Genomic DNA, 57,671 nt, shown 5'->3' on the forward strand with positions numbered 1-57,671 from the left:
GCCCGGCCGACGGTCGATGACGCCCCCTGAGACTGCGCTGCGTCCTCCACGATCACCAACCCGTGCCGCTCGGCAATCGGGTCGAGCGCCTCCATCGGTGCGGTCTGGCCGTACAGGTGAACCGGGACGATCGCCCGGGTGCGCACGGTGATTGCCGATTCGACGGCGGCCGGATCGATCAGCAGGAACTCGTCGTCGACGTCGACGAAGACCGGCACGGCGCCGATGCGCGTCGCGGCTTCGGCCGTCGCGATGAACGTGTTGACGGGGATGATGACCTCATCGCCGGGACGGACGCCGACGGCCCGTAGCGCGAGCTCGACGGCGTCCGTGCCGTTCGCGACCCCGACACAGTGCTCGACGCCGATGTAGGCGGCGTACTCGCGCTCGAACGCTGAGATCTCAGGTCCTCCGATGAACGCGGCGGCCCTGAACTGCGCCTGCCAGGTGGGTAACACCTCGTCGGCGATCTCCGCTTGCTGGGCGGCCAGATCGATGAACGGTACCTTCATAGTCGCGCTCCCTCAAGACGGCGGGCCGGAACGCCCGCCCACGTTTCTTCCGACGGCAAATCCTGCGTCAGCACTGCGCTCATTCCCAGCGCTGCGCGCCTCGCGACTCGACGGCTCTCCCGCACGCTCGCGTTCGTGGTCATCACGACGCCCGCGAGGCAGGAACATGCAGGTCGTCGGCGGTCGCGGCCAGACGGCGCGCGGGCACTCCGACCCAGGATTCACGGTCCGGAACGTCCTGCAGCACGGCGGACCCCATGCCCAGCACCGCCCCCTGGCCGATTCGGACCCGTTCCCGCACGCTGGCATTCATGCCGAGGTATGCCATCGTGCCGATGAACACGTCGCCGCCGAGCGTGACACCGGCACACAGCGTGGCGAGGGAGTCCACCCTGTTTCCGTGGGTCATGGTGACATTGGGCATGACCACGACGTGATCACCGATGTGCACGTCAGTGGTGAGTACGACGCCGGCGAGCAGGATGCTGCCGGCCCCCACCCGGCAGGAGTCGGGGACCTCAACCGACCGATGGATGACGCGGGCGTAGCGCCCGGGCGTGACCCCGAGCCGTTCGATGAGTGCGGCGCGACCAGCACCCCGCCCGACACAGATCACGATCTGCGCAGTCGGGTGATTTGTCACTTCCGACAAACCGCCGACAACGGGGGCGCCGTCAATCGTCGTCCCCCACAGCGCCGGGTCGTCGTCAACGAACAGCACGGTGCGCGAATCGGACTGGGTGCGCAGCAGGCTGAGCACTTCGCGTGCGAGTCCGCTCGCGCCGATGAGCAGGAGCTCAGACATGAGCGATCGCGTTCTCCAGCTGCAACACCTTGATGACCCGCTCCTGGTCTTCGAGGGTGAGCTGGTGATACACGGGCAGGATAAGCGTCGTGTCGTTGAGGTGTTCGGTGACCGATAGCGCCGCGGTTCCGCCGTCGTGGTCGCGGTAGGCAGGCTGGCGGTGTGCGGCCATGATGCCCCGGCGCGCGGAAATGTCCGCAATCGCCAGTCGCTCGAGCAGCTGCTCGCGATCGAGGGCGTACTCGGGCCCGACCTCGATCCAGAAAGATTGGAAGTTCGTCGTCCCCCACGCCGGGTCGGCGACAGCGCGTAGACCGGGGATCCCGGCGAGTGCTTGCGTGTAGCCGGCCGCGATCTCGCGGCGCCGCTCAACGATGGCGGGCAGTCGACCCAGTTGCACAATGCCGACAGCGGCCTGCAGGTCGGTCATCCGATAGTTGAAGCCGATCTCGCGGTATTCCTCGGGTGGCGCGAGAACCGAGGAGTGACGGTCCGTGGCGGAGACGCTCATGGAATGCTCACGCAGCTGACGAGCACGCGCCGCCCATTCCGGACGGGAGGTTGTCAGCATTCCGCCCTCGCCCGTGGTGAGCAGTTTGCGCGGGTGGAACGACCACGCCGACAGTTCCGCGCCCGCACCAACGGGGCGGCCGCGATAGGTCGAGCCGGCGGCGCACGCCGCATCTTCGATTACGACGATGCCCAGCGGGTCGCAGAGCGCGCGGATGGGATCGAGGTCCACCGGCACGCCGCCCTGGTCGACGACGATGACCGCGCGAGTGCCTGGGGTCAGGGCGACGCGGATCGTCTCGGCCGTCACATTGCCGGTGAGTGCATCGACGTCAGCGAAGACGGCCCGTGCGCCCACATAGGATGCGGCATTGGCGGTCGCGATGAAGGAAAAGGACGGCACGATGACGTCGTCACCACCGCCGATACCGGCCACGGCGAGCGCCAGGTGCAGGGCTGTCGTGCAATTCGAGGTGGCGACCGCGAACGGAATCTGCATGGTCGCCGCGAACAGCTCCTCGAAGGCTGCCACCCGCGGCCCCTGAGCGACCCAGCCCGATTCGATGACCGCCGTGACCGCGGCAATTTCTTCGGCGCCCATCCAGGGCTTCATCACATTGATCCGGGTCATGATGCCACTCCGACGAAGCGTTCGGCGGCGATCTGCTCACGCAGGGGCCACCACCACTGCACGAGGCGTTTTAGACCTTCGTCGATTGAGGTCTCGGCGACGAAGTCGAGATCGCGCCTGGCCGCGTCGATGTCCGCCAGCCGGCGCACGACCCCATTGACGGGGCGGTCGGGGCCGTGCTCCACATCGAGGGTCGATCCCATCACGCGTAACAGGGCCTGCGCCAGTTCGAGCAGGCTCGTTTCCTCACCGCGCGCCACGTTGTAGACCCCTTCGCGCACGTCGCTCGCGGCGGCAAGCACGTTCGCCCTGGCGATGTCGGTCGTGTAGACGAAGTCCATCGTCTGTTTGCCGTCTCCGAAGATCAACGGTGATTTGCCGTCGGCGATGCGTTCCATCCACCGCACGAGAACCTCGGTGTAGAGGCCGTGCACGTCCATGCGCGGTCCGTACACGTTGAAGTAGCGCAGCAAAACGTAGTCGGTGCCGTACATGGCACGGAAACTGCGCATCATGCCCTCGTTGAAGGACTTGGCCGCGCCGTAGAAGGTGTCGTTATTGTGGTGATGGTGCCGCTCATCGGTGGGGAAGTGCTCGGCCATGCCGTAAACGGATGCGCTCGATGCGGCGATCACCTTGCTCACGCCATGCTCCTGCGCCGCCTCGTACACGTTGAAGGTTCCGTCAACAAGCACCTCCAGCGCCAAACGAGGTTCCTCCGCGCACTGCGTGATGCGAATAGCAGCCTGGTGGAAGACCAGGTCTTTGCCCCTGGTGACGTCGTGCACGAGATCACGGTCCCGAATATCACCCTCGACGAGGGTCACCCGGCCCGTGGCCAGGGCTGGTGCGAGGTTGCTGCGACGACCGCGCACCAGGTTATCGAGAACGTCCACCTGGGCCACCCCGGCCGCCAGAAGCTGGTCCACGAGAGTGGACCCGATCGTCCCGGCTCCCCCTGTGACCAGCACGTGGGCGCCCTGCAGGGCGGTCATCGGAGGACCGCCGCTCGCGCGGCATCCGTCACAGCAGCATCATGGCCGGCGAGGCTGCTCAGCAGACCCTGACTGGCGAGGCTGCGGCTCGCCGCTTCGAGCACCGCGAGTACGCGCAGGCCCGCCTCTCCGTCCGTGCGCGGTGCGCGCCCGTCGCGGATGCTCGCCGCGAATTCCTCCGCCATCGCGCCGAGGGCCTCCCGCTCGGGCAGTGCCGGCGACCAGGTATCGCCGAGTCGGTACGAAACCATGGAGGCGGCGGCGTTCGCGCCGTCGACGGCCTGTTGGGTGAGGTCGACTCCGCGGTCGTACACGCTGAGGCGCTGCTGCGGGTTCAGGTCGTCCCACACCAGGGTGCGCAGCGTGCCGCCGATCACCATCTGTCGGATCTTCGTGGGACTCAGCCAGTTGACATGCACGTGGGCGATCGCGTCATTCTGCAGCGGGATTGTCAGGTACCCGATGCAGGCCTTTCCGGCGCCCAGCGGGTCTGCGCCTTGGGCAGACACAGCCTGGGGCCGAAGGCCTTGCGGAAGCACGAAATCGATGATCGACAGGTCGTGGGGCGCGAGGTCCCAGAACACGTTGACGTCCGGCTGGACCAGGCCCAGGTTGATGCGCACCGAGTCGATGAACAGGATGTCGCCGAGCGCACCCTCGGCGATGAGTTCGCGAATCTTGATAACGGCTGGCGTGTAGCAGTAGGTGTGGTCGGCCATCAGGATGAGGCCGCGTTCCGCCGCCTCGCGAACCATCTCGGCGCCGTGTTCCCGGCTGTCGGCGAGCGGCTTCTCCACGAGAATGTGCTTGCCGGCACGCAGGGCAGCGAGCACGAGCGTGTGGTGCGTGCGGGCCGGCGTCGCGATGGCGACGGCATCGATGTCGCGCCGCTCGAGGAGGGCGGCAACGTCGCTGTAGGCGGCAACGTTCGTACCGACGCGATCGGCCAGGGCCTGGGCCCGTGGGCCGTCCAGGTCACAGATAGCGACGAGATCCCAGTCCGGGCTCGAGATGAAATTGCGGGCCAGATTCGGTCCCCAATAGCCAGCTCCAATCACGGCTACTCGCAGCCGTGCCGGTGTCTTCGAAGCCGTCATAACCGTCCTTTTGTCTCATGTCAGTGCCTGTTTCGAGCGCTGGACCAGATCGAATTCTCAATTTTAGAGAAGCGCATACACCCCCAAATCAAGGGGTCAACGTATGGTGCGCCGCACTCGTCACAGGTACTGAGGTTGTCTCACGACCATGACTGTGCCACAGGATTCCGCGGTTCGCGTCCCCCCAACATGGGTTATTCAGCGTGAAAAGAACCGTCCGGAGGCGTTTTTCACCCCCAGAGCGGGTGCCGACAGACGGGCTTCCTACCCCCGCGGCCGTCGCCGCCCCTGAGCGGCGCCACGAGCGCCGTCCCTGGCTCGCTGATAGGGGGAAGCACGACCCCCGATTTGGACGAGATACACCGATCGAAAGAGCGGTATTGTCTCACCAGTGTTTTCAAAGAAAGCCAAATACCCGACATTTAGAGAGATTCTCGTGACGATTCTTCCGAGAGCGCGAGCGCGCTCCAGCGTGATGGAGTCCGGACATCCCGGACCCATCACCTGGTGCGCGCTCGCCGAAACGGTCGTCACTCGTGAGCACTCCAACGGCATCGCACTCGTCTCTCCCCTCGACATCGAGAATATTGACGTCGATCACGCCAACCACGGGGGCGCACTGACATGAAGGTTCCACCAAGACGCCTGCGCATCGCGCTCCTGGGCACGAGAGGGGTGCCCGCAACCTACGGGGGCTTCGAGACTGCCATCGAAGAGATCGGCCGTCGGCTCGTGGAGCGCGGTCACGAGGTCACCGTGTACTGCCGTCGCAACGGCAAACCCGAGCTCTCGGAGCACCTGGGCATGAAGCTCGTCTTTTTGCCGGCCCTTCACCATCGCGTGCTGGAGACGCTCAGTCACACGGCATGTTCTGTGCTGCACGCGACGCTCCATTCACGACCCGACGTCGCCTTCGTGTTCAATGCTGCAAACGCACCCTTCGTGCCGCTGCTCCGCGCACGCGGCATACCCACAGCGGTGCACGTGGATGGCCTTGAGTGGAAACGCGATAAGTGGGGCGGCATGGCGCGACGCTACTACCGCTGGGCCGAACAGTTCTCCGTCCTTCAGGCCGACGCGCTCATTGCCGATGCGCAGGGCATCGCGGATTATTACCAACAGGAATTCGACATTCCCACCGAGCTCATCACCTACGGCACGCATATATTGACCGACACAGCGTTGGACAAACTTGCCACACAGGGACTCGAATCCGGAAAATTCCACCTCGTTGTCGCGCGGTTTGAACCCGAGAACCACGTCGACGTCATCATTCGCGGATTCCTCGCCAGCCAGGCCGCCCTTCCCCTCGTCGTCGTTGGATCGGCGCCGTATGCGCTCGAGCACACGCGTCAGATCAAGGAGCTTGCCGGTTCTGATGCGCGTGTGCGGCTGATGGGCGCCGTCTGGGACCAGGAACTGCTCGACCAGCTTTATGCGCACGCGGCAACGTACCTCCACGGGCATTCCGTGGGTGGCACCAACCCCTCGCTGCTGCGAGCCATGGGTGCCGGGACGGCGGCGATCGCCTGGGATGTGGTGTTCAACCGAGAAGTCCTCGGCGCCGCCAGTACGTGTTTCCGCGACCCCGCGACGCTCGCCAACCTCATCGAGGCCGCGGAACGCTCACCGGAAAACACCCAGACCGTCGGCCGCGACCTTCAATCCCGCGCCAGGGAACTCTACGACTGGGACAAGGTGACGCTCGCTTATGAGGCCCTCGCGGTCCGCCTACAGGCGGGGTACAGCACCCACGGCATGAGCCAAGGTCGCACGACCGATCCGGCGGGGGACAGGCCAGAGGCGCTCCAGCGAGGCCCGTCGCCCATTCACATCAGAGGATCCGAGTCATGAACCGTCCGACCGCACACACCACCACCCGTGAGACCGGCCCGCCTGCGTCTGAGACCTACCGACAAACGGTGCAGCGGTTGTCGTCGGCGCAGAAGTCAGCGGCCCGGGGCGCCCCGGCCTACTCGATCTATGTCAACCGCCGGGTGGGGCGGTACCTCGCAGCGGGCGCGTACCGTCTGGGTCTGACCCCGAACATGGTGACCGCGGTCAGCGCGGTCTTCACCTTCGCCGGGATTGCCCTGCTTGCCGTCGGGCAACCGAGCTGGGTGCTGGGAATCTCGGTCTGGCTGTTGCTCGCGCTTGGATACGCCTTCGACTCGGCCGATGGCCAGGTGGCTCGGCTTCGCGGTGGCGGCTCAGCATCGGGCGAGTGGCTCGATCACGTGGTGGATTCGGTCAAGATCTCGACCCTCCACCTCGCCGTCCTCGTGACCGCCTTCACCCATTTCTCCCTGTCGAGTCCCGTCTGGCTCCTCGTGCCGATCGGCTTCACCGTGGTCGCGGCGGTGTCATTCTTCGCCATGATCCTCAACGATCTACTCAAGGCCAAGCACGGTTCCGGAGCGGCGCCGACCGGGCACAGCACCGTCTGGCGTGCATTGCTTGGAGCGCCGACGGACTACGGACTCCTCTGCTTCGCGTTCGTTTTGCTCGGGGCCCCCTGGCTGTTCTTCCTGGTCTACGCGCTGCTCTTCGTCGCCAATCTTGGCTACCTCGTTCTGGCACTCATCAAGTGGTTCAGGGACATGAACGCCCTCGGCTCCGTCCCCGCCCGTTCGGCAGCGGAGGACTCGTGACCCTCTCCCCCGACATCGCCCTCGTGATCGTCAACTACGGCTCCGACGCCCTGCTCGACGAGAACCTTCACGGCCTCGACCGTGAAATCGACCCCGCACACGTTGTGGTCGTCGACAACTTCCGCAGCGCAGCCGACAGCGAACGGATGTCCACCCTCGCGACCCGGCGCGGCTGGAGCCTGGTCTGCCTTCCACAGAACCAGGGCTTCGGATCAGGAACGAACGCCGGCGTGGCGCGAGCACAGGAGCTCGGCTGCCGCCGGTTCCTGCTCATCAACCCGGACGCTCGTATCGACGCGGTCGGCGTCGCGGCGCTGGCCGAGGAATGCGCGGCGCGGCCGCAGAACATCGTGGGCGCACGGATCCGGCGACCCGACGGATCCGTCTGGTTTCACGGAGGCACCATCCTGCTCGATCGCGGGCGCACGAGCACCGGTCCGGCTGCGCGGAGTTCGGCGCCGGGCGGCTGGATCACCGGGGCGTGCCTCATGATCCACACCGACCTCTGGGATCGTCTTGGCGGATTCGACGACGAGTATTTCTTGTATTGGGAGGACGTCGACCTGTCCTGGCGGTGTACAGAGTCGGGCGGGCGCCTCACCGTCCTGCCCGATCTCAAGGTGGAACACAGCGTCGGCGGCACCCAGGTCGGCGGAGGAAAATCGACCACGTACGTGTACTACAACTGCCGCAATCGGCTGTTGTTCGCGTCGAGGCATCTCAGTCGGAAACGGTTGCTGTCATGGCTGCTCACCAGCCCGGGCTATGCTTCAGCCGTCATGCAGCACGGTGGACGCCGGGCCCTGGCCCGCCACCCGGTCAGCATGATCGGCGCCGCTCTCTTCGGAACGGCAGCGGGTGGCACCCAGGCCCTGATCCGGCCAGTGGCACGACCAACGCAAACGAACGGCTGAGAGACGTGACTCAAAGGGGAAGCACAATGGAACCGATCGAATACCTGCGCGCCGTGGCCAAGCAGTGGTTGGTCATCGTGCTGCTCGGCGCCCTCGGGTTCGGAGCAGCGTGGGCGTATGTGTCCAACGAGACGCCGTTGTACAAGTCGACGAGCAGCGTCTTCGTGTCCTCTGAGCGCGGCGAAACCACGAGCGAGCTCGTGCAGGCCTCCACCTTCAGCCAGAATCTCGTGCAGTCCTACGCGCAGCTCGCCAGCATGCCCGCGGTGCTCAACCCGGTGATTGCCGAACTCAACCTCGACACCTCGGCGCCCGTCCTTGCCACTTCCGTCGTTGCCGCGACGCCCCTGAACACGGTCATCATTGAGATCACCGTGTCCAACGATTCACCCGCCCGGGCGGCCGCGATCGCGAATTCCATCACGCGCTCACTGGCGACGGTCGTGCAGAAACTCGCACCGAGGGGACCGAACAACACGCCGTCGATCACACTCAGCACCGTCTCCACCGCTCAGGCCGCAACCGTGCCGTACTCGCCCAACACGCGGCTCTGGCTGATCACCGGGGTGGCGGGCGGACTCGCGCTCGGGGTCCTGTTCGCCCTCGCTCGCGAGCTTCTTGATACCCGGGTACGCGGCGAAAAGGGTCTTCTGCGAGTGACGGATGCCCCACTTCTTGGCAAGGTCGGCGAGAAGCGCCGCGGAGACCCGGCTGGCCTGGTCATGCGATCCATGCCGCGAAGCGTGCTGGCGGAAGGCTACCGCCGCATTCGCGCGAATCTTGAATTCATCGATGTGGACAGCCGTCCCCGTTGCGTTGTCGTCACCTCTCCCGTCGTCGCCGACGGCAAGTCCACGAGCGCGCTCAACCTCGCCCTCGCCATGGCCGAAAGAGCCCCCCGTGTGCTCCTCATTGACGCGGATCTGCGCCGACCGTCGATCGCCGGGATGTGCGACATTGAGGGCGAGGTTGGCCTGACCACCGTACTGGTGGGCACGGTGGCGCTCGAAGACGCCGTCACCCTGTGGGCCGGCGTGCTCCATGTGCTCCCCTCCGGCGCCATTCCCCCCAACCCCGGCCAGCTGCTCGGTTCCACCGCCATGAGCGACCTCGTGTCGAGGCTGCGCAGGGAGTACGACTTCATCGTGATCGATTCACCTCCCCTGCTTCCGGCATCCGATGCCCTCGGACTCGCTCACCTGGCCGATGGGGCCATTGTGGTCGCCCGGGACAAGTCCACCCGGCGAGCCCAGCTCGCGCACACCCTGGAGTCGCTCGATGCCGTGAAGGCCAGGCTGCTCGGGGTCGTGCTCAACCGCGTGAACGAGCGCCACTCAGACGCCTACGACTACGTGGAATCACCTTCTGCCAAGGTGCGCCATTCCTCCGGGGAACAGCCGGCAAACGAGGTCGACCCGGACATTTCCGGGTCCCCCGCACACGCGAAAGAAGTGAGTCGCACTCGCTCATGACCACCGAGGCGACACCACGAATGTTGCGGGTCATGCAGTCCTTCCCCGAGGGCCGCACCACGACAAACCCCTACCTCCTGCAGCTCCTCGCGGGACTCGCCCCCTACACGGAGGTCTCTGGGCTGTCGTGGCGGCGCGGCCTCACGCACCGCGTCGACGTGTTTCACGTGCACTGGCCCGAGCTGCTCCTGCGGGCGCGATCGCCCGGCCGCCGCTGGACCCGTCGGGTTCTGGTGCGCACCCTGCTGCTCAAGTGGCGATTGCAGCACACCGCGATCGTGCGGACCGTGCACAACACCGAGAGTCACGAAGCGCTGCCGCCCCGCGACAAGAAGCTGCTCGCCCGTCTGGACAGGCAAACGTCGCTGTGGATTCGCCTCAACCTCACCACTGACATTGCCGGTATCGATGCGATGGCACCGGACGCACCCGTGCGTACGATCACCCACGGTGACTATCGCACGTGGTTTGCGGGGTCGGTCGTGCCGCCGCCCGTGAGCGGTCGGCTGTTGCACTTCGGACTACTGCGCCCGTACAAGGGAATCCCCGCACTAATCGACGCTTTCGCGGGCTGTTCCGATTCCGCCGCGGCAGGCACCGTCCCCCTCACACTGCACATCTGCGGGGCGCCCGTTACGCCGGCATTTGGCGCGGAAGTCGTGCACGCCGCCGGTGACGACCCGCGCATCACCGTTGCGCTCGGGCATGCGACCGACGCGGCGCTCGCCCACGAGATCGGGCAGGCAGAGCTCGTGGTGTTGCCCTACCGGGAAATGCATAATTCGGGCGCGGCGTTGCTCGCCCTGTCCCTGGCACGCCCGGTGCTCGTACCGTCGAATGCAGTGACCCGGGCGCTGCGCGAAGAGGTCGGTGCCGGATGGGTGTTCGCCTACGATGGCGCGTTGTCGGCGGAGCTGCTTCGCGAGGCGGTAGCCCGCACCCGGGAGCACAACGCCGGCAGCCAACCCAACCTCGCGGGGCGTGACTGGCCCCGGGTGGTGGCCGAGCACCTGGAAGCGTACCGGGCGGCCGTGGGACGTGTGGCTTCGCTAGCCCTCGAACAGCCAGGCGTCGGCGGCGAGCCGACCGTCACCATCCGGAAGGCTGGCCGTCACGCTTGAGGCGGGGCGACCCTTCAGCACGGTCATGATGATGGCATCCGCGAGCAGCTGTGGCGCCCCGTTCGCTTCCACGACCGCGTGACCGTTTTGCTCAAGCCACGCCGCGAGCCCGGTCTGGCTCGTGGTCACCACAGAACACCCGTGCGCGAGACCCTCCACAATGGGCAGCCCCACCTGCTCCCTCCAGGTTCGGGTGGGCTGGGACGGCAGGGTGAGAACCGCGCTGCGTCGCAGAAGCCGATGAATGTTCTCCCTACTGGGATCGACAACGACCTCGATCGTGGGATCCGCCGCGGCCGCCTGGCGCACCACGCTCTCAAGTTCGCCTTTTCCGACAATGGTGAGTCGCGCTGCCGGAAGTCGTGCCACGACGAGGGGCCAGGCCAGAAGCAACTCGGGCACGCCCTTACGCGCAGCGAGGGCCCCGAGAAAGATCACTCCTTCGGAGCGCTCCTCAGGCGGGTCGGTCCCGGCGCAGGTGCACGGCGCAGGGAGCGCTGGTATCAGCGTTGATCGGGTGAGACCGCGCGGAACGCCCCACGCCGACTCGTAGGTGAGGCGCGCGGCATCCGTTCCGAACACCACTCGATCAAGGTTTTTCCAGATGTATCGGGCGAGCGCCGCCGTGACGGCGCGGCGCGGGATTTCCCTGACCGCGACCTGACCGGCCAGGGCGTTGGCGTTTTCAATCAGGTAGCTCACGACCCGGGTGCGCGGCCCGCCCACGAGGGCGCGAAGTCGAAGCCCGGTAATGGCGAGGGCGGTGGCCGCCACGTTGGACAGCATGAGCGGCTCAGTGACCTCAAGCTCGCGCACCGGCGAGCGGACGAGAAGCCAGGCGGCCCGAACCGGGCCGGCCTGCACGAGATTGAGCCCGTCTGCGAGGGAATCTTCGAAGTCGTAGCGAACAGTGCGGTACACGATCGTGGCTGGCGCCAGCTCGTGGGCGCGTTCGAGGTGTGCGCTGCGCACGGTTCGGTACAAACGGGCACGCGTTCCGATGCGCTGCGGGCCGGTCCGTCGGGGCCCCGCGAACGCGGACGCCATATCGCTGGACTGGAGCGCACTGCGGCTCACGACGGGTGGCTCATCGACGCGTCTGGCGCGGGATCCGGCATGCTGCGCTGGTACTCGCTGTAAACCGTCCCCACGGAACCGGTCAGCATACCGGCGCCTCGTGCCGCGGTGCGGAGCCCCTTGGCGCGCTGCCCGATCTGCCCCGTGAGCAGGCCAACGCAGAAGCGGGCGCTGCCCCCGACAAGCCGGGCGAGACCCCGCACGACGAGTGAAGCGCGCACGGTCAGGCGATGAAGAGACTGAGTTCCGTCGAGGTGTATTCGACTCCAGGTGTTGCCGATCCGAAAGGCACGGCGCAGCACCCAGTCCCTGGTGAGGCGTTCCGCCGGCACCACATCGATCACGACGGCGTCATCACACCAGACCATGCTCCCGCCGCGCGCGTGCAGCTGACGGGTGAAGAGGGAGTCGGAACCACCGCTCAGCCCGAACCGTTCGTCAAAGCGCACCCCGAGTCCGCGCACCTGTTCGACGTCGAGGAGCAGGTTGTTGGTGGCGGCCAGCGAAACCCGCGTTCCCGTGGGCATGCGCCGTCGATCGAAGAAACGGCCGGCGCGAATCCACTCACTGGGTTCCGTGTCGTAGCGGGAGACCACCGGCCCCACGACGGCGGCGGGGTGTGAGGTCCGGTAGGTCTCCAGCAACAGGGCCAGCCAGTGGGCGGAGGGGCGTTCGTCGTCGTCGATGAAGACCAGAAGGTCGAAAGTGGATGCCTCAGTGAGGGCCAGGTTTCTCGCCGCGGCAATTCCAGGGGTGGCTTCGTGCGCGTAACGCACCAGTCCACCTTCCCCGAACTCGCCCACGAGGTCGCGTGCGCCGCCCGCCGGGTCGTTGTCGACCACCAGGATCTCGCCGCGGGGCGAGGCTCCGGCGGTTTGCCCCGGCAGCGCGGTGATCTGGTCGACGAGCTCCGGCAGGAGTTCCCGCAAATCGTCCGCCCGTTGGTAGGTCAGCACGGCGATGAGCACTCGTGGCGCCCTGATGCTCGTGGTCATTCTGCGGCCCGAGCCACGAGGTTATCGAAGGCTGCCGTCAGGGGAGCGGCCGTTGCCGATCCGCTCAGATACACAGCGAGTCCGATGGAGCCCGGAGTCTGCAGCGCGGCCGCAGCATCGGTCGCCGTGAGCTGCCAGCCTGTCGGCTCGGTCGTTCCCGCTTTCCATACCTTGGCCCGGAGTGTCGTCGGCGAGGTGCCGAAGGCCTGCACCCTCACCTGCAGGGCGTCGCCCGTGGCGTAGGTGAGACCGGAGACCGTGGCGGCCGAGAGAGTCGTTCCTCCGCGCAGTAAGTGAAGCTGAACCACGCCGGTGGAGAGCACCTTCACCCTCGCTCGGTAATCGTCGTTTCCCACCCGTCGGGCAATCACCGACACGTACGTTCCGCCACCCGTCGTCGCCTGTTGCAGCGCCGTCGTCACGGTGACCTCCGTGTTCGCCGACGACACTCCCGAGAGAAAGGAGTTGACCGTCGCGCCGGGGCCCGGGGCCGTGAGCCTGCCAACGCCCCCGGAGACCGCATAGTCGGACGTGTTGCCGGTGGCGCTCCAATCTCCCCCGGTGTCTGCCCTGCCGAGGCCGTCGGAGACGGTTCGTTCGAAGGCGTCGGCTGCGAATGATGCGTTCGGGTCCGCAGGGGGAGCCGGAACGTTGGCGGTCTGCTCGGTCGTCCCCGTCGCGCCGGCGTTGTCGGTCACAGTGAGACGGATGGGGTAGTTGCCTGCGGCCGCATAGGCGTGCGTTGCCGTCACGCCGGTTCCCGTTGTTCCATCGCCCCACGACCAGTCGAAGGACTTGATCGTGCCATCGGCGTCGGTCGACGCTCGGCCGTCAACGGCCACCGAGAGGGGCGCGACTGTCGCGGTGAACGCGGCGGTTGGTGCAGCGTTCACCGGGGCAACCGTCGTGGTCACCGACCGCGTTGTTGCGTTCGTGCCGCCCGCATTGTCGGTGACGGTGAGCCCAACGGTATAAATGCCTGCGGAGGCATACCCGTGCGAAGCCGTTTTTCCCGTGCTGGTGGCCCCGTCGCCCCACGACCACGCGTAGCTCGTGATCGTGCCGTCCGGGTCAGTGGATGCCGAGGCATCCGTTGTCACAGACAGGTGACCGGCGACCGCCTCGAAAGCTGCGGTCGGCGGCACATTCTGAGGCGTGCCCCCGCGACCGATCGTGGAATGGTACGCGATCCGCTCCGTCGTGAGGGGGGCGTCGTAGACGGCAACCTCGTCAATGTCCGCGGCGAGATAGGCGCTCGTGTAAGCACCGGGCCACCCTGCCAACGTGTCACCTCCGATGCGCCAGTACCCCTCGTACGGACCCTCCCCGGCTGTCGTGCCCGCGAGCGTGCCCACGGATGTCCCATCAACGAAGAGCGCGAGCCCGTTCGCCCCGAGAGTGGCCACGACATGGTGCCATGCGTTGTCGTTGTAGGACGCCGCTGACGTCACCGTCGTGACCGCCCCGGGATAGACGCCGAACCAGATCTTGCCGTTGTTGTCCATGTACACGTGGCGGTCGTAGCTCGTGGACTGGCCCGTGGCGTCATTACCGAAACCGATGATTTTGCCACCGGTCTTGCTTGAGGTCTTCACCCAGGCTTCGAGGCTGAAGCTGTTCATGGCGGTCTCCGGCGTGCTCGTCGCGGCAAAGCCCGTGGACGTGCCGTTGAAGCGCGACGCCGTTCCGGCCCCGACCGCCCCGGCAACGTTTCGGGTCACCCCTGATCCCGTGCTGACATCGTTCGACGCCGCCCAGTCGAAGCCGGTGGTGCCGTTTGCTTCACCGAGGGGCCAGTAGTGACGCGGGGAGTCCTGGAGCACGGCACCCGCGTAGGCGCTGACGGCGCCTTGGTTGGTGACGGTCACGGATACGGGTTCACCGGTGACCGCGTTCCCGAAGGGGTCTGTTACCCGGATCCGATAGGAGTAGCTGTTTCCAGGGGTCAGCCCGGTGTCGGTGTAGTCGAGAGACGGACGTTTCCAGTACACGGATGCCGCGGTGAGCTTCGTGACGGGCACGTTGTCGCGCAGCACCTCGTAGCTCAGGTTCTCGTTGTCCCGGTCGTAGGCGGTCTGCCACGTCACCCGGGCCTGCCCGGCCACGAACGAGGCAACTGTTGCCTTGTATTCGGAGGGAACGAATGACACATCCGATACCCGTGGCCCCTCCTTGTTGGGGGCGATTGCCGCAACGGCGAAGCGCACGAGGCCCTGCTGGGACTTGTTGTTCACGATCGTGAATTCGCCACCGTAGAGCACGTATTGCGAGTTGGCCACCACATTCCAGGGTCCCTGGCCCTGGCCGGTGTACACGCCCGTGTTGATGTCCGAGTAGAAGGCCAGGAGGCTCGGCCGCGGGTTTCCGGCGTAGTTGAAGTAGTTTCCGACGGCGTTCGCGGTGACGACGCCGGTTGGCTTCATCGTGAACGTGAGGGTTCGCTGCCAGGAGCGTGGGGAGGTCTCGGGGAAGCCTCCGATGTTGCCGCAGTAGTGCACATGACCGGTCGTGTAGACCACATTCGTGGCCGGGGCTGCCGAGTACGTGTCTCCGTGGCAGTCTTCCACCCAGATGAGCGTTCCATCGGCCCAGCTGGCCCGGAACGTGCCCTCAAAGTTGCCGCCGCTACCGTAGACGTATCCGGTGCCAAAGAGCCCCTCGGCGGACGCCGTGAGACTCGTGATGCCGGCGTTGCGGCCGCCGTTGCGAATGAGAGTGTTGACCTTCCAAGGCAGGGATGCGCCGGTGGCGGCGTCGGCGGCGGCCAGGCCGTAGCCGGGGTTGTTACCGCCGTTGTAGGCCGTGAAGGTTCCACCGAGGATGACCTTGCCCTCATCCGGAGACACGGCGAGCGAGGTGACCCTGCCACCGGTGGGTTGGCCGGTCCACGGCAGCAGGGCGCCGGTGGCGGTGGAAAAGGCCGACATGCCGTTGCGAGTCTGATTACCGGAGTTGGAGAAGGCGCCGGCGAGGTACAGGGTCGAACCGGTCACGGCGAGCGCCGACACCCGCGCGTTGGTGCCGGGGTTCCAGGGGCTGACAAGTTCACCGTCCGTGCTGAAGGCCGCGACCCGGTAGCGGTTGACTGCGCCGACCTTGGTGAACGTACCGCCGACGTAGATTCGGGAGCCGTCGGGCGAGGCGACCAGCGCCTGAACGGCGGCATTGAGGTTCGGGTTGAAGGAGGTCATCACGCCCGTCGTGAGGTTATAGGCGAGCAGGTTGTTGCGCACCACCTCATTGACGCCCGGCGCGGAACCCGCGGGGCGGGCCCGGGTGAATTCGCCGCCCACATACACGGTGTTCCCCACGATGAGCTGAGCCCAGACGACGCCGTTGATCTGAACGGTCGGGAGGGCATCGGCGGCAACAGTGGAGGGAACGCCCGGATCCACCGGTGCGCTGTCGGCCTGGGCCGGGAGGCTAGCCCACGCGAGCGTGGCAAGTAGCGCGAGCGTGGTCGCAACGGCGAGCACGCGCAGTCGTATGAAAATAGAAGCACCCACGGCAAGCCCCGGTTCGAGTTAGGACGGTGGCCCTAGGGTGGCCACCGTTCTGTGGCCGATCCTAGTAACCACGTGGCCGAATCTCTGCCCCCAAATCGGGAATCAGGCGGGTGCGGCTCCCTGGAATACGACGAGGGGGACGCCAACGGAGTAGTCGACCGTGATCTTGACCTGATCTCGATCCGACTGCGGAACTACGAAGACGAACGTGCCGGTCGCCGTCTGTCCGGGCTTGACCTCGCGGGGCAGCGGAACCCCACCTGGCTGGAAGACCTGGCCGGCGGGAGCCTGGTCGGCCCCGGCATAGAAATTGACGATCGTGGCGGCGAGTGAGACGGTCGCCGCGGTGTCATTGCGCACGGTCAGGGTGAAGCGTACGGCAGGGCCGCCGACCTCTCCGGGACCCTGCGCCACACCGTCCACGGCTTTGAGCGCGCCCAGGCTGAATACAACCTCAGTGACGGCCGCCGCCGAGTCGGTGAGCGACACGGGCGCCTGCTCGACCGGCGGGGCGGCATCCCCCGGCACTGTCGGCGGGGCGGTCACTGGCGGTGCGGTCTCGGGGTCCGGGGCTACGGGTGTGGCGGTGTTCGGCGCCTCCGGGCTCGCGGAGGGGGTGGCGCCCGAGGTAGCGGCGGGTGAGGCTCGTCCCGGAGTGGGAGTGGCACTGGCAGCGGGTCGCAGAGATTCCTGGGCAGCGGTGTTGGCGCGCACGACGGCGGTCGTGAGCACGATGAGGACAATGACAGCGCTGGCGACGGCGATCCAGCCCAGCCGCGTCACCCACCGCACACGGCTTGGTGCCGGAGGTTGTACGGTCATGTTCTTCTCCCCCCTCTGCTCGTGCTGATTCTATGGCCTCGCACTCCGAAATCGGCCGTTTGCGGCCGGTTTATCCTGCACCCCAAACGGGGCCGCTTCCGGGGGCCACCGCACGCTAGGGTGGGCCTTAAAGCGCACTGCACCTGGAGCCCCGATGAGAATTGCCGTCTTGCACGGGAGCAACGACTCGTACGGTGCCACCCGCGTGCTCGCTCAGGAAGCCGAGTGCCTGGTGCGGCTCGGCCACCACCTGACGGTCTTCGTTCCGCATGACGGCCCCCTCGCGCATGAGCTGGCTCACTTGGGCGACTCCGTGCGAGTGGTGGTCGATCCCGGGCTGAGCGTGCTGCGCCGCAGCCGCCTCCGCGACGTGTTGCGCCCACCCGCCCTTCGGCCGGAGATGGTCGAGGCTGATCTCGTGGTGTTGTGGACGCTCGCCCTCGCCGTCTACATTCCGGTGCTGCGGCTACGGCACAAAAGGTTCTACGTGTCGGTACACGAGCTACTTCTGGGCACCATGGGGGGGCTGCTCGTGCGCGCACTTCTCGCGCCGGGAGCATTCCCCGTGTGCGCGTGCAGCACGGCGACGGCCGACTGGCTGGGCGCCAACGGCGTGCACCGCCGTCGTCTCACGGTCATCTTCCCCATCTTCGAGCCGGTGGAACGTCTCCCCGAGCGGGCCGCGCATGAGCCACCAACGATCGCAGTGGTCGGCCGGGTGAATGGTCACAAGGGCCACCTGGAGGTGGTTCGAGCCCTGCACGAGGGAATACCCGACGGCGTGCCGTGGCGCCTGCTGCTGTGCGGCGCCCCATTCCCGGGCCAGGAGGATGCCCTCACCGACGTTCTCACGGCAGTCGACTCGAATCCCCGCATCCAGTATCGCGGCGAGGTTTCTTCGCTCGCGGCGATCGCCCCCGAGATCGACGCCGTACTGTGCTTCCCCACCACGCCAGAGCCGTTCGGCCTCGTTCCGGTCGAGGCCTGGCGCCTGGGCCTGCGCGCTGTGGGCTACGGCGATGGCGGGGCCGCAGAGGTACTGCGAATCGTCGGCGGTATCGCCGTGACGCGAACGGATGACGCGGTGTCAGATGTACGCACAGCCCTCGCGGCGCTGGACCACGCGATGCGTCTCGGCGATGAGCTGGCGGCGCCCGCCACGGTCAATCCCCAGTTCGGCAGACAGCGGCGCGAGGAGTTACTGCGCGGCGTCATCCGCGCCGCCGTTACCGGTCCCCGGCGCGGCGATAGGGGCAACAGGAGGAGATTCTGATCTTCGGCGCAGTCGAGGGAGGGGGCCACACGCCGCGGCATGTGGCCCCCTCCCTCGGGCGGTGATGCGTGGAGTTATGCCCCGCGCTTCACGGTGACCAGGGTGTTGTCCGGCACGTAGTAGTTACGGGCCAGGTCAATCGGTGTGGTCGGCGCATTGATGATGGCGCAGTCAGCCAGCTTGGTGTTGCGACCGAACGTGTTGTCGGTGATCTTCACACCGGAGAGCGGGCCATAGGTCTTCTCGGCGATGTTGATCGTGCATGCCCCGTCGTCGGCGAAGTTGTTGCTGAACGTGAAGTTCGAGACCTTTCCGCGGTCCTGCGTGATCATCACGGCGGCGCTGTGCGAACCGGTGAGGGTGTTGCCCAGAATGCGGATATTGTCGCCGACCTGAATCTGGATGGTGTCGTCGTGGCTCGGCTTTCCGCCCTGGTTCGGGTCAACGAGGTAGTGCAGGTTGTCGTGGATCCAGGACTTCTGCACCGTGACGTTGCTGCCGGTGATGTGTACACCGTCAACGATCCCGTGCATGTTGACCCGGGTAAACGTGGCGTTGGAACCGTAGAAGCCCTGCACGTTGGGCGAGGCCTCCGAGGGGAACATCTCCGTGTCGGTGACGTTCAGGTTGGCGTAGTCGCCCATGTTGCTCAGGAGGGCCTGCGGATGGGTGACGGGCCGTCCACGGATAATCGAGTTCTTGATGGTGACGTTGGGAGCGCTGATCTTCACCATGCCGCGGATGTCCATGCCGTCAATGACCGCGCCTGGCGTGGTGATCTCCCAGTCGCCATTGCGAACCGTGAGGGCCGTTCCTGCGGGAACGCCGGTGTTACTGTCTCCCGGCATGGCGGCCGTGGGAGCAACCGTCGGTTCCGGTTCCGGGGCCGGGGTCGGGGCCGGGGCCGGGGTGGAGGTCGAGGTCGGGGCCGGAGCCGGGGTCGGAGTCGGGGCCGGGGTCGGGGTCGGGGTGACGGTTGTTCCCGGCGTGAAGGTCACTCCGGTTGTGGCGATATTGATGCTGGCCCTGCTGCTGGAGAACGTGATGTTTCCGTCAGAGTCAGCCGGAACCTCCAGGCGGACCGTCTTCGCGGTCGGCTGGTTGGCGACAGCCGTCATCAGGAACGTCTTGGCGCCGCTACCGCCCACGGCCGCACTGACGTCGGTGTCCTGCCACTGGCCGGTGCCCGTCACGGTGAGCGTGACGTACTTCGTGTCGGCGGGAACCGTGCCAAGTGAAATGGTGGCGGAGGAGCCGGTCTTCACGACGGTCGTCTGCAGCGACGTCGCGACAGCCGGCGTGAAGGTCACTCCGGTTGTGGCGATATTGATGCTGGCCCTGCTGCTGGAGAACGTGATGTTTCCGTCAGAGTCAGCCGGAACCTCCAGGCGGACCGTCTTCGCGGTCGGCTGGTTGGCGACAGCCGTCATCAGGAACGTCTTGGCGCCGCTACCGCCCACGGCCGCACTGACATCGGTGTCCTGCCACTGGCCGGTGCCCGTCACGGTGAGCGTGACGTACTTCGTGTCGGCGGGAACCGTGCCGAGTGAAATGGTGGCGGAGGAGCCGGTCTTCACGACGGTCGTCTGCAGCGACGTCGCCGACGTGACGACCATGGAGGGGGAGGCCTGTGCGCCTGCGGCCGCGAAGATACCGACACCGGCAATGGCAATGATTGCGGCGGCCCTGAGGACCGCGCGATTAATGGAGGATGAGGTGGACGTGGCAGAGGCGCGTCGAATTGTCGAGCGTTTGGCGTTGAAGGACATGGAGGGACACGGTTTCGAAAGCTGCATACGTTCGGCATATGCGGGGTGAGGCAACTGCAGGGGGCCACCGGGGACCGCTGGCCATTTCCATGACACAGCGCAAAACAACGTACGACACCGTCACAGGCAGGCCTGATCAGGCGGTAAAGCGGGGATAGGGAGAATGCCGGGCATCGAAGCGCGAAATGATGCGGCGCGCGGGCCGTAAGGAAAAGTCGCCTACGTCAACAAGCGGCGCGAAATGAATATTGTCTTTCGTTAATCATCGGTGCACGCGCTCGGACATGTGCGGGGTGGACGCGCAGCCCTAGGGAGCCGCATAACTTAACCAAGCATTGCTCATTTCGAGCCCCTCGTCAACCAAATACCGCAGATCAAGCGAAACCCCCAGTTATAGGGCGACCCGGTCCTGTGCCTAGACCGCATCTACTCGCACTCAATAGGATCTGGCGTACCCCCTAGAGAGAAAGCGACCAGCCGGTGACCCAGAACGCGAGCACTCCGCGCACACGCACCGATGCCATGCGTGTCGGCTATGCGGCCGGGGGGTTTGACCTGTTCCACGTGGGACACCTCAATATTTTGCGCCAGGCCAGGAGTCAGTGTGACTACCTGATCGCCGGCGTCGTCTCTGACGAAATGCTCGAGGTGACCAAGGGCGCCCGGCCCGTCGTTCCCCTGAACGAACGGCTGGAGATCGTGCATCACATCAGCTTCGTGGACCAGGCCGTGCCCGAAGTTCTCAGGGACAAGATGGATACGTGGGAGCAGCTGCGCTTTGACGTGTTCTTCAAGGGTGACGACTGGCGCGGAACGGAGCGTGGGCTACGCCTGGAGCGCCAGTTCGCGGCCGTCGGGGTCGAGGTCGTGTATTTTCCATACACCGTGCACACGTCGAGCACGGCGTTGCGCCGGGCACTTCAGGCGCTCAGTCGCCCGGAAACGCTTGGGCGAAACGCCCAGGCGGGCGTTCAGGAGTAACGGGGACCGCACCGCGCCGCACGAGACTGAGTGCCACGACAATGATGATCAGACGAGTGGCGCTGTAGAGAGGCCCGAACAGGAGCGCCCAGAGCGCGTTCACGCCCAGAAAGAGCATCACGCCACTCGCGGCTCCCACCGAGCTCGACGAGGCCAACCCCCACACCACTACCCCCAGCAGAATGGCCGTGAGCGCGAGACCGGGAATGCCAAAGTGCGCCCAGAGATCGCCGAAGACGGAATGCAGCTCAATGTGCCCGCCAAACATGTACTTCTCCACGTATCCGTTGTTGGGCGCGTAATTAATGCTCGCCATGCCCGTCTTCGCCACCTGCAGGTCTTCGGGGTTCAACAGGGTGCCGGCGCCGAAACCCAGTGGCCGGTCTCGCATGAGACTCAGGGTGGCGGCCAGTTCCGGGCGGCCGCCGAGGATGAGCGACCCGGCGGCATTGAGCTGGGCTACGGTTCGTTCCCTCGTGGCCTCACCAAAAGAGCCGGCGAGGATTGCCTTCTGCGCAAGATAAAAAACAAGGGTGGCGAGCGCCGCCATGCCCACGATGATGCCCCCGCCCGACCGCCGCCGCCCGGCTCGCCAGTGCCACGTGGGCAGCATCTGCCAGACGACCAGAATTGCCGTGATAAACAGAATGGCAAAGGACGAACGGGAGTCGGTGAACATCGACACGACGGTCAGCACGCCGATGACGGCGAACTCGAGCCAGCGGCGGCCCGACAAATGAGCCAGCGCAAGGGCAACCACGGTTACGGCGAAGGAATACCCAAACTTCCACGGGTTCTCGGCATACATTCCGCTGGAGGACGTGACCCCGGCGCACAACCCGACACCGAACCACAGTGCCAGCCACGACGGTGACATGACTTCCCTGGCCCAGAGCACGAACCCGATGGAGATGAGGATACCTACGAGGCCGATCAGGACATTGGCGGTTTCACCGAGGCTGATGACGTGCGTTGGTGCGGCCAGCCCGTTGAGCCACACGCCGGAGATAAGGCAGACGAGACCGGTGATGAAGATGGTCACCGCTCCGCGATAGAGCGGAAGCACGCGCAACCAGACGGGAGCCAGCGCAATGACGGCAAGGTAACCCACCGTGAGGCCCTGCGGCAGGTCGACGCGCATCCCGAGCAGGATGAGCACGACCGCGACGATGATCCTGCTCGACAGCGCCGCGCGACCGGCCTGCTCGATCGGCCTGGTGGCGAATGTGACCGGGGCAGCGCTCACTCGGCACGATCCTCAGCTGGCGGCCACCGGCGCACGAGGGGTGGGTTCGCCTGGCAAATGATCGCCTCGGACCTAACGATAGGTGCCCGCCCGGCCCTCATCAAGGCGAGGCGGTCATTCGACCCGGGATGCGCCCTGCAATGGGGGCGTGGCCGGCGTTGGGTCAGCCGGCGAAGCGATCCGTGGCGACGATAATGGCGTCGAGGATTCCCGGCTGGTCAAAGGCGTGGCCGGCATCCGGGATCATGTGAAAGTCCGCTTCCGGCCAGTTCTTGTGCAGGTCCCAGGCTGTGAACGCGGGCGTGCACATGTCGTAGCGTCCCTGGATGATGACACCGGGAATGTCGGCGAGGCGGCCAGCATCCCGAATCAGCTGATTCGGCTCGAACCAGCCCCCGTTTGCAAAGAAATGGTTCTCGATGCGGGCGAAGGCCACCGCGAAGGCCGGCTCGGTGAAGTGCGCGATCTTGTCGGGCTCCTGCAAGAGGGTGATCGTCGACGATTCCCACGTGGACCAGGCGATGCCGGCGCGTTCACGCACGAACTCGTCCGGATCATTCAGCATGCGCCCATAGGCGGCGATCAAGTGGCCGCGCTCGTTTTCGGGAACCGGCGCCAGGAACGCCTCCCACAGGTCGGGGTAGATCGCCGCGGCGCCCCCCTCGTAGAACCAATCAAGTTCCATCGGACGCAGCGTGAAGATTCCGCGCAGAACAAGCTCGGTGACCTTGGCGGGATGGGTCTCGGCGTAGGCGAGCCCGAGCGTGCTGCCCCAGGATCCACCGCAGACCAGCCAGCGTTCAATGCCCAGGTGCTCTCGCAGTTTTTCCAGGTCAGCTACGAGATGCCAGGTGGTGTTCGTGGCCAGGTCGGCGTGCGGCGCACTCGCGTGCGGGGTGCTGAGGCCGCATCCCCGCTGGTCGAAGAGGATGATGCGGTACTTCGCCGGATCGAAGACTCGACGCTGCGGCGCGCTGCTGGCTCCGCCTGGGCCGCCGTGCAGGTAGACGGCGGGTTTGCCCTCCGGGTTACCGGAGGCCTCCCAATAAATCGTCTGTCCGTCGCCCACGTCGAGCATGCCGGTTTCGTAGGGTTCGATCTCTGGGTAAAAAGTACGCATGCTGTGAGCCTATTCCCCGTGCCGGTCGCGGAGAAGTCAACCGCCGACGATGCCGAGCTCATAGGCGAGGATCACGGCCTGCACGCGGTCGCGCAGCCCGAGCTTCTGCAGGATTCGGCCGACGTGGGTCTTCACCGTCGACTCCGACAGGCTGAACCGCAACGCCAGCTCCGGGTTCGAGAGTCCCTCAGCGATCGCGAGGAACACCTCATGTTCGCGCGAGGTCAGCGTGTCGAGACGACCACATTCCCCGTTCTCTGCTCCCTGCTGGGCGGGTAGCTTTGAGCCGAAAAGCTCAAGCATCCGCTGGGTCACACGGGGGGAAACGGATGCTTCCCCCAACGCCACAGACCGGATCGCGGCTATGAGCTCCCCCGGCTCCGTGTTCTTGAGCAGAAACCCGCTCGCACCGGCTCGGAGCCCGCCGAAGGCGTACTCGTCGAGGTCGAAGGTGGTGAGGATGATCACCCGGGTGTTCGGATTCGCGGCGACGATGTGCTGTGTGGCCTCGATACCGTCCATTCCGGGCATTCGCACGTCCATGAGCACAACGTCGGGCCGTTCGCGAGCCGCGACGGCGACGGCCGCCGCACCGTCACCCGCCTCGGCCACCACCCGCAGGTCGTCCTCTGCCTCAAGCACCATGCGAAAACCCACCCGCAGCAGGGCCTGATCGTCGACGAGCAAGATTCGAATGGTCACGCTTTCTCCTCAGGATCGAAGACCATGGTCGCCGTGACCCGCCAGCCGCGATTGGCTGCAGGGCCGGCCTCGAGCGTGCCTCCGTACAGCGCCACACGTTCCTGAAGACCAATGATTCCCCGCCCGGAGCCCTGTGAGGGCGCAGGAGAATGCCCCAGGCCGTTGTCGGCGACGATCACCTCCACGCCCCCAGACGTGGCCACGATTCGCACGGTCACGAGCGTCGGGCTTTCCGAGTAGCGCAGCACGTTCGTCAGGGACTCCTGCACGATCCGATAGATCGTGAGCTGCACGCCGGCGTTGTTCGGACCGCGCCCGTTCTGTTCCAGTCGTATCGGCAGCTTGGCCGCGCGGAAGGATTCGACCAGTTCGACGAGCTGTTCAGTTCCGGGCTGAGGTTCGAGAGGAGCACGCACGGCGGCGGGCTCGCGCCGGTCGCGCCCGCCCTGGCGAACCGCGGCACCCGTTTCGGGAGCTTCGGCAAGCACGCCGAGAAGACGACGCATCTCCCGCATTGAGCTGCGCCCCGTGGAGGCGACCTCGAGCATGGCCTCCCGGGAGCGTTCGGGATCCTTCGGCGCGATGGCGTTGGCGCCATCGGCGAGGGCGACCATCACGGACAGGCTGTGCGCGACGACGTCGTGCATTTCCCGAGCGATGCGTGCCCGCTCGGACACGCGAGCCAGCTGTGCCTGCTGGTCCCGTTCGGCGGCGAGCTGGGCCGCGAGGTCGACGAGCGCCGCCACGTACCGTTTGCCGTTGCCCACGTTGACGCCGATCAGGGTTGCCGCCAGCATCATGATCACGACCTGACTCGCGACGGCGACCCATGACATGAACGTGACCCCCTCGTTGAGCCACACGGACAGCGCCCCGAGCAGGGCGGACGCTCCGAACCCCACCCAGGCCGTTGACACATCTCGGTACACGGCCACAGCGTAGAGCGCCAGGAGCACGGGAAGCAGGTGGCCCTGGCCATACTCGGCAAATCCCGCCACCATGCCCAGCGCGGTGATCACGAGCACGAGTCGGGGCGCCCGTCGTCGAAACAGCAACGCTCCGCTGACGGCAACCACGACGACCGCGTTCAGTATGAGCATTCCCTGCGGGGCGCCGGCACCGAGCAGTGCGTCCACGATCAGGGCGATCGCCATCGGCACGAAGTACATACTCGCCAGGAGAAGGTCGGCCACGCGCGGGTGCCGGGCCCAGAAACGTCGAATCAGGCCGGGAGGGGTGGGCAGATTCAAATCTCCCCCGGGCAGCGTGTTCCGCCCGGGGGAAAGAGGTGTTGCGGTCATTTCAGCGATTTTACGCCGCTGACTGGCGTCACGCCCGTTCTAGGCGTCGCGCTTCTTGAGCACGACGGCGGCCAGACCCGCCACCGCAACAACCCAGCCGAGGACGACGAGCACGCCCTGCCCGGGTTCCATGGTCGTCGTGGTCGAGAACAGCGCGGAGCCGGCGTTCGAGAGCAGGTACGGGGACACGTCCGTTGACCACTGCGCGGGAATCATGGAGAACACGATCGGCAACAGCAGGAGCGTGCCGAGAGCCGCCGCGATGCCGCCGGCAGCGCTGCGCAGGATTGTTCCGATTCCGAGCGCGAACACGGAAATCAGGCCCAGGTAGAGCGAAGCACCGAGCAGCGGCAGGATAACGGCTGAGTCGAACAGGCTCACGCTCAGGCCCTGCCCCGCAAGCATCGGGGCCGCCACCAGGAAAGATCCGATGGTGCTGACGACACCCACCACGAAGGTGCACGCGAACAGCACGACACCCTTGGCCGCGAGGGCCCCGAGGCGACGCGGGACCGCCGTCAGGGTTGACTTGATCATCCCGGTGGAATATTCACCGCTGATGACGAGAACCCCGAGAACAGCCACGATCAGTTGACCGAAGAAGATGCCGAACGTGGCGGCCTGCAGAACGATCCCGGCCTGGTCGGCCGCGGGAAGCACGCTGAGGTCGGTCGCCCCGCCCATGCTGGCCAGCTGCAAGGTCGTCGCCCACGCCATGACCGCAGCCATGCCGAGGGACACGACCACAACCAGGGAGAGGGACCACACGGTGGAGCGCACGCTCCAGAGCTTGATCCACTCGGAGCGGATCAGGGCGACGAAGCTGAGACCGGGGCCGGCGGACACGTAAGACGTGTCGGCCGGGGCCGTGGCCGGGGCGGTGGGGTGGGTCAGTGTGGTCATCGTGCCGCCTCCTGCAGTGCCGGTGTTGCCGATTCGGATTCGATGGTCGATGACGCGCCGCCGGTGCGGTACTCCACCTCATCCTGGGTGAGGGTCATGTAGGCCTCTTCGAGGGACGCGCTCACGGGGGTGAGCTCGTGCAGAATGATCCCGGCGCGCGCGGCCTGGTCGCCGATCTCAACGGCGGTCACGCCGACGATCTCGAGCAGGTCCTGTTCGAGGTTGGTGACCGTGACATCAGCCTGGGCGAGAAGATTCGCGAGGTGTGCCGAGTTGGGCGTACGAACCCGAACCGTGGTGCGGTTTGCCGAGGCGATGATGTCGGCGACCGGGGCATCCGCTATCACGCGTCCACGGCCGAGCACGATGAGGTGGTCGGCGGTGAGCGCCATCTCGCTCATAAGGTGCGAGGAGAGCAGAACTGTTCGGCCCTCCCGCGCCAGCTGGCGAGCGAGGCGACGAACCCACAGCACGCCCTCGGGGTCGAGGCCGTTGATGGGCTCGTCGAGGATGAGCGTGGCCGGGTCACCGAGCAGCGCGGCGGCGATGCCGAGGCGCTGGCCCATGCCGAGGGAGAAGCCGCCGACGCGCTTGCGGGCAACGGATTCGAGGCCGGTCAGGGCGATGACCTCATCGACCCGGCTGGCCGGGATGCTGTGCGTTGCAGCCAGTGCCCGCAGGTGGTTGTAGGCGCTGCGGCCGGTGTGTACGGCCTTCGCGTCGAGCAGCATGCCGACCTCGCGGAGGGGGGCCTTGTGCTCGCGGTATGCCTTGCCGTTGACGATGACGGAACCCGAGGTGGGCTTGTCGAGTCCCACGATCATGCGCATCGTGGTGGACTTGCCTGCGCCGTTGGGCCCCAGGAAGCCGGTGACCTTACCCGGCTGCACGGTGAAGTCGACCGAGTCGACGGCCGTCTTGCTGCCGTAGCGCTTGGTCAGGGACTGTGCCTGAATCATCCGTTGCCTCTTTCAATGAGTGGTGGGGCCGCACACTCTGCGGCCCCCATGAAAGACGTTACGGGCGAGCGATGCCCCGGCACATCACCCGCAGGGAGGGTTCTGCCTGCGGGTTTCTCGTACCGCGGTACGACGGGCCGGGCTACTTCTTGCCGGATTTCTCCTCGCGCGGGGCGGTACCCGAGGCCCGTGCGGCGGCATAGTACTCGCGCGCCTCGGTCTGGCGCTCGCGCTCGAGGCCGCTCGCGATCGGGGCACGCAGGTGGTCCTGCGTGTAACCGAATGAATCAACGAGGCTCTGCGCGTGCGGGCGGATGCGCGCGATCAACCGGTCGATGTAGGCCGTGACCGCCTGGGCACGCTTCGCGGACAGGCGCCCATTGATGAGGTACCAGCCGATGTTCTTCTCCACGAGACCGAGGCCGAAGAGGTCGCGCAGCCAGGTGAGCACCTGCTTCGTTCCGGGGTCCTCGGTCTTCTCGAGGGCCCGGGTGAAGGCCTCCCACTGCAGTAGTTCGCCGTGGGCGCGTGCCGCTTCGATGAGTTCGTTCTGGTGCGCGTTGAAGAGGTCCGCCGCCTCCTTCTTGGGCAGCTTCGTCGCGCGGCGCAGCTTGCCCGCAGCGTCGGCGATCATCGTCTCCACCCGGTCGGTCAGCATCTCGCGCTGCACCTCGGTGTCGCGCAGGGCACCGACGGAGCGGGCTGTCGACCCGCGGTCGGCCATCAGCTGGGTCAGTGAACGCAGACCCGTGCCGCTGTAGGCGCGACCGGCGGCCTGCGCCACGACGTACCAGGCGAGGGCACCGGCATCCGCCTTGGCGAATTTACGGCTGAAGTCGGTGAGCAGGCGCTTGGCGACGAGCTGGAGCAACACGTTGTTGTCCCCCTCGAACGTGGCGTACACGTCGAGGTCGGCGCGCAGGCCCACGATGCGGTTGGCCGCCAGGAATCCGGCGCCACCGCAGGCTTCGCGCGCCTCCTGGAGGGTGTCGAGGGCATGCCAGGTGGAGAGCGGCTTGAGCGCTGCGGCGAGGGTTTCGAGGTCTTGCCGGTCGGCATCCGTTGTGGCCTTGCCGCTGAACACGTCGTCGAACTTCACGAGGAACTCGTCGTGCGCGAACGTCTGGGCGTAGGTCGTGGCGAGGCGGGGGAACAATCGGCGCTGGTGGCGCTGGTAGTCGAGAATGACCTCCTCGTCCGTGGCGCTTCCCGCGTTGAACTGCCGACGTTGGCCGCCGTAGGTGATGGCGATCGTGAGCGCGAGAGCGGATGCCGCGGTGGCGGCGCCGTCGAGGGACACGCGCCCCTGCACGAGGGTGCCGAGCATGGTGAAGAAACGGCGCCCGGGGCTCGAAATGGAGCTCGTGTAGGTGCCGTCTTCGGTGACGTCACCGTAGCGGTTGAGCAGGTTTGCGCGGGGAATGCGCACGTGGTCGAAGTGCAGGCGTCCGTTGTCGATGCCGTTGAGACCGCCCTTGAGGCCGTCGTCTTCGCCTCCGATGCCGGGCAGGAACGCGCCGGTTTCGTCACGGATGGGGATGTAGAACGCGTGCACGCCGTGGTTGACGCCCTGGGTGATCAGCTGTGCGAAGAGCACGGCGGCAATGCCGTCTTTTGCGGCGTTGCCGAGGTAGTCCTTCCATGCCGCACGGAACGGGGTGTGGATGACGAATTCGTCGGTTTCCGGGTCGAATGTTGCGGTTGTGCCGATGCTCGCGACGTCGGAGCCGTGGCCGATCTCGGTCATGGCGAACGCACCGGGAACACTGAGGTCCATGATGCCGGGCAGGTACTTGTTATGGTGTTCTTCCGTGCCGAGGTGCAACACGGCCGCACCGAAGAGACCCCACTGCACGCCACCCTTGATCTGCAGGCTGGGGTCCGCGATGACGAGCTCTTCGAAGCCGGCGATGTTTCCGCCGTGGTCGTCGGCCCCGCCGAGGTGCGTCGGGAACGCGCGGAGCACATGACCGTTCTCGGCGAGCACGTGCAGCTGGTCGAAAACGCGGGCGCGGTGATCGGCCATACTGAGGCCCTCGATACGCTGCATGTCGGGGCGGGCGGACAGCTCGCGCGCCTGGATGCGCACGTCGGCCCACGTGCCAAGCAGCTGACGCCCGAGGCTTGCCACATCAACGGCGGGCTGCACCGTGACGCCGCCGACGGCGACGGGGCCCGTGTCCGTGTTTGGGTTCGTGTCGCTCACGGTGGGGCGGGCCTTGGAGCGCTGGGCGGTGTCAACCATCGGGGTCCTAACTTCTTGCGCGGAACGTTGCTGTTCGCCCACGCTAGAACCAACCATGCCCCCGGCGAAATAGTGCGTGACCGGGCTACAAAGATGCATGCCGGTCGCGGCATCCGTCTTGTAGGTTTCCTCAACTGCGCAGGCAATCTCCCAGCTATCCCCCACAACCCCGGGCGGGAAGCCTAGCTGGCGGGTGCCGCGCCCACCACCTCCAGCAGGGCCGCCCCATAGGCCTCCAGCTTCTTGGCGCCGATGCCGGTGATGCCGTCGAGATCGCTCATGCTCGCGGGCTTCGCCGCAGCCACGGCAAGCAGGGTAGCGTCGCCGAAGACGATGTACGCCGGAACGCCCTGCTCCCTCGACTGGGCGGAACGCCAGGTCCGAAGCGCCTCGAAGAGCGCGGCCTGATCCGGCGACAGGTCCGCGGCAGCGGCCTTCTTGCTCGAACCGCGAGCGGCAGCCGACCGCACGGGACGATCGGGCTCGGTGCGCAGCTGCACGCTGCGGCCTCCCCCCAGAACCTCCGCCGCGGCATCCGTCAGAATCAGCGTGCCGTATTCGCCGGAAGTGGCGAGAAAGCCCTGGGCGAGCATCTGCCGCACCACACCGCGCCATTGCTGGTCACTGAGGTCGGCGCCGATCCCCCACGTCTTGAGGGCGTTGTGGCCGTGTTGCGTGGCGCGGGGCGTTTCCTTGCCGCGCAGAATATCGATGAGGTGTCCCGCGCCGAATTTCTGGTTGCGCTCGCGCAGCAGGCGCACGATCGTGGAAAGCAGCTTCTGGGCGGGAACGGTGCCGTCCCAGGCCGCTGGTGGTTCGAGGCACGTGTCGCAGTTGCCGCACGGCTCGCTCGTCTGGCCGAAGTAGCGCAGCAGGTTGACGCGTCGGCAGTGCACCGTCTCGCAGAGCGCGAGCATGGCGTCGAGGTGCGCGGAGAGTTTGCGGCGATGCGAGAGGTCGCCGGGTGACTCGTCGATCATGCGGCGTTGCTGCACGACGTCGGCGAGGCCGTAGGCAAGCCACGCGTCGGCGGGGGCGCCGTCGCGACCGGCGCGACCGGTTTCCTGGTAGTACCCCTCGACCGATTTGGGCAGGTCGATGTGGGCCACGAATCGCACGTCGGGCTTGTCGATTCCCATTCCGAAGGCGATGGTCGCCACGATGATGACGCCCTCTTCGCGCAGGAATCGAGACTGGGTACGGGCGCGTAGTCCCGCGTCAAGGCCGGCGTGATACGGCAGGGCGTTGAGCCCGTTCTGGCGTAGGAACTCGGCGGTCTGGTCCACAGTTTTGCGGCTCAGCGCGTACACGATGCCCGCGTCGCTGGGGTGCTCGGTCTTGATGAACGACAAGAGCTGCTTGCGCACCTCGTTCTTGCCCACGATGCGGTACTGAATATTGGGCCGGTCAAAGCTCGCCACGAAGTGTTTGGCGTCGCCCATCTGCAGGCGCGTCGTGATTTCCTGGTGCGTGGCATCCGTCGCCGTGGCGGTGAGGGCGATGCGCGGCACGTCGGGCCAACGGTCAGCGAGCTCGGAGAGGGCCAGGTAGTCCGGGCGAAAGTCGTGCCCCCACTGCGACACACAGTGCGCCTCGTCGATCGCGAAGAGGGCGATCGTGCCCTGGTCGAGAAAGCGTTTGGTCGCCTCGCTCGAGAGGCGCTCCGGTGCCACGTAGAGCAGGTCGAGGTCACCGGAGAGATAGTCGCGTTCCACGCGGCCACGGGCTGCGGCGTCCTGGCTTGAATTGAGAAAAGCGGCGCGCACACCCACCGCGGTGAGCGCATCGACCTGGTCCTGCATCAGGGCGATGAGCGGAGAGACGACGATGCCGGTCCCCTCCCGCACGAGCGACGGAATCTGGTAACAGAGGCTCTTACCGCCACCGGTCGGCATGAGCACGACGGCGTCTTTGCCGTGGACCACCTGGGCGATGATCTCGGCCTGGTCCCCGCGAAACGAGTCGTAGCCGAACACGGTCTGCAGGGCTTCGGCGGCCGTCACGAATTTGCGCGTGGCCGGCATGGTGGCCACGCGGGGGGCAGCGGATGCCTGACGTGCGCCTGCGGGCTGGCCACCACCGGGCTGCGCGTATTCGCTTTCACCCGGCGGTGGTGGAGCATCGAAGTCTTCCGGTGGTTCGAACTCGTCAGGATTCCACGGGATTTCGGCGTTCCAACTCACCGTGTAAGTCTACCTGCGCCAGCGTCCGGCCACCGAGAGCGGGGGCTTACCGCCCGGAATCACCTGGCGGGTGATTCCGGGCGGTATCCCGAGCTGCTACCTGGTTTCCGGCTTCGACTTTCGTCGCAGCACGAACAGCGTCGCGCCGACGGCGAGTAGCACCATACCGAGGGAGCCGCCGATCCAGGCCACATCGGTGAGGACCCCCGACGAAGCAGCGGATGCGCCTGGCGAGACGGTGCCGGGGGCAGCGGTCGTCGGGGGTGTCTCGTCTTCGACGGTTCCGCCACACGTGGGCACGACGGGCGAGCCGGTGGCGAGCTCCTGTCCCTCTCGGGGTTTCCACGTGAACGAGTACTCGCCGGAGATAGCGTGACCGTCGGTGGACACGCTCTGCCAGATGACAGTGTAATCGCCGGCGCCGCCGAGCTGGGCGCTCTTCTCCACCGTGGCGCCGGATACCGTGGCGCATCCGTCACCGTAATACAGCGGTTCATCGGCGCTTTTCGGGCCGGTGATCTGCATGGCGCTGGCCGCGCCGGCACCGTCAAGGTTGAGCAGCAGGTCGTTCGTGGTGACCGAGAAGACACCGGGCTGCTCGGTGATGACCGAGTTCTCGGCCGGCGCATACCCCACCGGGTAGTTGTGCGCCGAGGCGGGGGCGGCGAACAGCCCCACCGCGGCGACGATCAGGCCACCGCCGAGTGCCACCCGGGCGGGCAGGGAAAATCCCGCGCCGCGCGCGATCGAACCGGACTGGATATTGTTCATGCGCTGCACGCTATGCAGACTGCTTGCGACGCGCGCTCACGGCGAGCACGATACCAACCGCTCCGACGGCGAGGCCGCCGACACCGAGCACGCGGGCGAGGACATCGTCGGAGGATGCGGCGCTCTCGGTCGCCGCCTCTGTGGTCTCAGCGTGATCGGTTGTCGCGGCGCCGTGCTCGTGCCCGTCGCCAGCGGCCTCGGTCACCGCGATGAAGGGTGCGGGGTGAGCCGGCTCCTCCTCGCCGTCAACCGTGGTCTCGCTCCAGTTCGTTGAGCCGGTCTCGCACGTCTGCAGCACCGGGAACTCGAGAGTCTCACCCTCGGCGTCGGCTGGAATCGTGAAGCTGAGAACAAACGTGGTGCGCAGGCCGCTGGCAAGTGGTGCCTGCGCCGTGTACACGACCTGCCCGGTGCGGGTGGCGACCGTATTGCCATGGCCGTCATCGATCGGCGTGGCGAGGTCCGCCGCAACCTTCTCGACGCCCCAGCCGGCGTTGACCGTGGGCGCCACGCTCGCGACGCCCTCGGGGAGCGATATGGCGATGATTGTGGTGGGCGAGCCGTCGCATCCGTGCGCCGTGGCGAAGGTGAGCAGCGTCGATGACCCGGCGGCGGTCGACGTGGCGCCGGCTGAGACGTGAGCCCTGGCTGCGAGGGGTGCGCTCAGGGCCAGCAGAACGCCGGCGACGAGAGCAGATCCCGCGAGTGCGGATGTGGTGGTGAAAAGCTTCATGGGTGGTCTTTCAGAGGGTTCAGGGCGGCCGACGCGGGCCGCAGAAAAATGCAGCACACGGCCGGCATCCCATTCGGTGCGAAGTGGGTATTCGTCTCGTACTGCCGAAGCTCCGGGCATCGCGTCGAAGGCGGCGGGGGGTGTCAGGCGACGAGCGAGACCGGTGGCGGCCCACGGCGCGACACGGAGGACAACAAGACGAAGATGTTGCGGGGAAGGCTCACCCATGCGGTGCTGGCACGACGCGCGAGTACGGGCGGAACCACAACGGTGAGCGTTGGAAGACAAAGCGCTCGAACGATGAGCCTCGCGGTCTCGAGGAGGCTCCAGAACGCGCCCTCTCCGAAACGGAGCGCCACGATCGTGATGCCCGCGGCCACCGCGTGGGCAAGCCACATCGTGGGGCCGAAATGGCCGGCATGCGTTGCAGCCGTGGTTCCGGCAGCCTCGATGATCCCGGGCAGCAGGGAGTGGTGGGTGCCTGATGTCGCAATCGTGTCGGGCGGGATTGCACCCCCGGATCGGCCCAGGGCGAAGAGCCCGTGAAAGATGAACTGGCTGGCGAGCACGGCGAGGGCACCGCGCCAGATGGAGAGCGTGTGCCCGGCGAGCGCAATGCAGATCATTCCAGCGAAGGAGAGCGAAATGACAATGGGCAGCACGCCGGGTCCGGGTCCGCCGGCGAGCGTATGCAGTACCGCAGCCACCAGTGTCGAGACGAGAGCGACAATCCAACCGCGGACGAAACGCGCCCACCGTGTGGTCATGTGCCCTCCTCTGCCGACCCCTCAAGACTACAACCGCGAGGCCGCGTGCCCTCCCGTCGCCCGCAGTGCAGGCTAGGAGTGGCCGGTGAAGGTGGGCCTGCGCTTTTGTTGGAAGGCCGCGAAGCCCTCCCGATAGTCCTCGGTGTCGCAGAGCGCCGCCTGGGCCGCGGTTTCGGCGGTCATGCTGTCCCAGAGTCCCAAACGTTCATCCCGCAGCGCTGCGACGAGTTTTTTGCTCGCCAGGAAAGCCTGGGTCGCGCCCGTCGCGGCCCGCTCGGCGGCCTGCACTGTGGCATCCGTCACCTCCGACGCGGGGAAGACCTGGCTGAACAACCCGGCGCCCACAGCCTCGGCACCCGACATGAGCCGACCGGAGTAGATGAGGTCGAGGGTGCGGTGGGCGCCGAGACGCTCCACGAACAGGGCATGTCCACCCGAGTCGAGGGTGGCCCCGAGGTTGGCAAAGGGTGAGCCGATTTTGGCGTTGTCGGCCACGTACACCACGTCGGTGGCGATGAGCAGTCCGAGGCCCACACCGAGGCACGCACCGTGCGCGGCCGCAAAGGTGGGCGCCCCAAACGCGCTCATGCGGTGCAGAAGCTTGGTAACGTGCCCGCCGAGGTAGCCCTGCACGTCGTCGGTTCGGGGGTCGACGGCCGAAATATCGCGGCCGGCGCAAAACGCCCGGCCCTCGCCGCGGAGCACGAGGGCTCGCACTCCGGCGTCCTCCGCGGACGCGTACGCCGCATCGAGTTCGATGACGGCCGCCTCGTCGAGGGCGTTCAGTTTGTCGGGGGCGTTCAGCACCACGTACGCGACGTCGTCCTTGAAGGTCAGCTCGATCATGGGCATCCGCTTTCTGTCGGGCCGAGATTAGCCGTCGTAGTCGACGACAACCTTTTCGGTGGTCGGGTGGGACTGGCACGTGAGCACGAAGCCGCGTTCGAGCTCGTCGGGTTCGAGCGCGTAGTTCTCGGTCATGGTGACATCGCCGCTCACGAGCTTGGCGCGGCAGGTGCCACACACACCCCCGGCGCAGGCGAAGGGCACATCGGGGCGCACGCGCAGGGCGGCGTTCAGGATGCTCTCGTTCGCGTTGACCGGCGTCGTGACGGTGTTGCTCTGGCCGTCCAACGTGAAGTCAATCTGGAACGTCTTGTCGCCGGCCGCCACCTGGACGGGTCGCCCGGAATCGCCGCCGCTGGCGCGGTTGGTCTCGCCCGTTGTGAACAGTTCGAAGCGCACGCGGGAGCGATCGACGCCCACATCCTCTAGGGTGTCGCGACACAACTGCACGAGCTCGAACGGCCCGCAGAGGAACCATTCGTCCACCGTTGCGGGCCGCAGAATCGAGTCCAGCATGCGGCGAAACTTGTCTTCGTCGATGCGCCCGGTGAGCAGCGAGGATGAGCGCTGCTCCCGCGAAAGCACGTGGTACAGCGCGAGGCGGGCCGGGTAGCGGTCCTTGAGATCGGCGAGTTCGTCGAGAAACATCACGTCGAGCGCGGTGCGGTTCGTGTACACGAGAGTGAAGCGTGAGGTAGCGGACGACGCGAGCACGGTGTGCGCGAGCGACATCAGCGGGGTGATGCCCGAGCCTGCGGCCACGCCCACAATGTGCTTGTCGTCGAGGTCGGGCAGGGTCGACGTGAACGTGCCCTGCGGGCTCATCACCTCAATCTCCTGGCCCTCATGCAGTTCGCTGTTGGCCCAGCTGGAGAACACGCCGCCAAGGTCCCGTTTGATGGCCACGCTGATCGATCCGGCGGCGCTCGTGCTCGGCGGCCGGCAGATGGAGTAGCTGCGGCGCAGTTCGTGGCCGTCGATCGTCGCGCGCAGGGCGAGGTGCTGGCCGGGAGCGTAGTCGAAGGCTCCGCGCAGATTTTCGGGGACAGCGAAGGTCACCTCCACGCTGTCGGCGGTGAGCTGGCGCACGTCGGAGACGGTGAGCGTGTGGAAACGCGCCCGGTGCTTCGTGGCACCGATGTTCGTTGCAGTCATGGTCACAGCACCTTGAAGTAGTCGAAGGGTTCGAGGCAGTCCTTGCACTCATAGAGCGACTTGCACGAGGTCGAACCGAAGTGGGCGAGTTCACGCGTGTTGAGGGAGTTGCAGCGCGGGCACTTGACCGCGAGCTGCAGGCGAACCGGGCCGGCCGGGCCGGAGGGGCGTGCTGCGGAGTGCCCGGTGGGGGCGGCGATGCCGTACTCGATGAGCTTGAGTTTGCCCTCTTCGCTCATCCAGTCGGTCGTCCACGCGGGGCTCAGCACGAGCCGCACGGTGACATTGGTATAACCGACGGCGGTGAGCGCCCCGTGAACGTCGTCGCGCATGGCGTCGAGGGCGGGGCATCCGCTATAGGTGGGCGTCAGCGCGACGTCGACACCGCTTGACGTGACGCTGACGGACCGCAGCACGCCGAGGTCCTCAATCGTGAGCACCGGAATCTCCGGGTCAACGACCGTGGCGGCAACGAGCCACGCGCGGAGCGACTCGGCGTCGACCGGTCGCGGTCGCGCCGTCGACTCGGGGGCCGGCGAGGTCACCACTTCGCTCCGGGGTGAGCGCGGGTGAGCACCTGCATATCGGCGAGCAGGAGGCCGAGATGCTCGGAGTGAATTCCCCGGCGTCCGCCGCCCGAGGCGATGAAGCCGCGGGGCTCCTCCAGCTCGGCCTCGGCGAAGACCGGAGCGATCGCACGCTCGAACGCTTCGCGCAGGCTGGACGGGCGTACGGCCACGCCCTCCAGTCGGTCGAGCAGCGGTTCATCGCGGAACATCTCGTCGACGTAGGGCCACATGTCAGAGAAGCCGACGAGCATGCGGCGGCGGGACTCATCAGTTCCGAGCGAGAGCCGGAGCACCCACTGCACCGAGTGGTCGCGGTGGTAGTCCACCTCTTTCGCCGCCTTGTCGGCCACGGCGGCGAGCGTTGCGTCGGTGGAATCGCGCAGTCGCGTGTAGAGCTCGAACAAGAAGTGGCTCACGATGAATTGTCGTGCAATGGTGTGCGCAAAGTCGCCGTTGGGCTGCTCCACGATCTGCAGGGAACGCCATTCGGGCTCATCGCGCCAGTAGGCGAGGTCGTCTTCGCTCTGTCCGGAGGCCGTACCGGCGTAGTGGAGCAGCGAACGAGCGTGTCCGATGAGGTCAAGGGCGATATTGCCCAGGGCTACGTCCTCCTCGAGTTCGGGGGCCCGCGAGATCCAGGAGCCGAGGCGCTGGGCGAGAACGAGCGAGTCGTCGCCGAGCCACAACGCATACTCCGCGACATCGGCGGAGGCAACGGCTGCCGACGCGATCAGCTCGTCAGGTAGCAGGGTGACATCAACCTGGACGTGCCCGTGGCCGTCGTCGTGCATGGAGTCATCCGTTTCGACGCTCATAGGTGTTTCACTCCCTCACTCTTGGAGTAATAGCTCGCATGGCGGTAGTTCTTGCCGGACGCGGATTCGAAGAAGGCGCCCTTGGCGTCGGGGTCGCTCGTAGTGATGGCGGCGGCAGGCACGACCCACACGGAGACGCCCTCAGCGCGACGAGTGTAGAGATCGCGGGCGTTGCGCACGGCGAGGATCTCGTCGGGAGCATGCAGCGAACCCACGTGCACATGGCTCAGCCCACGGCTGGAACGCACGAAGACCTCCCACAGGGGCCAGATTTCGTTTGCGGAATCGCCGGGTGCGGTCATGAGGCCACCATTTCAGATCGTTCGGACTGTTTACGGGCGTAGGCGGCCGCAGCTTCGCGCACCCAGGCGCCTTCGGCGTGCGCATCGCGTCGGCGCTGCAGGCGCTGCGCGTTGCTGGCGCCTCGGCCGGAGAGCACCTCGTGGAACTCGGTCCAGTCAATCTCGCCGAGATCATACTTCTGGGTCTCGTCGTTCCACTTGAGGTCGGGGTCTGGCAGGGTGATCCCGAGCACGGCGGCCTGGGGCACGAGCATGCCCACGAAGCGCTGGCGCAGCTCGTCGTTGGAGAAACGCTTGATCTTCCACGCCATGGACTGCGCGGAGTTGGGCGAGTCGTCATCGGGCGGGCCGAACATCATCAGCGCGGGCCAGTACCAGCGGTTCACCGAGTCCTGCGCCATATGGCGCTGAGCCTCGGTGCCCTGCATCAGCTCGAGCAGAATCTCGAATCCCTGGCGCTGGTGGAAGGATTCTTCCTTGCAGATGCGCACCATCGCACGGCCGTACGGGCCGTAGCTGGCGCGGCAGAGCGGCACCTGATTGCAGATGGCGGCGCCGTCCACGAGCCAGCCGACCGAACCCATGTCGGCCCATGTCGGGGTGGGGTAGTTGAAGATCGAGGAGTAGCGGGCCTTGCCGGCGATGAGGGCTTCGGTCATGCCGTCCCGGGTGGCACCGAGGGTCTGTGCGGCCGAGTACAGGTAAAGACCGTGACCGGCCTCGTCCTGGACCTTGGCCATGAGGATCGCCTTACGCTTGAGGCTCGGCGCCCGCGTGATCCAGTTCGATTCCGGCTGCATACCAATGATCTCGGAATGCGCGTGCTGGGAGATCTGCCGCACCAAGGACTTGCGGTAGTCCTCTGGCATCCAGTCACGCGGTTCGATGCGGGAATCCGCCTCGATCAGATCGTTGAACTGCTGCTCATCGGCAGAAATCTCCGGATTCTCCGCGGAGGCATCCGGAGCAAGGGGATAAGGCCCTGCGTGGGTTGTCATCATTGACTCCTGGTCATCGTTGGCGCTCAAGGTTCCACGTCCGGAAGGCAAATATTTACCAACCGATCGTTCAGTTAGTATATAGTCACACTATCGGCGCAGCAACCCCCGCCGCCGGTACACGTTTTCGCATCACGGTCACTCAAAGAGGAGAACCAAGTTGGACGCAGCACCCGACGCCGCACCGCACGAACCCGCGCAGCACGCAGCGGCACAATCACCCCTCGGAAACCGCGCCATGATGCAGCGTGATCGGGCATCCGCCGGGCTCGGCATGGTTGTGGAGCACACCGAACCCGGGAGCGCCATCGTGTCAATGCTGGTTCGAGATGACATGCTCAACGGCTTCGATGTGACTCACGGCGGCATGATCTTCTCCCTCGCGGACACGGCATTCGCCATCGCCTGCAATGACGACCATCACGTCACCCTGGCCGCTGGCGCCGACATCAGCTTTCTGAAGCCGGCAACCCTCGGCCAGACTCTAACCGCAACCGCCGTGCTCCGTACCAAGAGCGGGCGGAGCGGACTGTACGACGTGCGCGTCACCGACGAGCACAACGTTCCCATCGCGGAATTCCGCGGTCGCAGTCGAACCACGACCCTCGCAACGCCCACCCGCGCCCACAACTGACCAGCTCCGGAGGCACCATGTCAACGCTGACCAAGACCCGCCTGCACGCCCCATCTCTCGATGAGCTCGACCCCGAAGAGCGAATGTCACGCGACGAGATCCTCGCACTACAGCTCCTTCGGCTGCAGCAGACCGTGCGCCACGCCTACGCCAATGTGCCCCTCTACACGCGAAAGTTCGATGCTGTCGGCGTTCACCCCGACGACATCCGCACCCTTGACGACGTGGCTCTCCTGCCGTTCACGACGAAGGAAGATCTGCGGCAGAGCTACCCCTTCGGCATGTTCGCGGTTCCCATGGACCGGGTCGCGCGCATCCACACCTCCTCGGGCACCACCGGCCTGCCCACCGTCGTTGGATACACCAAAGACGATCTTCGCAACTGGGCCGGCCTCGTCGCACGGAGCCTCCGCGCCGCCGGCGTTCGCCCAGGAATGAAGGTGCACAACGCCTACGGTTACGGCCTGTTCACGGGTGGCCTCGGCGCGCACGCCGGCATTGAGGCCCTCGGAGCGGTTGCCATTCCCATGTCGGGAGGCCAGACCAACAAGCAGGTGCAGATGATCAACGACTTCGAACCCGACGTCATTCTGTCCACTCCGAGCTACCTGCTGACGATAACGGATGCCATGGTGGCCGCTGGTCTCGACCCGCGCCGATCCAGCCTGAAGGCGGGCGTTCTCGGTGCCGAACCGTGGACAAACCAGTTGCGTCTGGAACTTGAGGAACGTCTCGACTTCGACGCGCTCGACATCTACGGGCTGAGCGAGGTCATGGGCCCCGGCGTGGGAAGCGAATGTCTCGAGTCGAAAGACGGACCGCACCTGTGGGAAGACCAGTTCTACCCGGAGATCATTGACGGCGAGACCAGAAAACCCCTCGCCGACGGAGACACGGGAGAGCTGGTCTTCACGTCACTCACCAAGCAGGCCTTCCCGGTGATTCGCTACCGCACCCGGGACCTCACTCGGCTGCTGCCCGGCACGGCTCGCCCTGGCATGCGCCGCATGGAGAAAATCACGGGACGCAACGACGACATGATCATCCTCCGTGGGGTGAACCTCTTTCCCACCCAGATCGAGGAGATTGTGCTGAGCATTGAACACCTCTCGCCGCATTTCGTGCTGGAACTCACCCGCCCCGGCCGGATGGACGAGTTGACCGTGCGCATCGAGCGCCACGAGCACGCCGACGGCGCCTCCTCGGACACGGCCCGCGCGGCCCTCATCGCCCGGATCAAGGACCAGATCGGCTCGACCGTGCAGGTGGAGATCGCCGAGCCCGGCACCCTCGAACGCAGTGCCGGCAAGCTGAAGCGGGTCTACGACCTGAGGTAAAGCACGGATCCGTCTCTACCGCATGGGATACTGCTAATAATGTCTGACCTCATCTCGGCCAAGCGGGGGCGCCCCGGTTACGATCAGCGCGCCATTCTCGATATCGCTGTCGCAGCCTTCAACGAGTATGGCTACGACGCCACCTCCATGGGAGCACTCGCGGCACGCCTGGACCTGTCCAAAGCGGCGATCTACCACCACTTCGCTTCCAAGGAAGAGCTGCTGGAACTGGCTCTCGACGAGGCGCTGACCGCTCTCGAGGGTGTCCTCGCCGAGGAGGGCGCCCTCGCCGGCGCCGCCATCGATCGGCTCGCCTACGTACTGCGTGGCGCGGTACAGGTGCTGGCGGCCAAGCTGCCGTCGGTGACGCTGCTGCTGCGCGTGCGCGGCAATTCCCAGGTGGAGCGCGATGCCCTCACCCGCCGTCGCGCGTTCGACCACATGGTTTCGGCCCTCGTGCTTGAGGCCCGCGCCGAGGGGTCCCTCCGCAGCGACGTCGATGCCCGTGTTGTCACCCGGTTGCTCTTTGGCATGGTCAACTCCATTGCCGAGTGGTACCGCCCTGAGGGCCTGGAAGACGCCGCTCAGCTCGCGGACGACGTGCTCACGGTCGCCCTGGACGGGCTGCGGCCCCGCAGCTGACTCTTCCGCTGGTCGGGTCTGCCGAGACCTGGCCCCTGGCGGTATGAGGGGTTAACGCAAAAATGGCCACCCCGTGTGGGGTGGCCATTGATGGTGTTGCTAAGTTAAGTCCGGCGGTGTCCTACTCTCCCACAGGGTCCCCCCTGCAGTACCATCGGCGCAAAGAGTCTTAGCTTCCGGGTTCGGAATGTGACCGGGCGTTTCCCTCTTGCTATAGCCGCCGAAACACTTGGTGATGCGTGTTTCGAACCTATATTTTTTAGTTATAGACCCCTGCAATGTTTATTAGACACCGTGGGGTGTTGTTCTCGACCGTACATCGAGAACCACATAGTGGACGCTAAAGCAGCTTCTTCAAACTGAGTGTTATCAAATTATCGGCTTATTAGTACCGGTCAGCTTCATGGGTCTTTAGTCCCCACTTCCACATCCGGCCTATCAACGCAGTAGTCTAGCTGCGAGCCTCTCCCCCTAAGGGATGGAAATCTCATCTCGAAGCCGGCTTCCCGCTTAGATGCTTTCAGCGGTTATCCGTTCCGAACGTAGCTAATCAGCGGTGCTCCTGGCGGAACAACTGACACACCAGAGGTTCGTCCATCCCGGTCCTCTCGTACTAGGGATAGATCTTCTCAAATTTCCTGCGCGCGCAGCGGATAGGGACCGAACTGTCTCACGACGTTCTAAACCCAGCTCGCGTACCGCTTTAATGGGCGAACAGCCCAACCCTTGGGACCTACTCCAGCCCCAGGATGCGACGAGCCGACATCGAGGTGCCAAACCATGCCGTCGATATGGACTCTTGGGCAAGATCAGCCTGTTATCCCCGAGGTACCTTTTATCCGTTGAGCGACAGCGCTTCCACAAGCCACTGCCGGATCACTAGTCCCGACTTTCGTCCCTGCTCGACGTGTCAGTCTCACAGTCAAGCTCCCTTGTGCACTTACACTCGACACCTGATTACCAACCAGGTTGAGGGAACCTTTGGGCGCCTCCGTTACTTTTTAGGAGGCAACCGCCCCAGTTAAACTACCCACCAGGCACTGTCCCTGAACCGGATCACGGTTCGAAGTTAGGTATCCAATATGACCAGAGTGGTATTTCAACGATGACTCCACCTGAACTAGCGTCCAAGCTTCACAGTCTCCCACCTATCCTACACAAGCCACACCGAACACCAATACCAAGCTGTAGTAAAGGTCACGGGGTCTTTCCGTCCTGCTGCGCGTAACGAGCATCTTTACTCGTAATGCAATTTCGCCGAGTTCGCGGTTGAGACAGCTGGGAAGTCGTTACGCCATTCGTGCAGGTCGGAACTTACCCGACAAGGAATTTCGCTACCTTAGGATGGTTATAGTTACCACCGCCGTTTACTGGGGCTTAAATTCTCAGCTTCGCCTTGCGGCTAACCGTTCCTCTTAACCTTCCAGCACCGGGCAGGCGTCAGTCCGTATACATCGTCTTGCGACTTAGCACGGACCTGTGTTTTTAGTAAACAGTCGCTTCCCACTGGTCTCTGCGGCCTTCGAACGCTCCCGGAGCAAGTCCGTTCACGCCTCAGGCCCCCCTTCTCCCGAAGTTACGGGGGCATTTTGCCGAGTTCCTTAACCACGATTCTCTCGATCTCCTTAGTATTCTCTACCTGATCACCTGAGTCGGTTTGGGGTACGGGTGACTAAAACCTCGCGTCGATGCTTTTCTTGGCAGCATAGGATCACTGATTTCGCCCTTACGGGCTACCCATCGGGTCTCAGGCTATATGAACGACGGATTTGCCTATCGTTCGCCCTACATCCTTAGACCGGGACAACCATCGCCCGGCTCAGCTACCTTCCTGCGTCACACCTGTTAATACGCTAACCGCACCAGTGTCGGGTCGTACGCTAGGCCCCTGGCCTCACCCCGAAGGGATTAGCTAGAGGATTCAGATACTTAGCATTACTGGATTAGCTTGGGCGGTTTTTCGTCAGTACGGGAATATCAACCCGTTGTCCATCGACTACGCCTGTCGGCCTCGCCTTAGGTCCCGACTTACCCAGGGCGGATTAGCCTGGCCCTGGAACCCTTGATCTTTCGGAGGACGGGTTTCTCACCCGTCTTTCGCTACTCATGCCTGCATTCTCACTCGTGTAGCCTCCACGGCTGGTTTACACCGCCGCTTCGCTGGCCACACGACGCTCTCCTACCCATCAACACGGCTGAACCAACCACACAAGGTGGCGGCTTACCAAAAATATCAATGCCACAACTTCGGTGGCGTGCTTGAGCCCCGTTACATTGTCGGCGCGGAATCACTTGACCAGTGAGCTATTACGCACTCTTTCAAGGGTGGCTGCTTCTAAGCCAACCTCCTGGTTGTCTGCGCAACTCCACATCCTTTCCCACTTAGCACGCGCTTTGGGACCTTAGTTGGTGGTCTGGGTTGTTTCCCTCTCGACGATGAAGCTTATCCCCCACCGTCTCACTGCTGCGCTCTCACTTACCGGCATTCGGAGTTTGGCTGACGTCAGTAAGCTTTTGGGCCCCATCGGCCATCCAGTAGCTCTACCTCCGGCAAGAAACACGCAACGCTGCACCTAAATGCATTTCGGAGAGAACCAGCTATCACGAAGTTTGATTGGCCTTTCACCCCTATCCACAGCTCATCCCCTCCATTTTCAACTGAAGTGGGTTCGGTCCTCCACGACGTCTTACCGTCGCTTCAACCTGGCCATGGATAGATCACTTCGCTTCGGGTCTAGGACATGCGACTGAATCGCCCTATTCAGACTCGCTTTCGCTACGCATTCCCCTCTCGGGTTAAGCTCGCCACATATCACTAACTCGCAGGCTCATTCTTCAAAAGGCACGCTGTCACCAGAATCAGACTGGCTCCAACGGTTTGTAAGCAAACGGTTTCAGGTACTATTTCACTCCCCTCCCGGGGTACTTTTCACCTTTCCCTCACGGTACTTGTTCACTATCGGTCATGTAGGAGTATTTAGGCTTATCAGGTGGTCCTGACGGATTCACACGGGATTTCTCGGGCCCCGTGCTACTTGGGATACTCTTCGGGTGATTACTGCATTTCGACTACGGGGTTCGCACCCTCTATGACCAGGCTTTCAATCCTGTTCGTCTATACAACGCTCTAACCCTTGCCATTCGGTAGAATCGGCTGAAAAGTCCCACAACCCCGACCATGCAACGCCTACCGGCTATCACACATGATCGGTTTAGCCTCATCCGGGTTCGCTCGCCACTACTAACGGAATCACTATTGTTTTCTCTTCCTGTGGGTACTGAGATGTTTCACTTCCCCACGTTCCCTCTACCCGCCCTATATATTCAGGCGGGAGTCACCAGGTCACCTTACGGGCCTGGCGGGGTTTCCCCATTCGGAAATCCTCGGATCACAGTTCGTTTATCAACTCCCCGAGGCTTATCGCAGATTACTACGTCCTTCTTCGGCTCTACATGCCAAGGCATTCACCGTTTGCTCTTAAAAATTTGAAATCACATGAGTTTGAATCGATTAAGTATCACCACTCGAAAGTGATGATCGAAATTGACCAATGATCACGCACTTATAAATAAGTGCATAGATCTTTGTAATCCAACGGACCAAAGTCCGTCAAATTTAAGATGCTCGCGTCCACTGTGTAGTTCTCAAAGTACGGGCGGTACCCCAACTGCCGGCCATTGATGCCAACAGAAAAGGATCCAGAGGAACAGTTCATACCCGGTCTCAACAAACTCGACCAACGATATGTTCCGGTCCCTCAGGACCCAACAGCGTGCACATACAATTCTCTCCGAACCCGAATCCTCCAACTCCCCCGTGTAAACACCGGAAAGCGTACTAACTCGAGAACGACCGTCCTCATACCAATGTCAATGTTCCACCCATGAGCGCCATCCACACCGTTCGGCGTGGCATGACTGGCATCTTTGATCTCCCTGTATACAGAGGAGAGATGCACGTGCTCCTTAGAAAGGAGGTGATCCAGCCGCACCTTCCGGTACGGCTACCTTGTTACGACTTAGTCCTAATCACCGATCCCACCTTCGACAGCTCCTTCCCACAAGGGGTTAGGCCACCGGCTTCGGGTGTTACCGACTTTCATGACTTGACGGGCGGTGTGTACAAGGCCCGGGAACGTATTCACCGCAGCGTTGCTGATCTGCGATTACTAGCGACTCCGACTTCATGAGGTCGAGTTGCAGACCTCAATCCGAACTGAGACCGGCTTTTTGGGATTCGCTCCACCTTACGGTATTGCAGCCCTTTGTACCGGCCATTGTAGCATGCGTGAAGCCCAAGACATAAGGGGCATGATGATTTGACGTCATCCCCACCTTCCTCCGAGTTGACCCCGGCAGTATCCCATGAGTTCCCACCATTACGTGCTGGCAACATAGGACGAGGGTTGCGCTCGTTGCGGGACTTAACCCAACATCTCACGACACGAGCTGACGACAACCATGCACCACCTGTATACCGACCTTGCGGGGCGACTGTTTCCAGCCGTTTCCGGTATATGTCAAGCCTTGGTAAGGTTCTTCGCGTTGCATCGAATTAATCCGCATGCTCCGCCGCTTGTGCGGGCCCCCGTCAATTCCTTTGAGTTTTAGCCTTGCGGCCGTACTCCCCAGGCGGGGAACTTAATGCGTTAGCTGCGACACGGAGACCGTGGAATGGTCCCCACATCTAGTTCCCAACGTTTACGGCATGGACTACCAGGGTATCTAATCCTGTTCGCTCCCCATGCTTTCGCTCCTCAGCGTCAGTTACGGCCCAGAGATCTGCCTTCGCCATTGGTGTTCCTCCTGATATCTGCGCATTCCACCGCTACACCAGGAATTCCAATCTCCCCTACCGCACTCTAGTCTGCCCGTACCCACTGCAGGCCCGAGGTTGAGCCTCGGGTTTTCACAGCAGACGCAACAAACCGCCTACGAGCTCTTTACGCCCAATAATTCCGGACAACGCTTGCACCCTACGTATTACCGCGGCTGCTGGCACGTAGTTAGCCGGTGCTTTTTCTGCAGGTACCGTCACTTCCAGGAAAACCCAGTCACTTCTTCCCTACTAAAAGAGGTTTACAACCCGAAGGCCTTCGTCCCTCACGCGGCGTTGCTGCATCAGGCTTGCGCCCATTGTGCAATATTCCCCACTGCTGCCTCCCGTAGGAGTCTGGGCCGTGTCTCAGTCCCAGTGTGGCCGGTCACCCTCTCAGGCCGGCTACCCGTCGTCGCCTTGGTGAGCCATTACCTCACCAACTAGCTGATAGGCCGCGAGCTCATCCTTGACCAAAATTCTTTCCACCAAGAAAGATGCCTTCCAAGGTCGTATCCGGTATTAGCTACAGTTTCCCGCAGTTATCCCAGAGTCAAGGGCAGATTGCTCACGTGTTACTCACCCGTTCGCCACTGATCAGAGAAGCAAGCTCCTCATCACCGTTCGACTTGCATGTGTTAAGCACGCCGCCAGCGTTCGTCCTGAGCCAGGATCAAACTCTCCGTAAATGTTGAATAGCTCCCCAGTCGAAACCAGGTGCCCATCTAGTGCAGAAACCCGCCGGAATAGGCGAAGAAACTGCAAGTTTGAAACTAGCAAGAACAAATCATTACTGACTTGCTTTTGTTATTTTGCGTGGTCATTAACCACGACTTCAATTGTTATTCCAAAGGAATCTCTTAGCTGCGCACCCGCTAGAAACGGATACAACAACCACGAGGTTTTTGGCATTTGACATTGTGCACGCTGTTGAGTTCTCAAGGATCGGACGCACCCAGCTTCGAACCCTAATGGGCTATCTCGCTGAGGCAACTTGTCTAACTTAGCCACCCTGCTCGCCGCTGTCAAGTCGAGCGAAACGCACGTTCCAGGCCGCCGAAGCACACCACAAAACCCACGACTCAGACCAGGAAACCAGCGAGATGGAAGACTTACAATTCTAAACCACGAGACAACATTCATACAAGATGAACAACGGCTGTCTTCACGGCGTCGAGATGGTCCCGCATGAGGCCGAAAAGCTAAGCAGCTTTCCGCACCTGTGGGGTGACTTAGAAGACATTACGGCCATTCCCCACACGCCGCAAATCCACACCCATTTACCCACATCCCGGGCGCGCCGCCGCATCTGGTGCCTTTTCTCGGGTCATGTCCTCATTCATGCCGACTGCGCCTGAGCGGGGGCGCTGCTAACTTTTTCACACCGGGGCAATCGGACGTCTTAGGGCGCCCAGTCAGGTCCTCGGCACTCCGCGATGTGCGAACCGATTGAGGAACCGCCTCATGAGAATCACGTGCCCCTACTGCCGCTCCGATGCCAGTCTCACTCCGAATGCGGCCCATATCGATAAGGGGCCGCTTCCCCTCTACGTGCTTAACTGTTCGGGCTGCGACCGAACCAGCGTGCGGCGCGACAACCAGGAGCTTCTCGTGGCTGCCCTGGTCGGAACGCGGCACGGCAACGGCACTCACGAGCTCAGGGTTACCGCTGAGCATGGCGGACTCGTGTATTTTCACACCGATCCGACCGGTCGCCGTTCCCCCACCCTCGAACATTCCGCCCTGCTGGAGTTCGTCACCCGAAGCATTGGTGCCTCACAGTCCTTCACTCTCCTGCTGCGGACAGTTGAGGTCGGGGCACGCTACGCCTCACCGCGCGGCAACATTCCGTATAAGGCGGTGCGCGGGTGGGTTGTGATCGACGGCGAGATCCACGCGCTGACACGCACGGAAGTATGGGAGGCCTCGTGCGAGGAGGCGGACCATGAGGTGCCCTCCGGGCCAGAGGCCGGCGTTCACTATGTGGATGCCGACAACATCAACCGCCCCTATCGGTGGCGGATGACCCCCGTCCGCTAGCACCTCGCAGCCGGTGTCCCCCACGGCCACGGCTCAATCGACTACGACTCGATCGACTCAACGCGCTCCGGCCGCTCGTCAACCCAGGCGAGAAGTTCGCGCACCCCCTCGGGGATCGTCGCGTCAGTGCAGCGGTAATGGTACTCGCGCTTCCCGTCCACGAGTGAGATGTCGTAAAGCTGCGCGTCCGGCCACGTGCGGTTGGCGCGTGGTTCGGTGAGGTTCCGCAGGCCGGCACGGTCGATTTCGGCGGCGAGCGTCGTGGCATCCGCTGGCGGAAGGACCGCACTGTCCAGGTCGGTACGCGCCACCATCCCGGCGAAACCGCCACCACGCCGCACGCATAATTTCATGACAGAACTCCCACCTCCACCCAGGCGGCGCGAACAATGGCTTGCTCCTGGGCACCGAAGAGTTCTCCGGCGGCATCGATCGTGAACTGCGCCGCCTCAGCAAATTGCGTATAGGCACCCAATTTGGTGGTGAGGGCGTTGTACCAAATCTTGCCCGCCTTCTCCCACGCCGATCCGCCCAGGCCAATAGCGGCGAGGTAGAACGCGTGATTGGGAATGCCCGAGTTGATGTGCACACCACCGTTGTCGTTTGCCGGGTTGTTGTCATCGGGCAGGTCCCGGTACTGATCCATGTGACGTGGTTGGTGGTCGCCCGCGAACGCCGTTCCGGGATTCTTCATGGAGCGTAGGGCGAGCCCCAGCGTGGTCACGAGAACGCCCTGACCGATCAACCAGTCGGCCTCGGCGGCCGTCTGCTTGAGGCCGTACTGTTTCACGAGGCTGCCGAAGACGTCTGAGAAGGACTCGTTGAGCGCGCCAGGCTGCTTGCTGTAGACGAGGCCCGCGGTGAACTCGGTGACGCCGTGCGTGAGCTCATGCGCGATCACGTCGATCGCCCTGGTGAGTCCGCCGATTTGGAAGATACGGTCGCTCCCGTCGCCGTAGACCATTTGGCTGCCGTCCCAGAAAGCGTTATCGAAAGCCACGCCGTAATGCACCGAGGAGATGAGCTCCATTCCCGCGTTGTCGAGGGACCTCCGGCCGAAGACGTCGCGAAAGAAGCTGGCGGTGGCCGAGCTGCCGTCGAAGGCCTCATTCACGGCAGGGTCTGCGTGGAGTGAATCACCGAGGGATCGTTTCTTGACGCCCGGGAGAAAACTGCGCCCGTGGGTCTCATTGTCGTAAACCGTGATGCCCTGCTCAGTGAGGGAGATGACCCCGATGAGGCCGATGTTCTGATTGAGTTCGCGACTGAATTGACCGATCAGGGCTCGGCGGGAACGGATCCCCGACGATGTGGCCATCGACGATAGGGCTGCTTCTCGTTCAGCCTCGGTGCCCTGCATGGCCAGCCACGCGAGAAGGTCGGGTGGGGCAATGCTGCAGTTCGGCCGACGTTGCGGCCCCGACATGTGATGAGGCGCTGAATCCAACTGGCGCTCTGGCATGATTCCCCTTTTCTCACGAATAGGCGGCGCGGTACGATACGCCCACAGTATGGCCTCCGCGTGCGGTGCGCTACCGTGGCGTCGATAACGCCGGAGTAACGCGAATCGGACCAGAATGCGGTATACGAAAACATCCAGTTTGTGAAAGGAACCAATCATGGCCAATGCCGTTTCCCGCGATCTGCCCACGACGCGTTACTGCGCCACTCCGGATGTTTACACTAAGCAGTTGGCCGAACAGCCCGGTTTTGCCGAGGCTCGTGTCGCCCTGGACGTGGAGGCGCTGCGCACCGTAGCGCGGGGCATCTTCGCGGCTCGAGCAGGTGTCACCCGCATTCCCGTGGTCGTTCACGTCGTGTGGCACGAAGACGACCAGAACATCTCCGACGAGCAGATCCAGAGCCAGATTGCTGTGCTCAACCAGGACTTCCGCAAGACAAATGCCGACATCATCAAGCTCCCCGAAGTCTTCCGGTCCCTGGCCGATGACGCCCAGGTGGAGTTCGCCCTGGCGACGACGGACCCGGGCGGCGAGGACACGGACGGAATCACCCGCACGCATACTGATACACGCTCGTTCACGTATGACGATGCGATCAAGTTCGCGTCGTCTGGCGGTGCGGACGCGTGGCCGGCGGACAAGTACCTCAACCTGTGGGTTGGTCGACTCAGCGGCGGTCTGCTGGGATACGCCCAGTTCCCCGGCGGCGAGCCGTCCACGGACGGCGTCGTTGTTCTCGACACCGCCGTTGGCACCGTTGGAACGGCGTCCCCGCCGTTCGGGCTTGGCCGCACCGCCACCCACGAAATTGGACACTGGCTCAACCTCAACCACATTTGGGGTGACGAGTCGGGCTGCGTGGGCACCGACAAGGTTGATGACACGCCCAACCAGGCGGACGCGAACGTCGGAAAGCCAGCCTTCCCTCATGTCTCCTGTGGCAACGGGCCGAACGGCGACCTGTTCGCGGACTACATGGACTACGTGGACGATGACGTGATGGTGATGTTCTCCGCTGGGCAGATTGCCCGCATCCAGGCATGCCTGGACGGGCCTCGCAACACCTTCGAGCTCGTTGAGGACAGCGTCCTGGCACAGCGGAACCGCGAGCGCCTGTCGGGCACGGACACGATGTGATCCACGCTGGCCGAACGCACCTCTGAGCGGAAGAAGCACAGCATGTCTGCGATGAACCATGAGCCAGCCATTCCCGCCGGCGAGTGGACTCACTCGCACGAAGAGGATGATGACGGGATTCTGGTTTATCGCCCCACGGAGTCTTTCCCGTTCCCGCCCACGCGAGGAGGGAGAGACTCCCTCCGGGTGAGCGACGACGGCACAATTGCGACGCTGCTCCCCGGACCGGACGATCGTCCACGGCCCACCGGATACCGGCTCGTCGATGACACGTCGCCCGATGCGATCACGGTTGTTGAATCGAACGCGGAGATTCTCAAGATTCGTCGACCGTGACGGAGACGCCGACGGTCCGGCAGGAAGGCAGGAGCCATGTACACCTACGTCATCGTTCCAGCATCCGTTGACCCCGCCGCTGGGCGGTCGGCACGGCGTGAACCCGGATTGAAATGGTGCCGCTTCGGAGACCGGGTAATTTATTGGACGACCGGAATTGCCCAGTCCTCGGCCGGTCGACGTGTGCGCACGCTGGGACCCGTGTCGCAGTCGAGTCAGGGTCTCCTGCACCTGGTGGTGCAGGCCGGTAACTCGTTCCGCGAAGAGTTCCCCGAGGTCCCCGTCATCCTCGATCGGGGACGCTATCTCGCCGTCGAACTCAGCGACGAGGAGTTCATGCGGGCTTCGGTCGGGAACCCCGCCCATTTCGGCGTTCGGCCGCTCCCTCAGAATTCCTCCATCGTGCGGGAGACGGGAGGCGCCGGTCGCCGCCTGCGTGCCGTGGACCCGACACTGACCATGTTCGCCAACGAGGTTTCCGCCACGCACGTCAAGGATTCCCTGGTGGCCCTCACCGGGTTCGGCACCCGTCATTCCCTGAGCCAGGGCTTCGTTCAGGCCGGCGCCTGGGTCACGGAGGTGCTGCAGTCGCTGGGGTACGCGGTCACGCGAGCCACCATCTCGGTGGGGGCGGGCGCGAGTTTCTCGGTCATCGGCGACAAACCGGGTCTTCGGGACAATCCCGAACTTGTTCTGGTGACCGCGCACCTCGATTCCACCAATCATGTGGACGGCCCTCTGGCACCCGCACCGGGAGCCGATGACAACGGCAGCGGATGTGCCGGTGTTCTTGAGATCGCCCGAATCCTGGCCGGCCGTGCGGATGACCAGGATCTGCGCCTGGTGCTGTTCGGAGGCGAGGAGCAGGGCCTGTTTGGAAGCGAGCAGTACGTTCGGGCGCTCAGCGAGCACGATCGCGGCCGCCTACAGGCCGTGATCAACATGGACATGGTCGGCACGCTCAACTCGGCCTTGCCGGGCGTGCTGCTGGAGGGGGGCCCGCTGTCGCAGGGGCTCATCGACGAACTCACGGCGAGCGCGCAGGACTACACCACGCTGGCTGTGGAGGTGTCATTGACTCCGTTCGCGAGTGACCATGTGCCCTTTCTCAACGCCGGGCTGCCCGCCGTACTCACGATTGAGGGTTCGGATTCCACCAACAACAACATTCATTCGAGCCGTGACACCCTCGATAGGGTCAACTACCCGCTGGCCTGCGAAATTATCAAGATGAACCTCGTGACCACGGCGCGGTTGATCGGCACCAGGGCCTCCATCGCGGATCTCGAGCGGTGGCGCCAGTCCACAACCAACGTTGACTGACGCGCACTGACCGAGGACCAATCGGCGCGATCAGATCAGAAGTGATCGGTACGGTGTTCTCGCAGGTGGTCGCGGATCTCATCCGCCTCCCGCGTGGCGGCGCGGCTCTCTTGCTCCCGCGCGGATTCGCGCAGGCACAGCGCGAGAGTCTCCAGCGAATCCGCGAGGTCGGTCGCCGTAGCGGAGAGAGGCGGGCCGTCTCGGCTCCCCTTCACGCGCATCCGCTGCATCGACACGGCTCGTTCACTCTCAAAAAGAGCCTTATCCCGGCGACCCACCTCCGCCAACCTCAGGGCGAAGACGTTAAGGGCTCGCGCGAGGGGTGCCGTGTCGTGCTGGGGATTCGCGTCGGCCTGCCGCTGATAGAGGTGAACGGCTTCCTGGGCGGCCAGCAGCGCCTTGCGAGCACTCAGTGCACTCGACAGACGGTTTGACAGCCGGGTGAGTGCGAGGGCCAGATCGGACTCCTGGGCTGGATCGGCTGCCGCCAATCGTCGGCACGCTTGTACGAGTTCTTCACTCGCCTGGACTGAACTGTCGTTTGGTGACACTGCACTCACCTGAAACCTCCTGATCGTTCGAGCAGCCGAACCGGCCATGTCACGGCCAGTATCGTTCTCCCGCCGCGCGCTGCATAGGCGTCAGGATCGTGGACCGCGACCAGGGTCCGGCCGTCCCCCGAACGCAGTCGCGGCCCGACCTGGGGACCCACGCACTCAGTCACACGGGTGACAGGATCGCTCAGTCGGGCCGCGAACGTTCGCGTCCGTTAGCTCTTCACATACCCATTCGGGTTGAGCACGTACTTCGTGGCCGCACCCGCGTCGAACTCCGCATACCCGCGCGGGGCATCTTCCAGACTGATGGCCTTGGCGTTGACCGCCTTGCCGATCTGTACCTTGTCGTGGAGGATGGCCATCATCAGCTGGCGGTTGTACTTCATCACCGGACATTGGCCGGTCGCGAAGGTGAGCGACTTGGCCCAGCCGAGACCGAGACGAATGGACAGGGACCCGACCTGAGCGGCAGCATCTTTCGCTCCGGGGTCACCCGTGACGTACAGCCCGGGAATGCCCAGGCCTCCACCCGCAGCGGTGACCGTCATAAGAGAGTTCAGCACCGTGGCCGGAGCCTCTTCGCCGGACGCCTTGCCATGGCCGCGCGCCTCGAAGCCCACGGCGTCGACGCCCGCATCCACCTCCGGCACGCCGAGAATCTGTTCGATCTGCTCCCCCGGCTCGCCCTTGGTGAGGTCGATGGTTTCGCACCCGAAGCTGCGTGCCTGCGCGAGTCGCTCCGGGTTCATGTCGCCGACGATGACGACAGCAGCACCGAGCAACTGCGCCGAGACCGCCGCCGCAAGCCCGACGGGCCCTGCCCCTGCCACGTACACGGTGGACCCGACCCCGGCACCGGCGGTGTAGGCGCCGTGGAAACCGGTCGGGAAGATGTCAGAGAGCATGGTGAGGTCCATGATCTTCTCGAGCGCCTGATCCCGGTCGGGAAACTTGAGCAGGTTCCAGTCCGCGTACGGAACAAGCACATACTCCGCCTGGCCGCCTACCCAGCCGCCCATGTCGACGTAACCGTAGGCGCTGCCCGGACGATCCGGGTTCACGTTGAGGCAGATGCCCGTCTTGCGTTCCTTGCAATTGCGGCAGCGACCGCAGGAGATGTTGAAGGGCACGGACACGATGTCCCCGACCTTGATGAATTCGACGTCGGGTCCCGCCTCAACCACTTCGCCGGTGATCTCGTGACCCAGAACGAGGTTCTTTGGCGCCGTCGTGCGGCCTCGCACCATGTGCTGGTCCGAGCCGCAGATGTTGGTGGTCACCGTGCGCAGGATGACCCCGTGGGGCACCTTGCGACCCACGTTGGCCGGGTTCACTCCCGGTCCGTCCTTGAGTTCGAACGTGGGGTAGTCGATGTCGATAACCTCGACTTCTCCCGCACTCTTGTAGGCAACTGCTCTGTTGGCCGTCATGAAGGTACCTTCCTAATTCTTTAGCCAACCGATACCCCGCAAGGGGCTGGTTGGCAGATGGATTTCTGAAGCGTGTTCCCCCACAGGGTATAGGGCGTGTGCGACACCAAACTGAGCACTAGCTCGGAAAATATGGGCAGACGGAGAACGCGATGAAGCCGCCGACGGATACTCCCGTCGACGGCCCGGCATGCGCTGTCAGTGCTTGGCGACGAGGGTGAGCACGTCGTACGAGGCGACCGTCTCATCGTTCTGGTTGGTGAGAATGGCGTCCCAGCGCACCTCTCCATACTCGTCGGTCTCCCGCGGCGTGATCTGCTTGGCCGTGAGCGTCACCCGGATACTGTCACCCGGGGAGACCGGCGTGAGAAAGCGCAGGTTCTCAAGGCCGTAATTCGCCAGGACAGGGCCCGGGGCCGGGTCCACGAACAGTCCGGCCGCCCACGACACGAGCAGGTACCCGTGGGCGACCCGACCGGGGAAGAACGGGTTGGCCGCGGCGGCCTCCTCGTTCATGTGCGCGTAGAACGTGTCACCGGTGAATTCGGCGAAGTGCTCGATGTCGTCGAGGTTCACGGTGCGGGATTCCGACACGATCTGGTCGCCGAGCGTGAGCTCCGCGAGGCTCTTTCTGAACGGATGCGTGTCGCCGGCATGGGTCGTTGCGCCCTGGTGCCAGATACCCGTGATGGCCGTGAGCATCTCGGGTGAACCCTGAATGGCGGTGCGCTGCATGTGGTGCAGTACCGCGCGGATGCCACCGAGTTCCTCGCCGCCCCCGGCACGGCCGGGGCCGCCGTGCACGAGCTGGGGAACGGGCGAGCCGTGCCCCGTCGACGTGCGGGCGTCGTCACGGTCGAGCACGAGGACGCGGCCGTTGAAGGCGGAAATTCCGGTCATGAGCGCCACGGCCACGTCTGGGTCGTGGGTGGCGATGCTCGTCACGAGCGATCCGCCGCCTTGCCGGACCAGCGCGATCGCTTCGTCGAGGGTGTCGTAGCCGAGCACGCTCGAGACCGGGCCGAAGGCCTCGACCTCGTGCACAGCATCCACGGCGGCGTCGAACCGCAACAGCAGCGGTGCGACGAAGGCGCCGTCGAGGGCGGGGGCGATGGTGCCGTCCGCGTGCACGATGGCCGGGGCATCCGTTGAGCCAACGACAAGCTCGCCGCCGGCGTCCTGCAGCCGGGCGACCTGGCGGAGCACCTCGGCGCGCTGCTCGGCGGAGACAAGCGGGCCCATCGTGACACCCTCGCCGCGCGGGTCGCCCAGCACGATGCGCGCGGCGATGCGCTTCTGCACGGCGTCGATCACGTCGCCCATGGCGGCACGGGGCACGATCACCCGGCGAATGGCGGTGCATTTCTGGCCGGCCTTGACCGTCATCTCGGTGACGACCTGCTTCACAAAGGCATCGAACTCGGGGGTCCCTGCCGTGGCGTCGGTGCCCAGCACCGAGGCATTGATCGAGTCGGTCTCGTTCGTGAACCGCACGCCGCCCGTCTGCACGGAGTCGCTCGCGCGAAGCTTCTCCGCTGTGGACGCGGAGCCGGTGAAGGCCACGAGGTCGCCGAGTCGAACGTCGTCGAAGAGGGTGGGGACGCTTCCGGAAACGAGTTGCAGCGAACCCTCGGGGAGCAGCCCGGAGTCGGCGAGGATGCGCACGAAGGCCTCCGCGAGGTACCCCGATGGCGTGGCGGGCTTCACGAGCGTTGGCACGCCGGCGAGGAAGGCCGGGGCGAACTTCTCGAGGGCGCCCCACACGGGAAAGTTGAAGGCGTTGATCTGCACGGCCACGCCGGGCAGGCGCGAGTAGATGTGGCGGGCGAGGAACGAGCCGTCTTTCGAGAGCGGTTCGACCGGCCCTTCCACGAATACCTTCGCGTTCGGCAGTTCGCGGCGACCCTTCGAGGAATACGTGAAGAGCACGCCAATGCCACCGTCGATGTCCACCCAGGAATCGACCTTGGTGGCGCCCGTGCGGCTCGAGAGCGCGTATAGCTCCTGTTTGCGTTCGGTCAGCAGCAGTGCCATCTGCTTGAGCAGCACCGCGCGCTGGTGAAAGGTGAGGGCGCCGAGCGAGGCCTGGCCCACCGTGCGGGCGTATTCGAGGGCGGCGCTGAGGTCGAGGCCCGCCGTGCTCACGCGAGTGACGATCTCACCGGTCGACGCATCGTGCACGTCGACGGCAACGGATGCCTCGGGTGGGGTGAACCAGGATCCCTGTATGTAGCTGGGCAGAATCTGTGTCATTTTGGAGGGCTCCTCAATGTGGAGAATGGGCGAAGTGGGTATCAGTCGGTCCAGGTGTAGAAGCCCTGGCCGGACTTGCGGCCGAGCTTTCCCTCGGCCACGAGCCGACGGAGCAGCGCGGGTGGCTCGAACCGGGCTCCGAGCTGGCTGTGCAGGTACTCGGCGATGCCGAGGCGCACATCGAGTCCCACCAGGTCGGTGAGTCTGAGCGGACCAACCGGGTGCTTGTATCCGAGCATCATGGCCGCGTCGATGTCCTCGGCAGAGGCCACACCATCTTCGAGCATGCGGATGGCCTCGAGCCCGAGAGCGACTCCGAGCCGTGATGAGGCAAACCCGGGCGCGTCGCTGACGGTGATGGGAGTCTTGCCGAGCGCGCTCACCCAGGCTTGGGCATCCACGATGAGTTCGGGTGACGTGCCCGTGCCGGCGACGAGTTCGACGAGGTTCGAGGAAGGCACGGGGTTGAAGAAGTGCAGGCCCAGGAAGCGCGCGGGGCGCTCCAGCTGGGCGGCGAGGTCGTCGATAGAGATGGAGGAGGTGTTGCTCGCGAGGGCGGCATCGGAGCCGAGCATGGCCTCGACCCGCTGCAGGGCGTCAATCTTGAGGGCCCGAACCTCCGGCACGGCCTCAACCACGAGTTCCCGGTCGGCAAAGGCCGCAAAGTCCCAGCCCACGTGCAGGCGACCGGTGAGGTCTTCGTGCGTCTCACCGGTGGCGCCCCGGGTGACGCTCGCCGTCACGGCACGAAGCACGCGCTCCAGGGCGGCATCGGCCTCAGCCTCGTTGCGCTCGACCAGGGCAACGTGCGCTCCGGCGAGCAGGAACGCGTGCGCGATACCCGCGCCCATCCGTCCGCCGCCCAGCACCCCGACGCGGTCGGGTACCCCATTTTCGCCGCGATCGCCAAGTTCAAGTCCCACTATGCTCATCAGACACGCTCCAAGATTAGGGCCG

The 57,671-nt window shown here is 64.7% G+C and carries 49 protein-coding genes and 3 rRNA genes (2 of these 52 cut by a window edge); 15 read left to right on the top strand and 37 right to left on the bottom strand.

The genetic code is table 11. The features are described from left to right. From EDD25_RS08040 to EDD25_RS08060, 5 genes are all read right to left on the bottom strand, one after another. On the bottom strand, positions 1–512 hold the start of the coding sequence (locus tag EDD25_RS08040; protein WP_134172814.1) for a DegT/DnrJ/EryC1/StrS family aminotransferase. It extends 616 nt beyond the left edge of the window; the window shows 512 of its 1,128 coding nt (coding positions 1–512); the start codon lies at positions 510–512; its stop codon lies beyond the left edge, outside the window. Positions 513–654: 142 nt separating this feature from the next. Then, positions 655–1,317: a NeuD/PglB/VioB family sugar acetyltransferase gene (locus EDD25_RS08045; RefSeq protein ID WP_134172815.1), complete on the bottom strand. Its 663-nt coding sequence runs from the start codon at positions 1,315–1,317 to the stop codon at positions 655–657. Continuing rightward, positions 1,310–2,458, bottom strand: a complete 1,149-nt coding sequence (locus EDD25_RS08050; protein WP_134172816.1) for a DegT/DnrJ/EryC1/StrS family aminotransferase — start codon at positions 2,456–2,458, stop codon at positions 1,310–1,312. Before EDD25_RS08050 ends, EDD25_RS08045 begins: the two co-directional genes overlap by 8 nt. Then, the gene (locus EDD25_RS08055; protein WP_134172817.1) at positions 2,455–3,453 is read right to left on the bottom strand and encodes an NAD-dependent epimerase/dehydratase family protein; all 999 of its coding nucleotides are present in this window, start codon (positions 3,451–3,453) and stop codon (positions 2,455–2,457) included. The genes EDD25_RS08050 and EDD25_RS08055 overlap by 4 nt, the downstream gene beginning before the upstream one ends. Further along, positions 3,450–4,550 (bottom strand): Gfo/Idh/MocA family protein, encoded by a 1,101-nt coding sequence (locus EDD25_RS08060; RefSeq protein ID WP_134172818.1) that lies wholly within the window; start codon positions 4,548–4,550, stop codon positions 3,450–3,452. Before EDD25_RS08060 ends, EDD25_RS08055 begins: the two co-directional genes overlap by 4 nt. 436 nt (positions 4,551–4,986) lie before the next feature. Between EDD25_RS08060 and EDD25_RS08065 the strand changes: the two genes are divergently transcribed. Genes EDD25_RS08065 through EDD25_RS08090 form a run of 6 tightly spaced genes read left to right on the top strand, consistent with a single transcriptional unit; the run spans position 4,987 to position 10,708 of the window. After that, positions 4,987–5,178, top strand: coding sequence for a hypothetical protein (locus EDD25_RS08065; RefSeq protein ID WP_134172819.1), 192 nt, complete (start codon positions 4,987–4,989; stop codon positions 5,176–5,178). Next, positions 5,175–6,404 (top strand): glycosyltransferase, encoded by a 1,230-nt coding sequence (locus EDD25_RS08070; protein ID WP_134172820.1) that lies wholly within the window; start codon positions 5,175–5,177, stop codon positions 6,402–6,404. The genes EDD25_RS08065 and EDD25_RS08070 overlap by 4 nt, the downstream gene beginning before the upstream one ends. After that, positions 6,401–7,201, top strand: coding sequence for a CDP-alcohol phosphatidyltransferase family protein (locus tag EDD25_RS08075; RefSeq protein WP_134172821.1), 801 nt, complete (start codon positions 6,401–6,403; stop codon positions 7,199–7,201). The genes EDD25_RS08070 and EDD25_RS08075 overlap by 4 nt, the downstream gene beginning before the upstream one ends. Beyond that, positions 7,198–8,115, top strand: coding sequence for a glycosyltransferase family 2 protein (locus tag EDD25_RS08080; RefSeq protein ID WP_166671240.1), 918 nt, complete (start codon positions 7,198–7,200; stop codon positions 8,113–8,115). Before EDD25_RS08075 ends, EDD25_RS08080 begins: the two co-directional genes overlap by 4 nt. 26 nt (positions 8,116–8,141) lie before the next feature. Further along, a complete protein-coding gene (locus EDD25_RS08085; protein WP_166671241.1) occupies positions 8,142–9,587 on the top strand; it encodes a tyrosine-protein kinase domain-containing protein in 1,446 nt (481 codons plus the stop codon). Further along, a complete protein-coding gene (locus EDD25_RS08090; RefSeq protein WP_134172824.1) occupies positions 9,584–10,708 on the top strand; it encodes a glycosyltransferase family protein in 1,125 nt (374 codons plus the stop codon). Before EDD25_RS08085 ends, EDD25_RS08090 begins: the two co-directional genes overlap by 4 nt. Here EDD25_RS08090 and EDD25_RS08095 read toward each other — a convergent pair. The 4 genes from EDD25_RS08095 to EDD25_RS08110 all read right to left on the bottom strand — a co-directional run bounded on the left by EDD25_RS08095 (position 10,637) and on the right by EDD25_RS08110 (position 17,108). After that, positions 10,637–11,785, bottom strand: a complete 1,149-nt coding sequence (locus EDD25_RS08095; RefSeq protein ID WP_241986513.1) for a glycosyltransferase family 4 protein — start codon at positions 11,783–11,785, stop codon at positions 10,637–10,639. The genes EDD25_RS08090 and EDD25_RS08095 overlap by 72 nt on opposite strands. After that, the gene (locus tag EDD25_RS08100; protein WP_134172825.1) at positions 11,782–12,780 is read right to left on the bottom strand and encodes a glycosyltransferase family 2 protein; all 999 of its coding nucleotides are present in this window, start codon (positions 12,778–12,780) and stop codon (positions 11,782–11,784) included. The genes EDD25_RS08095 and EDD25_RS08100 overlap by 4 nt, the downstream gene beginning before the upstream one ends. After that, positions 12,777–16,286 (bottom strand): PKD domain-containing protein, encoded by a 3,510-nt coding sequence (locus EDD25_RS08105; protein WP_241986515.1) that lies wholly within the window; start codon positions 16,284–16,286, stop codon positions 12,777–12,779. The genes EDD25_RS08100 and EDD25_RS08105 overlap by 4 nt, the downstream gene beginning before the upstream one ends. A 102-nt stretch (positions 16,287–16,388) precedes the next feature. Next, positions 16,389–17,108: a hypothetical protein gene (locus EDD25_RS08110; protein ID WP_134172826.1), complete on the bottom strand. Its 720-nt coding sequence runs from the start codon at positions 17,106–17,108 to the stop codon at positions 16,389–16,391. 154 nt (positions 17,109–17,262) lie between these two features. Here EDD25_RS08110 and EDD25_RS08115 point away from each other — a divergent pair, with 154 nt between their 5' ends. Continuing rightward, positions 17,263–18,381 (top strand): glycosyltransferase family 4 protein, encoded by a 1,119-nt coding sequence (locus EDD25_RS08115; protein WP_134172827.1) that lies wholly within the window; start codon positions 17,263–17,265, stop codon positions 18,379–18,381. A 74-nt stretch (positions 18,382–18,455) separates the two neighbouring features. Here the strand turns inward: EDD25_RS08115 and EDD25_RS17750 are convergent, their stop codons facing one another. Beyond that, positions 18,456–20,150 (bottom strand): hypothetical protein, encoded by a 1,695-nt coding sequence (locus EDD25_RS17750; protein WP_194088599.1) that lies wholly within the window; start codon positions 20,148–20,150, stop codon positions 18,456–18,458. A gap of 522 nt (positions 20,151–20,672) precedes the next feature. Here EDD25_RS17750 and EDD25_RS08125 point away from each other — a divergent pair. Further along, the gene (locus EDD25_RS08125) at positions 20,673–21,131 is read left to right on the top strand and encodes an FAD synthase family protein (protein ID WP_134175290.1); all 459 of its coding nucleotides are present in this window, start codon (positions 20,673–20,675) and stop codon (positions 21,129–21,131) included. On the opposite strand, the gene EDD25_RS08130 is transcribed toward EDD25_RS08125, so the two are convergent. From EDD25_RS08130 to paaA, 17 genes are all read right to left on the bottom strand, one after another. Further along, positions 21,079–22,377: a hypothetical protein gene (locus tag EDD25_RS08130; RefSeq protein ID WP_134172828.1), complete on the bottom strand. Its 1,299-nt coding sequence runs from the start codon at positions 22,375–22,377 to the stop codon at positions 21,079–21,081. The two genes, EDD25_RS08125 and EDD25_RS08130, sit on opposite strands and share 53 nt — an antisense overlap. 163 nt (positions 22,378–22,540) lie before the next feature. Beyond that, positions 22,541–23,497 carry a prolyl aminopeptidase gene (gene pip, locus EDD25_RS08135; protein ID WP_134172829.1) on the bottom strand — a complete coding sequence of 319 codons (957 nt, stop codon included), beginning with the start codon at positions 23,495–23,497 and terminating at the stop codon, positions 22,541–22,543. Positions 23,498–23,533: 36 nt separating this feature from the next. Beyond that, positions 23,534–24,199: a response regulator gene (locus EDD25_RS08140; RefSeq protein ID WP_198418886.1), complete on the bottom strand. Its 666-nt coding sequence runs from the start codon at positions 24,197–24,199 to the stop codon at positions 23,534–23,536. Beyond that, positions 24,196–25,500 carry a sensor histidine kinase gene (locus EDD25_RS08145; protein ID WP_134172830.1) on the bottom strand — a complete coding sequence of 435 codons (1,305 nt, stop codon included), beginning with the start codon at positions 25,498–25,500 and terminating at the stop codon, positions 24,196–24,198. Before EDD25_RS08145 ends, EDD25_RS08140 begins: the two co-directional genes overlap by 4 nt. A gap of 39 nt (positions 25,501–25,539) precedes the next feature. After that, entirely contained in the window at positions 25,540–26,403 is an 864-nt protein-coding gene (locus EDD25_RS08150) for an ABC-2 transporter permease (RefSeq protein ID WP_134172831.1), read from the bottom strand. Further along, on the bottom strand, positions 26,400–27,362 hold the full coding sequence (locus EDD25_RS08155) for an ABC transporter ATP-binding protein (RefSeq protein ID WP_134172832.1): 963 nt from the start codon (positions 27,360–27,362) through the stop codon (positions 26,400–26,402). Before EDD25_RS08155 ends, EDD25_RS08150 begins: the two co-directional genes overlap by 4 nt. A 142-nt stretch (positions 27,363–27,504) precedes the next feature. After that, complete coding sequence (locus EDD25_RS08160) at positions 27,505–29,607, bottom strand: acyl-CoA dehydrogenase family protein (RefSeq protein WP_134172833.1); 2,103 nt, start codon at positions 29,605–29,607, stop codon at positions 27,505–27,507. A 182-nt stretch (positions 29,608–29,789) separates the two neighbouring features. After that, positions 29,790–31,631, bottom strand: a complete 1,842-nt coding sequence (recQ, locus tag EDD25_RS08165; RefSeq protein WP_134175294.1) for a DNA helicase RecQ — start codon at positions 31,629–31,631, stop codon at positions 29,790–29,792. 255 nt (positions 31,632–31,886) lie between these two features. Then, positions 31,887–32,561, bottom strand: a complete 675-nt coding sequence (locus tag EDD25_RS08170) for a copper resistance CopC family protein (protein ID WP_134172834.1) — start codon at positions 32,559–32,561, stop codon at positions 31,887–31,889. A 10-nt stretch (positions 32,562–32,571) separates the two neighbouring features. Next, entirely contained in the window at positions 32,572–33,294 is a 723-nt protein-coding gene (locus EDD25_RS08175) for a YcnI family copper-binding membrane protein (RefSeq protein ID WP_134172835.1), read from the bottom strand. Positions 33,295–33,437: 143 nt separating this feature from the next. After that, positions 33,438–34,061: a hypothetical protein gene (locus tag EDD25_RS08180; RefSeq protein WP_134172836.1), complete on the bottom strand. Its 624-nt coding sequence runs from the start codon at positions 34,059–34,061 to the stop codon at positions 33,438–33,440. 72 nt (positions 34,062–34,133) lie between these two features. After that, complete coding sequence (locus tag EDD25_RS08185) at positions 34,134–34,907, bottom strand: enoyl-CoA hydratase/isomerase family protein (RefSeq protein WP_134172837.1); 774 nt, start codon at positions 34,905–34,907, stop codon at positions 34,134–34,136. Positions 34,908–34,934: 27 nt separating this feature from the next. Continuing rightward, entirely contained in the window at positions 34,935–36,062 is a 1,128-nt protein-coding gene (paaE, locus tag EDD25_RS08190) for a 1,2-phenylacetyl-CoA epoxidase subunit PaaE (RefSeq protein ID WP_134172838.1), read from the bottom strand. 2 nt (positions 36,063–36,064) lie between these two features. After that, the gene (paaD, locus tag EDD25_RS08195; protein WP_134172839.1) at positions 36,065–36,607 is read right to left on the bottom strand and encodes a 1,2-phenylacetyl-CoA epoxidase subunit PaaD; all 543 of its coding nucleotides are present in this window, start codon (positions 36,605–36,607) and stop codon (positions 36,065–36,067) included. Further along, complete coding sequence (gene paaC / locus EDD25_RS08200) at positions 36,604–37,446, bottom strand: 1,2-phenylacetyl-CoA epoxidase subunit PaaC (RefSeq protein WP_134172840.1); 843 nt, start codon at positions 37,444–37,446, stop codon at positions 36,604–36,606. Before paaC ends, paaD begins: the two co-directional genes overlap by 4 nt. After that, complete coding sequence (gene paaB, locus EDD25_RS08205) at positions 37,443–37,748, bottom strand: 1,2-phenylacetyl-CoA epoxidase subunit PaaB (RefSeq protein ID WP_134172841.1); 306 nt, start codon at positions 37,746–37,748, stop codon at positions 37,443–37,445. The genes paaC and paaB overlap by 4 nt, the downstream gene beginning before the upstream one ends. Further along, positions 37,745–38,749 carry a 1,2-phenylacetyl-CoA epoxidase subunit PaaA gene (gene paaA / locus EDD25_RS08210; RefSeq protein WP_175183014.1) on the bottom strand — a complete coding sequence of 335 codons (1,005 nt, stop codon included), beginning with the start codon at positions 38,747–38,749 and terminating at the stop codon, positions 37,745–37,747. Before paaA ends, paaB begins: the two co-directional genes overlap by 4 nt. Positions 38,750–38,906: 157 nt before the next feature. Here paaA and paaI point away from each other — a divergent pair, with 157 nt between their 5' ends. The 3 genes from paaI to EDD25_RS08225 are packed head-to-tail and all read left to right on the top strand — an operon-like array spanning position 38,907 to position 41,359. After that, positions 38,907–39,380, top strand: a complete 474-nt coding sequence (paaI, locus tag EDD25_RS08215; RefSeq protein WP_338419637.1) for a hydroxyphenylacetyl-CoA thioesterase PaaI — start codon at positions 38,907–38,909, stop codon at positions 39,378–39,380. Positions 39,381–39,397: 17 nt separating this feature from the next. After that, positions 39,398–40,717 carry a phenylacetate--CoA ligase PaaK gene (gene paaK / locus EDD25_RS08220; protein ID WP_134172843.1) on the top strand — a complete coding sequence of 440 codons (1,320 nt, stop codon included), beginning with the start codon at positions 39,398–39,400 and terminating at the stop codon, positions 40,715–40,717. Between the two features lie 39 nt (positions 40,718–40,756). Further along, positions 40,757–41,359: a TetR/AcrR family transcriptional regulator gene (locus EDD25_RS08225; RefSeq protein ID WP_134172844.1), complete on the top strand. Its 603-nt coding sequence runs from the start codon at positions 40,757–40,759 to the stop codon at positions 41,357–41,359. A gap of 108 nt (positions 41,360–41,467) precedes the next feature. Here the strand turns inward: EDD25_RS08225 and rrf are convergent. The 3 genes from rrf to EDD25_RS08240 all read right to left on the bottom strand — a co-directional run bounded on the left by rrf (position 41,468) and on the right by EDD25_RS08240 (position 46,864). Further along, positions 41,468–41,584, bottom strand: a 5S ribosomal RNA gene (gene rrf, locus EDD25_RS08230). Between the two features lie 140 nt (positions 41,585–41,724). Then, positions 41,725–44,851 (bottom strand): 23S ribosomal RNA (locus tag EDD25_RS08235). A gap of 478 nt (positions 44,852–45,329) precedes the next feature. Next, positions 45,330–46,864, bottom strand: a 16S ribosomal RNA gene (locus EDD25_RS08240). Together the 16S, 23S and 5S rRNA genes form the textbook arrangement of a ribosomal RNA operon. 775 nt (positions 46,865–47,639) lie before the next feature. Here EDD25_RS08240 and EDD25_RS08245 point away from each other — a divergent pair. Beyond that, positions 47,640–48,215, top strand: coding sequence for a hypothetical protein (locus EDD25_RS08245; RefSeq protein WP_134172845.1), 576 nt, complete (start codon positions 47,640–47,642; stop codon positions 48,213–48,215). A gap of 41 nt (positions 48,216–48,256) precedes the next feature. On the opposite strand, the gene EDD25_RS08250 is transcribed toward EDD25_RS08245, so the two are convergent. Both EDD25_RS08250 and EDD25_RS08255 read right to left on the bottom strand, forming a co-directional pair. Further along, positions 48,257–48,568, bottom strand: coding sequence for a protealysin inhibitor emfourin (locus EDD25_RS08250; RefSeq protein ID WP_134172846.1), 312 nt, complete (start codon positions 48,566–48,568; stop codon positions 48,257–48,259). Next, a complete protein-coding gene (locus EDD25_RS08255) occupies positions 48,565–49,641 on the bottom strand; it encodes a M4 family metallopeptidase (RefSeq protein WP_241986599.1) in 1,077 nt (358 codons plus the stop codon). Before EDD25_RS08255 ends, EDD25_RS08250 begins: the two co-directional genes overlap by 4 nt. A 193-nt stretch (positions 49,642–49,834) precedes the next feature. On the opposite strand from EDD25_RS08255, the gene EDD25_RS08260 reads away from it, so the two are divergent. Genes EDD25_RS08260 through EDD25_RS08265 form a run of 3 tightly spaced genes read left to right on the top strand, consistent with a single transcriptional unit; the run spans position 49,835 to position 52,474 of the window. Next, a complete protein-coding gene (locus EDD25_RS08260; protein ID WP_166671243.1) occupies positions 49,835–50,815 on the top strand; it encodes a zinc metalloprotease in 981 nt (326 codons plus the stop codon). Positions 50,816–50,857: 42 nt separating this feature from the next. Further along, positions 50,858–51,151 carry a hypothetical protein gene (locus EDD25_RS17515; protein ID WP_166671244.1) on the top strand — a complete coding sequence of 98 codons (294 nt, stop codon included), beginning with the start codon at positions 50,858–50,860 and terminating at the stop codon, positions 51,149–51,151. Between the two features lie 36 nt (positions 51,152–51,187). Then, positions 51,188–52,474: a M28 family metallopeptidase gene (locus EDD25_RS08265; RefSeq protein WP_134172848.1), complete on the top strand. Its 1,287-nt coding sequence runs from the start codon at positions 51,188–51,190 to the stop codon at positions 52,472–52,474. A gap of 35 nt (positions 52,475–52,509) precedes the next feature. Here the strand turns inward: EDD25_RS08265 and EDD25_RS08270 are convergent, their stop codons facing one another. The 5 genes from EDD25_RS08270 to EDD25_RS08290 all read right to left on the bottom strand — a co-directional run. Further along, complete coding sequence (locus tag EDD25_RS08270; protein ID WP_134172849.1) at positions 52,510–53,025, bottom strand: hypothetical protein; 516 nt, start codon at positions 53,023–53,025, stop codon at positions 52,510–52,512. A gap of 218 nt (positions 53,026–53,243) precedes the next feature. After that, complete coding sequence (gene fdhA / locus EDD25_RS08275) at positions 53,244–54,461, bottom strand: formaldehyde dehydrogenase, glutathione-independent (protein WP_134172850.1); 1,218 nt, start codon at positions 54,459–54,461, stop codon at positions 53,244–53,246. 198 nt (positions 54,462–54,659) lie between these two features. Next, a complete protein-coding gene (gene paaZ, locus EDD25_RS08280; RefSeq protein WP_134172851.1) occupies positions 54,660–56,714 on the bottom strand; it encodes a phenylacetic acid degradation bifunctional protein PaaZ in 2,055 nt (684 codons plus the stop codon). A 41-nt stretch (positions 56,715–56,755) separates the two neighbouring features. Continuing rightward, positions 56,756–57,646 (bottom strand): 3-hydroxyacyl-CoA dehydrogenase family protein, encoded by an 891-nt coding sequence (locus EDD25_RS08285; RefSeq protein ID WP_134172852.1) that lies wholly within the window; start codon positions 57,644–57,646, stop codon positions 56,756–56,758. Next, positions 57,646–57,671, bottom strand: partial view of a thiolase family protein gene (locus tag EDD25_RS08290; RefSeq protein WP_134172853.1) — the end only. The gene runs 1,159 nt beyond the window's last position; only the last 26 of its 1,185 coding nucleotides appear in the window; the start codon falls outside the window, past its right edge — the gene reads right to left on this strand; the stop codon is at positions 57,646–57,648. Before EDD25_RS08290 ends, EDD25_RS08285 begins: the two co-directional genes overlap by 1 nt.

Origin of the sequence: Cryobacterium psychrophilum (assembly GCF_004365915.1) — a bacterium.
GTDB lineage: Bacteria > Actinomycetota > Actinomycetes > Actinomycetales > Microbacteriaceae > Cryobacterium > Cryobacterium psychrophilum.

Excerpts from the sequence above, each read along its gene's own strand:
- EDD25_RS08045 (WP_134172815.1), bottom strand. The coding sequence starts at position 1,317 with ATGTCTGAGCTCCTGCTCATCGGCGCGAGCGGACTCGCACGCGAAGTG.
- EDD25_RS08050 (WP_134172816.1), bottom strand. The coding sequence starts at position 2,458 with ATGACCCGGATCAATGTGATGAAGCCCTGGATGGGCGCCGAAGAAATT.
- EDD25_RS08055 (WP_134172817.1), bottom strand. The coding sequence starts at position 3,453 with ATGACCGCCCTGCAGGGCGCCCACGTGCTGGTCACAGGGGGAGCCGGG.
- EDD25_RS08060 (WP_134172818.1), bottom strand. The coding sequence starts at position 4,550 with ATGACGGCTTCGAAGACACCGGCACGGCTGCGAGTAGCCGTGATTGGA.
- EDD25_RS08070 (WP_134172820.1), top strand. The coding sequence starts at position 5,175 with ATGAAGGTTCCACCAAGACGCCTGCGCATCGCGCTCCTGGGCACGAGA.
- EDD25_RS08075 (WP_134172821.1), top strand. The coding sequence starts at position 6,401 with ATGAACCGTCCGACCGCACACACCACCACCCGTGAGACCGGCCCGCCT.
- EDD25_RS08085 (WP_166671241.1), top strand. The coding sequence starts at position 8,142 with ATGGAACCGATCGAATACCTGCGCGCCGTGGCCAAGCAGTGGTTGGTC.
- EDD25_RS08090 (WP_134172824.1), top strand. The coding sequence starts at position 9,584 with ATGACCACCGAGGCGACACCACGAATGTTGCGGGTCATGCAGTCCTTC.
- EDD25_RS08100 (WP_134172825.1), bottom strand. The coding sequence starts at position 12,780 with ATGACCACGAGCATCAGGGCGCCACGAGTGCTCATCGCCGTGCTGACC.
- EDD25_RS08110 (WP_134172826.1), bottom strand. The coding sequence starts at position 17,108 with ATGACCGTACAACCTCCGGCACCAAGCCGTGTGCGGTGGGTGACGCGG.
- EDD25_RS08115 (WP_134172827.1), top strand. The coding sequence starts at position 17,263 with ATGAGAATTGCCGTCTTGCACGGGAGCAACGACTCGTACGGTGCCACC.
- EDD25_RS17750 (WP_194088599.1), bottom strand. The coding sequence starts at position 20,150 with ATGTCCTTCAACGCCAAACGCTCGACAATTCGACGCGCCTCTGCCACG.
- EDD25_RS08125 (WP_134175290.1), top strand. The coding sequence starts at position 20,673 with ATGCGTGTCGGCTATGCGGCCGGGGGGTTTGACCTGTTCCACGTGGGA.
- pip (WP_134172829.1), bottom strand. The coding sequence starts at position 23,497 with ATGCGTACTTTTTACCCAGAGATCGAACCCTACGAAACCGGCATGCTC.
- EDD25_RS08145 (WP_134172830.1), bottom strand. The coding sequence starts at position 25,500 with ATGACCGCAACACCTCTTTCCCCCGGGCGGAACACGCTGCCCGGGGGA.
- EDD25_RS08150 (WP_134172831.1), bottom strand. The coding sequence starts at position 26,403 with ATGACCACACTGACCCACCCCACCGCCCCGGCCACGGCCCCGGCCGAC.
- EDD25_RS08155 (WP_134172832.1), bottom strand. The coding sequence starts at position 27,362 with ATGATTCAGGCACAGTCCCTGACCAAGCGCTACGGCAGCAAGACGGCC.
- EDD25_RS08160 (WP_134172833.1), bottom strand. The coding sequence starts at position 29,607 with ATGGTTGACACCGCCCAGCGCTCCAAGGCCCGCCCCACCGTGAGCGAC.
- recQ (WP_134175294.1), bottom strand. The coding sequence starts at position 31,631 with ATGCCGGCCACGCGCAAATTCGTGACGGCCGCCGAAGCCCTGCAGACC.
- EDD25_RS08170 (WP_134172834.1), bottom strand. The coding sequence starts at position 32,561 with ATGAACAATATCCAGTCCGGTTCGATCGCGCGCGGCGCGGGATTTTCC.
- EDD25_RS08175 (WP_134172835.1), bottom strand. The coding sequence starts at position 33,294 with ATGAAGCTTTTCACCACCACATCCGCACTCGCGGGATCTGCTCTCGTC.
- EDD25_RS08180 (WP_134172836.1), bottom strand. The coding sequence starts at position 34,061 with ATGACCACACGGTGGGCGCGTTTCGTCCGCGGTTGGATTGTCGCTCTC.
- EDD25_RS08185 (WP_134172837.1), bottom strand. The coding sequence starts at position 34,907 with ATGATCGAGCTGACCTTCAAGGACGACGTCGCGTACGTGGTGCTGAAC.
- paaE (WP_134172838.1), bottom strand. The coding sequence starts at position 36,062 with ATGACTGCAACGAACATCGGTGCCACGAAGCACCGGGCGCGTTTCCAC.
- paaC (WP_134172840.1), bottom strand. The coding sequence starts at position 37,446 with ATGAGCGTCGAAACGGATGACTCCATGCACGACGACGGCCACGGGCAC.
- paaB (WP_134172841.1), bottom strand. The coding sequence starts at position 37,748 with ATGACCGCACCCGGCGATTCCGCAAACGAAATCTGGCCCCTGTGGGAG.
- paaA (WP_175183014.1), bottom strand. The coding sequence starts at position 38,749 with ATGATGACAACCCACGCAGGGCCTTATCCCCTTGCTCCGGATGCCTCC.
- paaK (WP_134172843.1), top strand. The coding sequence starts at position 39,398 with ATGTCAACGCTGACCAAGACCCGCCTGCACGCCCCATCTCTCGATGAG.
- EDD25_RS08225 (WP_134172844.1), top strand. The coding sequence starts at position 40,757 with ATGTCTGACCTCATCTCGGCCAAGCGGGGGCGCCCCGGTTACGATCAG.
- EDD25_RS08245 (WP_134172845.1), top strand. The coding sequence starts at position 47,640 with ATGAGAATCACGTGCCCCTACTGCCGCTCCGATGCCAGTCTCACTCCG.
- EDD25_RS08250 (WP_134172846.1), bottom strand. The coding sequence starts at position 48,568 with ATGAAATTATGCGTGCGGCGTGGTGGCGGTTTCGCCGGGATGGTGGCG.
- EDD25_RS08255 (WP_241986599.1), bottom strand. The coding sequence starts at position 49,641 with ATGTCGGGGCCGCAACGTCGGCCGAACTGCAGCATTGCCCCACCCGAC.
- EDD25_RS08260 (WP_166671243.1), top strand. The coding sequence starts at position 49,835 with ATGGCCAATGCCGTTTCCCGCGATCTGCCCACGACGCGTTACTGCGCC.
- EDD25_RS17515 (WP_166671244.1), top strand. The coding sequence starts at position 50,858 with ATGTCTGCGATGAACCATGAGCCAGCCATTCCCGCCGGCGAGTGGACT.
- EDD25_RS08265 (WP_134172848.1), top strand. The coding sequence starts at position 51,188 with ATGTACACCTACGTCATCGTTCCAGCATCCGTTGACCCCGCCGCTGGG.
- fdhA (WP_134172850.1), bottom strand. The coding sequence starts at position 54,461 with ATGACGGCCAACAGAGCAGTTGCCTACAAGAGTGCGGGAGAAGTCGAG.
- paaZ (WP_134172851.1), bottom strand. The coding sequence starts at position 56,714 with ATGACACAGATTCTGCCCAGCTACATACAGGGATCCTGGTTCACCCCA.
- EDD25_RS08285 (WP_134172852.1), bottom strand. The coding sequence starts at position 57,646 with ATGAGCATAGTGGGACTTGAACTTGGCGATCGCGGCGAAAATGGGGTA.